Below are 57,162 nucleotides of genomic sequence, written 5' to 3' on the forward strand. Positions count from 1 at the left end.
GCTGCAACCTTCGCCAGCGAGCCGCCGAATTTGCCGACCGCGGTCCGCGCGGCCGATACGATCACTACGTCCGTCATTTCCCTTTCCTCCAGGCCCGCACGACACGGCGCATCGTTACCGGCCCTGTTAAAAAAACTGCGGTGCATCGGACAGCGTGCGCCGCTGTCCGGTTTTCGTCAATCGCGCTGCAACACGTAACGGCCCGGCGCCGGCTCGATCACCGGGAACTGCGCGGAACCGGGCTTCGCGGGCGGCGCCACCTTGCGGCCGCCGTACTGCTCGAGCCATTCGGCCCAGGTCGTCCACCAGCTGCCCGGCTGCTCGGTCGCGCCGGCAAACCAGTCGTCCGCGGATTCGGGCAGTTCGCCGTCGTTGATCCAGTAGCTGCGCTTTTTCTTCGCCGGCGGATTGATCACGCCTGCAATGTGACCCGATGCGCCGAGCACGAACTTCAGCGGGCCCGTCAGGATCGACGTCGATTCATAGGCGGTCTGCCACGGCACGATGTGATCCTCGCGCGACCCGTAGATGAAGGTCGGCACGTCGATGCGCGACAGGTCGACGGATTCGCCACACACCGTCAGCGCGCCAGGCACGCGCAGCTTGTTTTCGAGATACGTATTGCGCAGGTACCACGCGTACATCGGGCCGGGCAGGCTCGTCGAATCGCTGTTCCAGTAAAGCAGGTCGAACGGCGCGGGCGTGCGGCCCTTCAGGTAGTTGTCGACCACGTAGTTCCACACGAGGTCGTTCGGTCGCAGGAACGAGAACGTATTCGCGAATTCGACGCCGCGCATCAGCCCCGGCGGCGTGCCGTTCTTGCCGCCGATGGTCTGCTCGCGCATCTGCACGTGCGCCTCGTCGACGAACACGTCGAGGATGCCGGTATCGGTGAAGTCCAGCATCGCGGTCAGCAGCGTCATCGACGCGGCCGGATGTTCGCCGCGCGCGGCGAGCACCGACAGCGCCGTCGCGAGCATCGTGCCGCCGACGCAGAAGCCGAGCGTGTTGATCTGCTCGCGGCCGCTGACCTGCTGCACGGCATCGATCGCCGCGAGCAGCCCTTCGTTCATGTAGTCGTCCCACGTCTTGTGCGCGACCGACGCGTCGGCATTGCGCCACGACACGAGGAACACCTGATGGCCGCTCGACAGCGCGTGCGCGACGAGCGAATTCTCGGGCTGCAGGTCGAGGATGTAGAACTTGTTGATGCACGGCGGCACGATCAGCAGCGGCCGCTCGAACACCTTGTCCGTCTTCGGCGTGTACTGGATCAGCTGGATCAGGTCGTTCTCGTAGACGACCGCGCCTTCGGTACACCCGAGGTTCTTGCCGACCACGAATTGCGATTCGTCGGTCTGCGAAATCTTGCCGCGCTGCATGTCGCCGAGCAGGTTCATCATCCCCTGCCGCAGGCTTTCGCCCTGCGTCTCGAGAATCGATTTCTGCGCATCGGGATTGAGCGCGAGGAAATTGCTCGGCGCGGCGGCAGCCGTCCATTGCTGGACCGAGAAACGGATGCGCTCGCGCGTCTTCGGATCGGTCTCGAGCGCGTCGGCCAGTTCCTGCAGATAACGCGCGTTGAGCAGATACCACGCCGCGGCGAACGCATGCGCGGGCGAAGCCTTCCATGCGTCCGCGCTGAAGCGGCGGTCCTTCAGCTCAGGCGATTCGAGCTTCGCGGCGACGCTCTGCTGCATCAGCGTCATGCAGTCGCGCGCATAGTCGGCCTGCAGTTTCCGGAGCCGTTCGGGCGGAATCGCTGCGACCGGCAGCTTCAGCCCGGCGAACGGCGACGCCATGCCGCCGAGGCTGCCCAGGTCGGGCATCGACGGCATCTGGAACGGAAGCGATGTCGGGAACTGGAATGCGGCGAACGGGTTCGCCGTGCTCGCCGCCGTGGCGGCACGCGCCGGATCGGCGAAACCGCGCCATGCGTTCAGCCATGCCTCGAACATCTGCTGCATCGGCTGGGTGGCCTGGTCGAATCCGGTGCTGCTCGCGGAAGTGCCCGCCTGAGCGGACGTCGACGAATTTTTCGATGCTGTCATTACCTGCCTTACCGGTGATTCGTGAGCGTCAATCGTGAAATCCTGCTCGCGCGCGGCGTGCCGGCTGCGAGCCGGGCCGTCATGCTCTGGAGAGGCGTCTCCAGATTCTGCCGCAGTGCGGTATTTTTATCATTATCGTTTTCCCCATGTGAAGCACGGCGTCAAACCACTGAACATTTCCGCACGGAGATAATCGGTGCGCAACAAGCGGGACAAGGCTTCCGGCAAAACATAAAACATATTGACCGACTTGACTTCGCGATTATTCATTCGATTGCCCATACCACGCCGCATTGCCGCGCCAATATCGAGATAAAGCGATTGCGCGGCGCAATAAAGCGCGCGCAATCAGTCGATCAGTCGGCCAGCCAGATCGCCGCGGCCATGCGGCCGGTCACACGGTCGCGCCGGTACGAATAGAAACGCGCGTGTTCGGCGACCGTGCAGGCGGCCCCGCCGCTCATGTGCGCGACGCCCGCGCGAACGAGGCGCAGGCGTGCAAGCGCATAGAGATCGGCGAGAAACTTGCCGGGTGCGCCGTCGATCGCGGCGAACGCTTGCCGTGTGTCATCATGCTCCGACAGCGGAGCCGTGTCGAGAAACGCATCGCGTACGTCCGCGCCGACTTCGAACGCCTGCGGGCCGATCGCCGGCCCGAGGTATGCATGGAGTTCATTCGTCGCGCCGCCGGCGAGCGCCGCGACGCGTGCCGCGGTCTGCTCGACGATACCGGCCGCGAGCCCGCGCCAGCCCGCATGCGCGGCGCCGACCGCGCGCCCCTGCGCATCGCACAGCAGCACCGGCAGGCAATCCGCGACCATCACGACGCACACGGCATTCGCACGCGCCGTGACGCTCGCGTCGGCCTGCATGGGCGCAGCAGCACCGGGCGCGGCATCGATCACCTCGTCCGCGCGCACGATCTGCGCGCCATGAACCTGCTCGAGCCATGCCGCGCTCGACTGCCCTGCCAGCGCAAGCAGGCGTGCGCGGTTCGCGGCGACATGCGCCGGATCGTCACCGGTATGCAGGCCGAGATTCATGCCGCCCGGCCGTTCGGCGCCGTCCTGCCAGCGGCCGTACGGGCCTTCGCTGACCCCGCCGTCGCGCGTCGTGATCAGCGCGCGCACGCGCGGCGACACCTGCCAGTCGGGCCGTACGCAGTCCTGCCATGTCAACGGCGCAAGGTTCGTCATCGGCACTCACTCCTCATCATCGTCATCCGGATACGACGCGTCGTCGTGGTCCTCGTAGTCGCCGCCGAAATCGCCATCGTCGTAGGCGCCTTCATCGTCGAAATCCTCGTCGCCCTGTCCGAATCCGAGCGCGGCGACGAGCGCGTTCATGTCGTCCGGCAACGGGCAGCGCCACTGCATCGTCCTGCCCGTGACCGGATGCACGAGGCCGAGCCGCCATGCATGCAGCGCCTGCCGCGCGAATCCGTCCGGCAGCGGCGCGACCGAGCGCTTGCCGCGCGCGCGTCCGTACACCGGATCGCCGAGCAGCGGGTGCCCGACGTGCGAGCAGTGCACACGGATCTGATGCGTGCGGCCGGTTTCGAGATCGCACTGGATCGCGGACACCGGCTGACGTTGCCACATGCATGTGTCAACCGTACGGAAATGCGTGCGCGCCGGCTTGCCCGACGCGCCCGTGACGACGGCCATGCGCGTGCGCTCGCGCGGATCGCGGCCGATCGGTGCGTCGATCGTGCCGTCTTCGGGCATCGCCCCCCAGACGAGCGCGAAATAGCGGCGCTTCACCGTGCGCGCCTGCAGCTGGCGCACGAGGTCGGTCTGCGCGGCGAGCGTGCGTGCGACCACCATCAGGCCCGACGTCTCCTTGTCGAGCCGGTGGACGATCCCCGCGCGCGGCAGGCCGGCCGCGGCGTCGCCGTAGCGATGCAGCAGGCCGTTGAGGATCGTGCCGCTCCAGTTGCCGGCGGCCGGATGGACGACGAGCCCGGCCGGCTTGTTGATGACGACGAGCGCGTCGTCCTCATAGATCACGTCGAGCGGCACGGGCTCCGGCGTAAACGCCAGCTGCTCCGGCAGCAGGTCGGGCACGAGCTCGATCTTCGCGCCGAGCGGCACCGGCTGGCGGATCTTCGCGGGCGCGCCGTCGACCAGCACGCGCTGCGCCTCGATCCAGCTCTGCAGGCGGCTGCGGGAGAATTCGGGGAACAGCTGGGCGAGCGCCTTGTCGAGCCGTTCGCCCGCGAGCGACAGCGGCACTTCGACGATGCGCGGCGCCTCATCGGCCGCCGCGGAAGGCACGACAGGCGGCTGCATCGCGCCTGCAGCCAGATCGTCATCGGGGGAATCCCCCGACGCAGCGTCGGCGGGCCGATCGCTTGGGCTATAATCTTCGCGATTTGGCTTGCCCCGCGGGGCATTCTGCGAACTTGAACGGGTCATTTAGACTGGGTCACCGAGACTTGAAGCTAGGACATGCGAGCATGATGAATTCGACCAAACGTACGGCCAAGACCGTCGCCGCCCGAGCTGCGGCGGTAGCGGCCGCGGCCCTCATCGCCGGCTGCCACGGCTTGCCGCAGAAGCAGGACGAGACGGCTACCTGGTCGAACAACAAATTATACTCAGAGGCCCAGGACGCACTGTCCGGCGGCGACTGGGGCAAGTGCGCGAAATACTTCGAATCGCTGCAAGGTCGCGATCCGTTCGGCCATTTCGCGCAACAGGCGCAGATCAACGTCGCGTACTGCAACTGGAAGGACAACGAAGCGGCAGCCGCCGACCAGGCCGTCGACCGCTTCATCCAGCTCCACCCGGATCATCCGGACATCCCGTATGCGTACTACCTGAAGGGGATGATCCACTTCAACGACGATCTGGGCCTGTTCGGCCGCTTCTCCGGCCAGGACATGAGCGAGCGCGATCCGCAGGCACTGCGCGAATCGTACGATGCGTTCAAGGTCGTCGTCGACCGCTACCCGAAGAGCAAGTACGCACCCGACGCCGCGGCCCGGATGCGCTACATCGTCAACGCGCTCGCATCGCACGAAGTGCACGCGGCCGACTACTACTATCGGCGCGGCGCCTACGTGGCGGCGATCAACCGCGCGCAGCTCGCGATCAAGGACTACAAGGGCGCGCCGGCCATCGAGGACGCGCTGCACATCATGATCCTGTCGTACGGCAAGCTGAACCAGCCGCAACTCGCCGATGACACGAAGCGCGTGCTCGCCGGTACGTTCCCGGACAGCCCGTACATCACCGGCCATTCGCGCCCCGGCGCGAAGAAGTCGTGGTGGCAGTTCTGAGCCCCATCCGCGGCAGATAAAAAAACCCGGCCATCCAGCCGGGTTTTTTATTGGCGCCGCGCGCCGGACAAGCACACGCGGCATGCGCTCACGCGCGCTCTTGCGCGCGATGCTCGTCGAAGAAGTCCTGCACGACCGCGATCTCGCGAGTGCGCTTGAACGGCGGCAGGCTCTGCCAGATCCGCCTGCCGTACGGCTTGTCGACGAGCCGCGTGTCGCAGATCATCAGCACGCCACGATCTGTCTCCGCACGAATCAGGCGCCCCGCGCCCTGCTTCAGCGTGATCACGGCCTGCGGCAACTGGTGAACCGCGAACGGGCTCAGGCCCTTCTTGGTGAGCGCATCGAGCCGCGCCGCCAGCACCGGATCGTCGGGCGGCGCGAACGGCAGCTTGTCGATCACGACGAGCGACAGCGCGTCGCCGCGCACGTCGACGCCTTCCCAGAAGCTCTGGCTGCCGACGAGGATCGCATTGCCGTACGAACGGAAGCGATCGAGCAGCTCGGTACGGCTCGCATCGCCCTGCACGAGAAGCGGCGTATTCCAGCCGCGCGATTCGATCACGTCGCGCAGCTTCGACGCGATCCGGTCGACCGCGCGCAGCGTCGTGCACAGCATGAACACGCCGCCGCCCGACGCCTCGATCGCCGGCAGCGCGGCGTCGAACACCGCATCGGTAAATGCCGGCGACGACGGCTGCGGCAGGTTGCGCGGCACGTACAACAGGCCCTGCGTCTGATAGTCGAACGGGCTCGCGAGCGTCATCGAGCGCCGCGAACTGAGGCCCATCTGCGCCGCGTAGTGCGTGAAGTCACCGCGCACCGACAGCGTCGCCGACGTGAAGACCCATGCACGCGGCACGCCGGCGCGCTGCTTCGCGAAAATCGGCGCGACCGACAGCGGCGTTTCGTGCAGTTGCACGGTATGCGCGAACACTTCGACCCAGCGCACCTTCTCGTTCGGGTCGCCATCAGGGGGGGTCTTGTCGCCGGCTGCCGCAGCGTCGGCCTTCGCCGCCGCTTCCGCCGCGCCAGGCGTCACCCAGCCGGCCAGCAGATCCTGCAGCTCGCGGGCGCGCCGCAGGCACGCACCGAGCGATTCCGCCCGCTCCGCCTGGCTCGCAAGCGCCGATGCGAGCGCATCGAGCGCCGTCTCGAGCGCGTCCAGCGCGCCGAACATCGGATGATCGTCGCCGAGCTGCGCGAGCGACATGCGCACGATCTGGTCGTTCGCGAATGCGAGGCGCAGGTCGCGCGCCGCACGCTCGAGATCGCCGCCGAGCTTCACCCACTCGACCGCATCGCGCGCATGACCGAGGCCTTCGGCCACCGTGTCGCGCGCGAGTTCGAGGATCTGCGTGGTCGACAGCGTCTCGCCGAAGAACAGCGTCGCGGTCTCCGGCAACTGATGCGCTTCGTCGAAGATCACCGTGTTCGCGTTCGGCAGCAGTTCGGCCATCCCCGTGTCGCGCAGCATGATGTCCGCGAAAAACAGGTGATGGTTGACGACGACGATGTCGGCCTGCTGCGCCTCGCGTCGCGCCTGCATCACGAAGCATTCCTTGTAGTGCGGGCACTCCTGGCCGAGGCAGTTGTCGCGCGTCGACGTGACCATCGCCCACACGGGCGCCGTCTCCGGCACGCTCGCGAGTTCGGCCTTGTCGCCGCTCTTGGTGACTTTCGCGAAACGGACGATTTCCTGCAGATACGCGGTGTCCTGTCGCGACGGCAGGCGACCGTTGTCGGCCGTGCGCTGCAGGTAGTAATGGCACAGGTAGTTCGAGCGGCCCTTGAGCATCGCGACCGTCACCGGCACCGCGAGCGCGTTGCGCACCGTCGGGATGTCGCGCTGAAAGAGCTGATCCTGCAGGTGCTTCGTGCCGGTCGACACGATCACCTTGCCGCCCCACAGCATCGCGGGCACCAGATACGCGTAGGTCTTGCCCGTACCGGTGCCGGCTTCGACGATCAGCGTGTTGTCGCCGCTGTCGCTGTCGGACTCGGCCGCGACCACACCGTCCGCGGCCGCTTCGGCCGCCTTGTCGCCGTCGCCGAGCCGGCGTGCCGGCCGCTTGCGGGTCTCGAAAATCTCCGGCTCGGGCATCCGGCGCGCGGAGGCCTCCATCGCGGACGCGACGGCGCGCGCCATTTCGATCTGCGACAGGCGCGGGTGATATCCGTCGAGCGCACGCGCAAGCAACCCGCCTTCGCCGAAGATCGTGTCGAGCTCGTCGACACGCTTGCGGCTCAGCTCAAAGGTGCCTTCGGTCGCACGAACGCGCCCGGCGGACGACGCGTCACGCCGGGCATCGGGGGTGGCTTCAAGCGGTGAATTCAAGGCAAGCGTTCCTGTGTCCAGCGCCCGGGCGGCGCCGGCGCTCGCCAGGCCGCGCTCAAGCGCGCTTATCCGGTTCCAGCTGCGATTGCAGCAAAATGATTTTGTCCTTGGCAGCCAGCTTTTCCTTCTTCAGCCGGTGCAGCGTGACGTCGTCGATGTCGGAGTGCCCTTCTTTCAGCTCGATCTCCCGAGCGAGCTGCTGGTGCTGCTCCTGCAATGCAGCCAAACGGTTATGCAATTCCTGCTGCTGTTCCGTGTGACGGTTTTGCATACTTGCCTCCTCATCGAAGCAGCGCGCCGACTGGCGTGCCGACACGCTCGAGACTGATTCCGGTTCAATCCAACACGTTACTGCCCCTGCTGTTGCTGCTGCTTGGCCTTTTCGGCCGCTTCCTGCTGACGCCGTTCGATATCGGCCTTGTGCTGTGCGGCTTCCTGCTGCTTCTGCTGGTAGCGCGCGGCGTTGTCCGCCCGCTCCTGCGCCTTCTGCGCGGCCTGCTGGTGCGCCTGGTCGAGCTTGCGCTGGAAATCCGCCTGCTTCTGGTCGTATGCCTGCTTGTTCGCGGCATGCTGCGGCCCTTCCGCGCCGCGTTGCGCCTGCTTCAGTGCATTCTGCTCCTGCTTGTCGCGGAACGCAGCCGCGTTCGCCGCGTCGGTCGCCGCCCGCTGCGGCGCTTCCGCCGCATTCTGCGCCTGCTTCAGCGCCTGCTGCTGGTCACGCTGCTGCGCACGGACCGCGCGCTGCTCGTCGTCGAGCGCGAGTTGCTCCTGGCGAATGCTCGCCCGCTCCTCGCGCATCTGGTCGCGCGCATTGCCGAGACAGTGATTGACGAAGAACTTGCTGTAGCAATCGTGCTCCGCCACCGCATAACGATAATCGTTTTCCGCGGAACGTTGATTGAGCACTTTTTGACGGGAGTCAAAATCCTGCGTGGCGGAAGCCGCTACGGGCGCGGCTGTGGCGGCATCCGGCGCGACTGCGCCCGATGCCTGCGCGTACGCGGCGCAAGGCCCTGCGGACAAAGCCGCGACGAGCGCTGCGCCGAGCGCGACGAGAGAAATGCGGGAAGTTGGCAACGTCGTAGGAAAGCTGCGGGACATGTGTCAAATTCTATCACCCCCGGCTGGACGCTCCGCCATTTATGGCAAAATGCCCCGCTTCACTCACCCGCGGCATCTGGTCCGGCGGGCCCGTCACGCAGCCCGCCGTGCGGTCTGCCGGCCCGCGCCGCGATTTCAGCAGGCAGATCATCCACGACATGACGGAAACCGTAGCACTCAAGATCGTACAGCGCATCGCCACCGAACTGTCCGTCCAGCCGCGCCAGGTCGCGGCGGCCGTGCAACTCCTCGACGAAGGCTCGACCGTTCCGTTCATTGCCCGGTACCGCAAGGAAGTGACCGGCAACCTGGACGACACGCAGCTGCGCCAGCTCGAGGAACGCCTCCTGTATCTGCGCGAGCTCGAGGATCGCCGCGCGACGATCCTGTCGAGCATCGACGAGCAAGGCAAGCTGACCGACGAGCTGCGCGCCGCGATCGGCGCGGCCGACAGCAAGCAGGTGCTCGAAGACCTTTATCTGCCGTACAAGCCGAAGCGCCGCACGCGCGCGCAGATCGCCCGCGAAGCCGGCCTGGAGCCGCTCGCGCAGGCGCTGCTCGCGAACCCGCTGCTCGACCCGCAGACGGAGGCCGCCGCCTACGTCGACGCCGACAAGGGCGTCGCCGACGTGAAGGCCGCGCTCGACGGCGCGCGCGACATCCTGTCCGAGCAATTCGGCGAAACCGCCGAGCTGCTCGGCAAGCTGCGCGACTACCTGCACAGCCAGGGCGTTGTGTCGTCGGCCGTCGTCGAAGGCAAGGAAAACGAGGAAGGCGAGAAGTTCCGCGACTACTACGATTACGCGGAAACGATCCGGACCGTGCCGTCGCACCGCGCGCTCGCGCTGTTCCGCGGCCGCAACGCCGGCGTGCTGACCGTCAAGCTCGGCCTCGGCGAAGAGCTCGACGCGCAGGTGCCGCACCCCGGCGAAGCGATGATCGCGCGCCATGTCGGGATCGCGAACCAGGGCCGCCCGGCCGACAAGTGGCTGTCCGACGTGTGCCGCTGGTGCTGGCGCGTGAAGGTGCAGCCGCACATCGAGAACGAACTGCTCACGCAACTGCGTGAAACGGCCGAAGCCGAAGCGATCCGCGTGTTCGCACGCAACCTGAAGGATCTGCTGCTGGCCGCGCCGGCCGGCCCGAAGGCCGTGATCGGTCTCGACCCCGGCCTGCGCACCGGCGTGAAGGTCGCCGTCGTCGACCGCACCGGCAAAGTGCTCGCCACCGACACGATCTACCCGCACGAACCGCGCCGCGACTGGGACGGCTCGCTCGCGAAGCTCGCGCGCATCGCCGCGCAGACGCAGGCCGAGCTGATCAGCATCGGCAACGGCACCGCGTCGCGCGAAACCGACAAGCTCGCGAGCGAACTGATCGCGAAGCACCCTGAACTGCGACTGCAGAAGATTGTCGTGTCGGAAGCCGGCGCATCGGTCTACTCGGCGTCCGAACTCGCTGCGAAGGAATTCCCGGAAATGGACGTGTCGCTGCGTGGCGCCGTGTCGATTGCCCGCCGCCTGCAGGATCCGCTCGCCGAACTCGTGAAGATCGAGCCGAAAGCGATCGGCGTCGGCCAGTACCAGCACGATGTGAACCAGCGTGAACTCGCCCGCTCGCTCGACGCGGTGGTCGAGGATTGCGTGAACGCGGTCGGCGTCGACGCGAACACCGCGTCGGTCGCGCTGCTCGCCCGCGTATCGGGCCTGAACGCGACGCTCGCGCGCAACATCGTCGACTACCGCGACGCGAACGGGCCATTCCCGTCGCGCGAACACCTGCGCAAGGTGCCGCGCCTCGGCGACAAGACCTTCGAACAGGCGGCCGGCTTCCTGCGCATCAACGGCGGCGAGAACCCGCTCGATCGCTCGTCGGTGCACCCGGAAGCCTATCCGGTCGTCCAGCGGATCCTCGCGAAGATCAGCAAGCGGATCGACGACGTGCTCGGCAGCCGCGACTCGCTGTCCGGCCTGTCGCCGGCAGAATTCGTTGACGAACGTTTCGGCCTGCCGACCGTGCGCGACATTCTGTCCGAACTGGAGAAGCCGGGCCGCGACCCGCGTCCGGAATTCAAGACCGCGACGTTCCGCGACGGCGTCGAGAAGGTCTCCGACCTGATGCCCGGCATGCTGCTCGAAGGGGTCGTGACGAACGTCGCCGCATTCGGCGCGTTCGTGGACATCGGCGTGCACCAGGACGGCCTCGTCCACGTGTCCGCGATGTCGACGAAGTTCATCAAGGATCCGCACGAAGTCGTGAAGGCAGGCCAGGTCGTCAAGGTCAAGGTGATCGACGTCGACGTGAAGCGCCAGCGCATTGCGCTGACGATGCGCCTCGACGACGAAGCGGCCGCACCCGGCATGGCGCCGCGCGGCGGCCAGGATCGCGGCAACGCCGGCCGCGGCGCGGCACGCCCGCAGCGCTCGCGCGAGCCGGAACCGGCCGGCGCCATGGCCGCGGCATTCGCGAAGCTCAAGCGCTGAGCCCGCGAACGCTGTCGACCGACGACAAAAAGCCCGCCGAATGGCGGGCTTTTTCATGGTTCGAACGGTAAGCACACGACCGGATCGGCATGGGCCGCATGCGGGGCCCGCACGCGGTGTTCAGATCTCGATCTTGGTACCGAGCTCGACGACGCGGTTCGCCGGAATCGAGAAGAAGTCGGTCGGCTTCGCCGCGTTCTGGTGCATCCACGCGAACACGCGCTCGCGCCAGATCGACATGCCCGGCAGATGCGTCGGCACGACCGTCTCGCGCGCGAGGAAGAACGACGTGTCCATCAACTCGAACGTCATGTCGTGCGTGCGGCCGAACTCCTCGAGCACCGCCTTCACGTCCGGTGTCTCGTTGAAGCCGTACTGCGCCTTGACGATGTAGAGGCCGCCGCTCGCATCGCGCGAACTCAGGCGCTTGTCGTCGCGCACGTAAGGAATGTCGCGCGTGACGAACGTCAGGAAAATGGTCCGCTCGTGCAGCACCTTGTTGTGCTTCAGGTTGTGCAGCAGGCTCACGGGCACGAGCGTGTCGTTGCCGGTCAGGTAGATCGCGGTGCCCGACACGCGGTGCGGCGGATGCGCGAGCAGCCCTTGCAGGAACGGCTCGAGCGGAATACCGTCGGCCGCCGTGCGTTCCTTGACGATGTGCCGCCCCTTGTACCAGGTCATCAGCAGGAAGAACAGCAGCGCGCCGATGCCGAGCGGCAGCCAGCCGCCCTGCGCAACCTTCAGCAGGTTCGCGCCGAAGAAGCCGAGGTCGATCGCGAGAAACACCGCGATGATCGCGCCGACCAGCAGCCGGTTCCAGTTCCACACCTTCACCATCACGACGCACGCCAGCACGGTCGTGATCACCATCGTCGCGGTCACCGCGATACCGTACGCGGCCGCGAGGTTGTCGGAGCTCTTGAAGCCGACCACGATGCAGAGGATCACGAACAGCAGCAGCCAGTTCACGACCGGCACGTAGATCTGGCCGATCGCCAGTTCGGACGTGTGCAGCACCTTCATGCGCGGCACGTAGCCGAGCTGGATCGCCTGCGACGTCAGCGAATACGCGCCCGAGATCACCGCCTGCGACGCGATCACGGTCGCCACCGTCGACAGCACGACGAGCGGCAGCAGCGCCCAGTCCGGCGCGAGCAGGAAGAACGGGTTTTCGATCGCCTTCGGATTCTGGATCAGCAGCGCGCCCTGGCCGAAGTAGTTCAGCACGAGCGACGGCATCACGAGCCCGTACGCGGCCAGGCGGATCGGCTTCGCGCCGAAGTGGCCCATGTCCGCGTAGAGCGCTTCCGCACCGGTCAGCACCAGCACCACGGAGCCCAGCACGACGTACGCCTGCAGCAGGTGCTCCGACATGAACGACGCAGCGTAATACGGGTTGATTGCCGCGATGATGCCCGGCACGCGCAGGATGTGATACACGCCGAGTGCCGCGATCGCGATGAACCACAGCACCATGATCGGGCCGAACAGCTTGCCGACCATCGCGGTGCCGTGACGCTGGATCCAGAACAGCGCGATCAGGATCACGATCGTGATCGGCAGCACGAGATGGGACAGGTGCGGTGTCGCGATCTCGAGACCTTCGACCGCCGACATCACGGAGATCGCCGGCGTGATCACCGCGTCGCCGTAGAACATGCACGCGCCGAATATCCCGAGCGCCATCAGCGCGCCCGCGACGCGGGTTTTCGAATCGAGCGGCCGCAGCGACAGCGCCATCAGCGCGAGCACGCCGCCCTCGCCGTTGTTGTCGGCCCGCATCACGAACAGCAGGTACTTGACGCCGACCACGAGGATGATCGCCCAGAACAGCAGCGAGATCACGCCGAGGATCGAGCTCTCGGTGAGCGGAATGCCGTGTGCGGGGCTGAACGCCTCCTTCAGCGAATACAGCGGGCTCGTGCCGATATCGCCGAACACGACGCCGATGGCTGCTATCGCAAGCGCCCGCATCGAATGTTGGTGTGTCGAATTCGCGTGGGCCGCGTCGGTCGCCTGGATCGTGTCGTTCATATGAAGCGTAATAATCGGGTCCGATTCGGACAAAACGAGCGCTATTCTACTCGCGCCCCCGTGAAACGCCGCCCTGCGCTGTTGCCCTGAAACCACGTGACCTTACGCTGCGCATGCAATACGGCACGAGCTGTGGCAGGGCTGCCATCATAGCCGGGGCCGCGCCGTCTGCCTACCGCGCATGCCGATTGTCGCGCGGACACATCCGGTCCGCCAATGAAAAACGGCGCCGCAAGCGGCGCCGTACAAGGCTTTCCTTCGATCGGCCGGCCGCTTACGCGCCCGAACCGTCGCGCTGCGCGCGACCGCGCTTGATCCACGCCTCGAGGTTGTGCGGACGAACCGTGTCCCACTCCTCGAACGGCTGATGAATCCACGGATTCGTCGGCAGATACTGCGTGTGATAGTCGGGCTTGACCTTCGAGCAACCCTTGTACCAGAGCACGGCCGAACGCACGGCCGTGACGGACGGATAACGCTCCTTCAGGTGCTCCTGCACCCGCGCGAGCGTGACGCCCGAATCGACCAGATCGTCGACCAGCAGCACGTTGCCCGCGAGGTTGCCGCGCGTCATCGTGATGTACTGCGCGATGTCCAGCTCGCCCTGCTCGGTACCGGCCGCTTCGCGGTACGAACTCGTCGCGAGGATCGCCAGCGGAACGTCATAGATCCGCGACAGCTGGTCGCCGACGCGCAGACCGCCGCGCGCGAGGCACAGGATCTGGTCGAACTTCCAGCCCGAAGCATGCACCTGGAGCGCGAGCAGTTCGATCAGACGATGGTATTCGTCCCAGCCCACCCACAGGTTCTTGTCGTCGTTGCGCGGATCAGTCATCAAGTCTGCCGCTGTCATCGTGATTTGCTGCGTCATGCTGAAAATTAAACCTTGAACGGATGGCGAAGCAGGATCGTTTCGTCGCGGTCCGGGCCGGTCGACACCATGTCCACCGGCACGCCAGCCACTTCCTGGACACGGGCCAGGTATGCCTGCGCATTCGCCGGCAGCGCGTCCCACGTCTTGATGCCGACGGTGCTTTCCTTCCAGCCGGCGAACGTTTCGTACACCGGCTCGCAACGCGCCACGTCGGCTGCGCCGCGCGGCAGGATGTCGGCGTCCTTGCCGTCGATCTTGTAGCCGACGCACAGCTTCACTTCATCGAGACCGTCGAGCACGTCGAGCTTCGTCATGCACAGGCCCGACACGCCGTTGATCTGGATCGAGCGGCGCAGCGCGGCTGCGTCGAGCCAGCCCGTACGGCGCGGACGGCCGGTCACCGAGCCGAATTCCTTGCCGACGTTCGCCAGCGTGACACCGACCTGGTCCTGACGCTGCGGATTGTCCGCATCGTACAGTTCGCTCGGGAACGGGCCCGAGCCGACGCGCGTGCAGTACGCCTTCGTGATGCCGAGGATGTAATTCAGCTTTTGCGGACCGACGCCGGCGCCGGCCGAGGCCGCACCCGCGACGCAGTTGCTCGACGTGACGAACGGATAGGTGCCGTGATCGATGTCGAGCAGCGTGCCTTGCGCGCCTTCGAACAGCAGGTTCTGACCGGCGTTGTTCGCGTCATACAGACGGCGCGACACGTCGGCCACCATCGGCTTCAGGCGGTCGGCATAGCCGAGCATCGTGTCGAGCGTGGCCTGGAAATCGACGGCCGCGGCGCCCAGGTACTGGGTCAGCACGAAGTTGTGGAAATCGAGGTTTTCGCGCAGGCGATCGGCGAAGGTCTTCGCGTCGAACAGATCCTGCACGCGCAGCGCGCGGCGGCCGACCTTGTCTTCGTACGCGGGGCCGATGCCGCGGCCGGTCGTACCGATCTTGCCCGCGCCCTTGCGCGCTTCGCGCGCCTGGTCGATCGCGATGTGGTACGGCAGGATCAGCGTCGTTGCTTCGGAAATGAACAGGCGGTCGCGCACGTTCACGCCGGCCTCTTCCAGCTCGCCGATTTCCTTGAACAGTGCCTCGGGGGACAGGACGACGCCGTTGCCGATGTAGCAGGCGACGCCTTCACGCATGATGCCCGACGGAATGAGGCGCAAGATGGTTTTCTTGCCACCGATGATGAGGGTGTGGCCGGCGTTGTGACCGCCCTGGAAACGCACGACGCCCTGAGCGTGGTCCGTCAGCCAGTCGACGATCTTGCCCTTGCCTTCATCACCCCATTGCGTTCCCACGACGACGACATTGCGCCCGGGAGTCACGTTCACTGCGCTGGCAGACATGTTGATTCGTTAGCTGGTTAAAAACGTATTCTACCTATGTTCGCGGGCGATTCCGAATTTTTCCGTTTCGCTTCAACGATATGCACGCCGAACGACAGCCCGCGAACGCCTGTTTAACGGGGCTCGACCACCCACGCGCCGTTGCGTTCGACGAGCGAACGGTCGCACGCGAATTCGTCGAGCACATGATCGTGCCCCGGCAATGCCTGGATCACGACCTCGCCCGCATCGCGCAGCGCCGCGACGGCCGCGCGCAGCGCGTCGTCGTGCACCCAGGGCGCGAGGATCGCGGCGCCGCGCGCCTCGACCGGCGAGATCCGCGCGAGCTCGCGCAGGTCGAGCGACAGGCCCGTCGCGGGACGGGCCCGGCCGTATGCCTGGCCGACGTTGTCGTAGCGGCCGCCACGCGCGATCGCGTTCGGCACGCCGTCGACGTAGGCCGTAAACATCGCGCCGCTGTAGTACGCGTAGCCGCGCAGGTCGGCAAGATCGATCGCCACTTCGACGCCCTTGGCCTGCGCCGCGAGCTGTGCGAGATCGTCGAGCGCGCGCGTGATTTCGGGCAGCACCGGCAGGCGCGAGCGCGCCTCGTCGAGCACGCTCGCGTCGCCGTACAGATCCGGCAGTGCGCGCAGTGCCGCGCGTGTGTCGGCGCCCAGATCGTCCGTCAATTCGTTCAGCAGCGGCACGTCCTTGCCCGACAGCGCGTCGTGCAGTTCCTCGCCGCGCGCGGCCGCCTGTGCGTCACGCGCGAGCAGTGCCGCGAGCACGCCGGCGTGGCACAGATCCAGGCGGATCCGCGACAGACCCGCGAGATGCAACGCCTCGAGCATCAGTTGCTGGATCTCGAGATCGGCCTCCAGCCCCGCATGGCCGTAGATTTCGGCGCCGATCTGGATCTGTTCGCGCGTCGCGTGCAGGCCGCGCGGACGCGTATGCATCACGTGGCCCGCATAGCAGAGGCGCGTCACGCCCTGGCGATTCAGCAGGTGCGCGTCGATGCGCGCGACCTGCGGCGTGATGTCCGCGCGCAGGCCGAGCGTGCGGCCCGACAGCTGGTCGACCAGCTTGAAGGTGCGCAGGCGCAGGTCGGCGCCGCCGCTCGTCAGCAGCGACTCGAGATATTCGAGCAGCGGCGGCATCACCATTTCGTAGCCGTACGAACGGAAGCGGTCGAGCAGCCTGCGACGCAGCTCCTCGATCTTGCGCGCTTCCGACGGCAGCACGTCGGCGATATTCTCGGGAAGTAACCAGGTCGACATCGGTACGGTCCTACGACGGGAAACAGGGCGCGACACGCGCGCCGCGAAATGAATCGGAAATCGGAATCGGGCGGAACGAACGGCGGATGCGCCGTCCGGGTCAGGTGGCGAGCAGCAGCAGGACGAGCCCGAGCGCCATCACGATGAGCCCGCCGATCCGGATATGATGCGGCGGCCGCTCCGCTATTCTACGAAACGTGTCGCGCCAGGCGACGGGAAATACGAAGGGGAACGCCCCCTCGATGATCAGCATCAGTGCTACCGCGAGCAACAACGAGCCAGCCAGATCCATGCGAGCGACGGCGCCGCTCGTCGCGGCGCCCCAAGTCAGTGTTTGCGGGGAGCGGGTGCCGCCGGTGCGGCACCGCCCGTCGGGCTGCGCATGAAACGGAAGAACTCGCTGTCGGGATCGACGACGATGATGTCGTTGCGCTTGAAGGTATTCCGGTAAGCCTGCAGGCTCGCGTAGAACTGGTAGAACTGCGGGTCGCGGCCGAACGCATCGGCGGCGATCGTCGCGGCCTTCGCGTCGCCCTCGCCCTTGATCGTCTGCGCGGACTTGTACGCATTCGCGAGCACGGCCTGCTGTTCGCGTTCCGCATCGGCCTTGATCTGTTCGACGTCGGCAGCGCCCTCGGCACGCACCTGGGCGGCCTGGTCGCGCAGCGCGGCAATCATCCGCTGATAGACGGCGTCCGTTTGCGCGGCCGGCAGATCGACACGCGTGAGCTGGACGTCGACCACGTCGATGCCGAAGCCGGACGCCTTCTCCCGCACCGCATCGCGCGCCGCATCGGCGATCTCGCGCTGGCCGCCGAGCGCGTCGTCGAGCGCGCGCTTGCCGAATGCGTCGCCCAGCGCACTCTTCAGCGCACCGGCCAGACGTTCGTTGGCGGCCGCCGGATCGCCGCTCGTTGCCGTGAAATACTTCATCGGATCGCTGATCCGGTATTTGACCGCGTACGCGACGAGCAGGTCGTGCTTGTCCTGCGTCGCGAGCTGCAGCGGGTCCGACGACTCGAGCGACTGCAGGCGCGTATCGATCAGCGTCGCCGTCTGCAGCGGCGGCGGCAGCTTGAAGTGAATGCCGGGGCCCGCGAGTTCGGGCTGCGCGCCGTCACGGCCCGCCAGCACGGCCGTATGGCGCGGATCGACGGTCAGGACCGTCGACGATGCCGCGAAGGCAACGATCACGATTGCGACGACGAGCGCAATGATTCGGTTCATGTTCTGCGCTCTCCGTTACTTCAGATCGTCTTCGCGCGAGCGGCTGCGGAACGCTTCGCGCGACCGCAGCACGTCGCTGCCCGCTGCCGGCGCGGCGGCGGCCGAAGCCGCGCTGGCCGGCGCACTCGCCGTGCCGTCGGCCGGTGCCGACGCCGAGGCCGAGGCCGCGTCGGGCGCGGATGCGCCTGCGGACGCCGCGGCGTTTTGTCGCCCCTGCTCGACGATCTTGTCGAGCGGCAGATACACGACGCTGTTGCCGCCCTTGTTGCCGACGAACACCTTCGTCGTGTTCGAATAGATTTCCTGCATCGTCTCGAGGTACATCCGCTCGCGAATCACCGCGGGCGCCTTCGAATACTGCGCATAGACCTGCTTGAACCGGTCGGCGTCGCCTTCGGCCTCCGTCACCACGCGATCGGCATATGTCTTCGCTTCGTCGACGAGCTTCGCGGCATCGCCCTGCGCCTTCGGCAGCAGGTCGCTCGCGTAAGCCTGTGCGGCACGCTTCGCGGCTTCGCGCTCGTCGCGCGCCTTCGCCACTTCCGCATACGCGGCCTGCGTCTGCTCCGGCGCCGCGACGCTTTGCATCGTGACGGCCGTGACTTCAAGCCCGGTCTGGTAGCGGTCGAGATCGCGCTGGATCGCGGTCGAAAGCTGCTCGCGCAGCGCGTCGCGATCCTGGTTCAGCATGTCGGCGGCACTACGCGTGCCGACGATCGCGCGCACCGCGGCCTGCGCGGCCTGCGACACGCTGCGCTCGGGATCGACGCTGCGGAACAGGTAATCGGTTGCGGAACGAATCCGGTACTGGACGACGAAGCGCACGTCGACGATGTCGGCATCGCGCGTGAGCACTGCCGCTTCCTTGACGTTCGCGAGGCGCACGACGTTGTTGCGGCCGATCTCGATCGAACGGACCTGCGACGTATCGACGATCTCGTGCGACGCGAACGGATACGGCGCGCGCCAGTGCACGCCCTGGCCGACGGTGCCCGACAGCTTGCCGAGTTGCAGCACCACACCCGTCTGGCCGTCCTGCACGACGAACAGCCCGCTGCCCGCATAGACCGCGACCAGCACGCCGATCACGATGCCGACGCCGACACGCGCGGCCCGGCCGTTGTCGGGCCGGAAGCCGTTGCCGCCCTTGCCGCCGAACAGGCCGCTCAGACGCCGGTTGAAGTTGCGCCACATCTCGTCGAGATCGGGCGGGCCGTCACCGTCGCCGCCGGGCGGACGCTTCGATTCGTTCGTACGCGGACGGGATCCGTCGTTGCCCTTGCCTTCGCTACGTCCCCAGCGGGGATCGTTGATCGACAGCAAGGCGCACATCCGCCGCAAGGTACTCCGCTCGTTGTATTCGTTCACCAGAGTTTGTTCACCAGATTGGACGCCGGCGAACCGGCCGGGACCGGTTAGCGCCCGTGTTCGGAAATCGTGCGGTCTTCGTGTGGTTCAGCGGGTACGCCGTCGAGCGCGTCGTCGGATAACGTCGCGCCGGAAAGGTGTTCCGCGGAGGCGATCTCGGCGATGGCGGCACGCAACGCATCAAGACCCTGACCGGTGCGCGCGCTCAAAAAGACGCGCGAAATATTACCATATTCGTCCCGCTCGACCGCGTCGCCGCGGGCCGCCAGCTCGGGCACGGCGTCGATCTTGTTGAACACCAGCACCTGTCGGATCGTGTCCGCGCCGATCTCGTGCAGCACGCCGTTGACCTGCTCGATCTGTTCGAGCCGCACCGCGCTCGATGCATCGACCACGTGCAGCAGCAGATCCGCATGGATCGTTTCCTCGAGGGTCGCGCGAAACGCGGCAACCAGCTGGTGAGGCAACTCGCGGATGAATCCGACCGTATCGGACACGACGATCTGGCCGACTTCGTCGCCCAGGTACACGCGCCGCGACGTCGTATCGAGCGTCGCGAACAGCTGGTCGGCCGCATAGGCCTGCGCTTTCGTCAGCGTATTGAACAGCGTCGACTTGCCCGCGTTGGTATAGCCGACGAGCGACACCGACATCGTGCCACTGCGTGCGCGCTGGCGCCGCTGCGTGCTGTGCTGCCGGCGCAGCCGGTCGAGTCGCGATTTCAGCATCTTGATGCGCTCGCCGATCAGCCGGCGGTCGGTTTCGAGCTGCGTTTCACCCGGGCCGCGCAAGCCGATACCACCCTTTTGCCGTTCCAGGTGGGTCCACGCGCGAATCAGGCGCGTCGACAGGTATTGCAACTGCGCGAGCTCGACCTGCAGCTTGCCTTCGTGGCTGCGGGCGCGCTGGGCAAAGATATCGAGGATGAGGCTCGTGCGATCGACCACGCGCCTGTTAAGCGCCTGCTCCAGATTACGCTGCTGGGCCGGTGCAAGTGCGTGGTTGAAGATGACGATTTCGACGTTGTGCGCGTCGCAGGCAAGCCGCAGTTCTTCGGCTTTGCCGCTGCCGATGAACATCTTGGCATCGGGACTGGAGCGACGACCCGTGAGGGTGACGGCGGGACGGGCCCCTGCACTGGAGGCGAGAAGACTGAGTTCTTCGAGACTGGCTTCGAAATCGGTCTTGCCGAAATCGATGCCGACGAGCGCTGCGTTGATCAAATTATCGGGTGTCAAGATAAGGCGGCTGGCATCGGTCGCTCGCGGCGACCGGGTGCCGGCCGCTGCGATAGGTTAGGACGAGGCTTCCGCGTCCGGGTGGAAATTCACCGGGCGCGCCGGCACGACCGTCGAGATGGCGTGCTTGTAGACCATCTGGGTCACCGTATTACGGAGCAACACGACGTACTGGTCGAACGATTCGATGTTCCCTTGGAGCTTGATGCCGTTGACGAGATAGATCGAAACGGGAACGTGCTCTTTGCGCAGTGCGTTCAAAAACGGGTCTTGTAACAATTGCCCTTTGTTGCTCATGGCGTACTCCATCTTTTTTTGCAGGTTGATCTGGATTGGCGACGAAGAAAAAGAGATCCGGCGCCAATCGCTACACTATAGCCGATTTTGCCTGCCCCGCCCGGGGCCGGGCCATCCGGCCCAGGCCTTGCGGGGCGTGCTTCAGCCCTTGTCCGCGTACGGGTTGTTCGACGAACGGAACTCTATGCGCAATGGAGTCCCGGTCAGTGAGAAAGTTTCGCGGAATCGGTTTTCCAGGTAACGCTTGTACGTTTCCGTCACGGCATCGAGTGCGTTACCGTGGATGACGATCAGCGGCGGATTCTGGCCGCCCTGGTGCGCGTAGCGCAGCTTCGGACGCACCGGGCCGCGACGGCGCGGCTGCTGGAATTCGACGGCCTCGATCAGCGCGCGCGTGAGCTTCGGCGTCGGCAGCTTCGCCATGGCCGCCGCGTATGCGTCGTCGACCGAGCGCATCAGCGCGCCGATGCCCGTCTTCTTCGCGGCCGAAATATAGTGCGACTTCGCGAAGTCGAGGAATTTCAGCTTGCGGGTCAAATCCGCTTTCGCGCGATCGCGTGCGTGATCGTCGAGACCGTCCCACTTGTTGACGCCGATCACGAGCGCACGACCCTGCTCGACGACGAAGCCGGCAATGTGCGCGTCCTGGTCGGAAATGTCCTGCTGCGCATCCAGCAGAAGAATGACGACGTTCGCATCCGAGATGGACTGCAGCGTCTTCACGACCGAGAACTTCTCGATCGCCTCGAACACCTTGCCGCGACGCCGCAGGCCCGCGGTGTCGATCAGCGTATATTTCTTGCCGTTACGTTCGAAGTCGACGTAGATCGAGTCGCGCGTCGTGCCCGGCATGTCGAACGCGATCACGCGGTCCTCGCCGATCAGCGCGTTCACGAGCGTCGACTTGCCGACGTTCGGGCGGCCGACGATCGCGATCTTGATCCCGCGCGACGGATCGTCCTCGTCCGTTTCCTCCGGCTGGCCCGCGTACGCGACTTCCAGCGCCTCGTTGATCATGTCGGTCACGCCGTCGCCATGCGCAGCCGAAATCGCGCGCGGATCGCCGAGCCCGAGCTCGTAGAAGTCCGTCGCGACCGCCGTGTACTTCATCCCCTCGGCCTTGTTGACGACCAGGAAGATCGGCCGGCCGGTCTTGCGCAGGTAATCGGCGATCGACTTGTCCTGCGGCGCGAGGCCGTTGCGGCCGTCGACGATGAACACGACGACGTCGGCTTCCTCGACGGCCTGGCGCGTCTGGCGCGCCATCTCGTGCAGGATGCCGTCCTTCGCGACGGGCTCGAAGCCGCCTGTGTCGACGACCAGGTACGGCCGTGCGCCGACCCGCCCTTCGCCGTAATGGCGATCGCGCGTCAGGCCCGGCAAGTCGGCGACCAGCGCATCGCGCGAGCGCGTGAGCCGGTTGAACAGCGTGGATTTCCCCACATTGGGGCGCCCAACGAGGGCAATGACCGGTTTCATCTGTGTTTTCTACGGTGATGCGCAGCAGCGGGAGGCCCGCTGCTGCGGGCGGCTGCGCTGAATGAAAATATCACGAATTCGCGCCGCGCCGGATGCGCGCGCCGGGCGCGCGTTGCACGCCGTCGTCTTTCGTTTCGAACTACCCTTCAAATACCGAGCGGCCGGGGACACCGGCCGCCTTCATGTCGCACGACCCGCGGCGCGCGGGACAAGCCCGCCGCGCCGCGGCCGCGCATGTTTCGCGCGCGTCAGCGCGGACGGAACCCGTACAGGCCGCCGTCCTTCGTCTGCACGACGAGCGTGCTGCCCGCAAGGACCGGCGCCGCCGTAATCGCGCTGCCGTCGGTCTTCATCCGTGCGATGAAGCTGCCGTCCTCGCGCGACAGGAAGTGCACGAAGCCCTTGTAGTCGCCCATCACGACGGCATGACCGAGCAGATACGGCACGCCGACGTCGCGGCTCTTCAGCTGGTCGTTGCGCCAGAGCTGATTACCGGTCGTTGCATCGTACGCCGTCACGACCGACCAGTCGTCGCCGCCGGCGACCACCGAATCGTCCTGCGCCAGGCCGCTGCGGCTCGAGAACGCCTTTTCCCACAGCGGGCGGCCCGAGTTCGCATCGAAGCAGCCGAGTTGCCCCTGGAACGTGACCGCGCAGGCTTCGGCGCCCACGAGCGTCGGCGGACCGCTGACGTCGTTGATGCGCTCGACTTCGGTCACGCCCTTCGGGAACGACACCGGCGTCTGCCAGAACGGCTCGCCCGTCTGCAGGTTGATCGCGACGAGACCGCCGCCGGGGAAGCCCGCCAGCACGGCCGCGTCGCCCGCGAACGTCATGCCGGCCGATACGCGCAGGTTCAGCGGCACCGCGCGGTTGCGGTAGTTCCACTTCTGCTCGCCCGTCTGCGCATCGAACGCGATCACCTGGCCGTCGATCGTGCGAACGATCACAAGGCCGTTGCCCACGAGCGGCGGCGAGAAGATCTCGCCCTGCACGGAGGTCTTCCACAGCTGTTTGCCGTCGGGGCCGAGCACGAACACGCCGCCCTTCAGCGCGCCGACCGCAGTCAGGTTGCCGTCGCTGCCGACGCCGGCGGACAGGTCGGAACCGACCTTCGTGCGCCACAGCGTCTGGCCCGTCTTCGCGTCGATCTTCTCGACCGAACCGTTTTCGCCGGCCGCGTAGACGGCGTCGCCCACGGCTACCGGCGAGAACAGGTAGCGGCCGCCCTTGCCGACGCTTGCCTTCCAGACCTGTTGCACGTCCATGACGGACTTGAACTCGGTGAGCGGCGTCGGCACGCGGCGCGCGTCCTTCGACGACGAGCAGGCCGCCAATGCCAGGACAGCCGCCGCGCAGGCGACGGGCACAGCGTAACGTTTCAGCAAATTCATCGGTTAGCGAAGCAGAGTTAAGAGGTTGAGGGGACCGTGATCAGCCGCCGAGCGCGTCGAGCTTGAACTGCACGAGCTGGCGCGCGGACTGGTCGTCCTTCGACAGGCCGTCGAGCGCGAGCTTGTAAGCGGCGCGCGCATCGTCGGTCTTGCCTTGCGCGGCAAGCAGGTCGCCGCGGCGATCCGCCACGAGGCCCTTGAATGCATCGACCGGCGTGCCGGACAGCAGCGCGAGGCCTGCGTCGTACGCCTTCTCGTCGAGCAGCAGCGACGCAAGACGCAGCTTCGCGATCTGCTTGTACTCGTCGTCCTTGGCGTGATCGGCGGCCCATTGCAGCTGCGCCTTCGCACCTGCCGCGTCGCCGGCCGCATACAGCGTCTTCGCGGCAGCGAGCGCCGCCATCTGCGCATACGGCGTGCTGCCGTACTTGTCTTCCATGTCGGCAGCCGCGCGGGCCATCGTCGCCTTGTCGTTCGCGGCGGCGGCCTTCTGGACCTGCTCGTACAACCCGGAAGCCTCGGCGGCCTGACGGCGCTGCCAGTAGTTCCAGCCGTTGAAACCGGCCGCGACGACCAGCGCCGCGAGCACGATCCACGTGGTGAGGTTGCCCCAGCGGGCCCACCACGCTTTCAGACTTTCAATCGATTCTTGTTCGTCGTGATAACTCATCGGCGAGCGATTCCTTCCTGTTCAAGCCTTTCTTGTCGAGCGAATGCCGGCGCGATCAGTCGTCGCCGTCTTCGGCGGATGCAACCATCGCATTGATTAGGAATTCGGTCAAGCTTTCGACCGGTACGGTCTGCTGAGCGTTCTTTTCCCCTTCCTGGCCCGCACCGCGCAGCGCTTTCACGCCCACCGTGCCGTTCGCCACCTCTTCTTCGCCGAAGATCACCGCGAATGCGGCGCCGCTCGCGTCGGCCCGCTTCATCTGCGACTTGAAGCTTGCCGGCGCGCCGTCGGCGCTGCAGTGGAAAATCACGTCGAGGCCCGTGTCGCGCAGACGCTCGGCCGCAATGAACGCCTGTTCGCGCGCAGTCTCGCCCTGGTGCACGACGTATACGTCGACGCCTTCCTGCTCGGGCGCGAGATCCTCCTCCTTCAGCAGCTCGAGAATGCGCTCGATGCCCATCGCCCAGCCGCATGCGGCGGTCGGCTTGCCGCCGAGCTGCTCGATCAGCGGATCGTAGCGGCCGCCGGCCGCGACCGTACCCTGCGCGCCGAGCTTGTCGGTCACCCACTCGAACACGGTCAGATTGTAGTAATCGAGACCGCGCACGAGACGCGGGTTGATCTTGAACGGGATGTTGTTCGCGAGCAGCAGGCGCTGCAGCCCTTCGAAGTGCGCGCGCGACTCGTCGCCGAGGAAGTCGATCAGCTTCGGTGCGTTCTGCGCGATCTCCTGCAGCGCGGGGTTCTTCGTGTCGAGCACGCGCAGCGGGTTCGTATACAGACGGCGCTTCGCGTCCTCGTCGAGCACGTCCGCGAACTGCTCGAGGTACTTGATCAGCTCGACGCGGTGCGCGGCGCGCTCTTCGGCGAGGCCGAGCGAGTTGATCTCGAGCTTGATGCCGGTCAGCCCGAGGTCGTCCCACAGGCGCTGACACATCATGATGATTTCCGCATCCGCATCCGGGCCCGCGAAGCCGAGCGCCTCGACGCCGACCTGATGGAACTGACGGTAGCGGCCGCGCTGCGGACGCTCGTGGCGGAACATCGGGCCGATGTACCACAGGCGCTTCGGGCCGTCGTACAGCATGTTGTGCTCGATCGACGCACGCACGACCGCCGCGGTGTTCTCCGGACGCATCGTCAGGTTCTCGCCGTTCAGCGCGTCGGTGAAGCTGTACATCTCCTTCTCGACGATGTCCGTGACTTCGCCGATGCCGCGCGTGAAGAGCTGCGTATGCTCGACGATCGGCGTGCGGATGTTCTGGTAGCCGTATGCGCGCAGCAGCGATTTCACCGTAGCTTCGAAGAACTCCCACAGGCCGGCATCCTGCGGGAGGATGTCGTTCATGCCTTTGACGCCGGTGAGCTTCTCGATCTTGCGTTTCTGTTCAGTCATCGTGTGTGTGGACGAATTAGTTCAGGGCCGCGGCGCGGCCGTAATTGCGTGCGACGTAGTCGCTGACGATCTGCTGGAATTCCTCGGCGATCCGCTCGCCGCGCAGCGTCTTGACCTTCTCGCCGTCGATGAAGACGGGCGCGGCCGGATTCTCGCCCGAACCCGGCAGGCTGATGCCGATGTTCGCGTGCTTCGACTCGCCCGGGCCGTTGACGATACAGCCCATCACGGCGACGTTCATCTTCTCGACGCCCGGATATTCCTTGCGCCAGGCCGGCATCTGCTCGCGCAGGTAGGTCTGGATCTGCATCGCGAGTTCCTGGAACAGCGTGCTCGTCGTGCGGCCGCAGCCCGGGCATGCGATCACCATCGGCGCGAACGAGCGCAGGCCCATCGTCTGCAGGATTTCCTGGCCGACGATCACCTCACCGGTGCGCGACGCACCCGGTTCCGGCGTCAGCGAGATGCGGATCGTGTCGCCGATCCCTTCCTGCAGCAGCACGCCGAGCGCGGCCGTCGAGGCGACGATACCCTTCGAGCCCATGCCGGCTTCGGTCAGGCCGAGGTGCAGCGCGAAGCCGCAGCGGCGGCCGAGTTCGCGGTACACGGCGATCAGATCCTGCACGCCGCTGACCTTGCACGACAGCACGATGCGATCGCGGCCCAGGCCGAGTTCGACCGCGCGCTCGGCCGAGCCGATCGCCGACTGGATCAGCGCCTCGTACATCACGCTCTGCGCATCCCACGGCTGCGAACGCGCGCCGTTCTCGTCCATCATGCGCGCGAGCAGGTCCTGGTCGAGACTGCCCCAGTTCACGCCGATCCGCACCGGCTTGTCATACTTGGCCGCCGCTTCGATCATCTGCGCGAACTGCGTGTCACGCTTCGCGCCCTGGCCGACGTTACCCGGGTTGATCCGGTACTTCGACAGCGACTCCGCGCAGCCCGGATAGTCGCGCAGCAGCAGGTGGCCGTTGTAGTGGAAATCGCCGACGAGCGGGACGGTCACGCCCATCCGGTCGAGCTGCTCACGGATCGCCGGCACGGCGGCCGCGGCCTCGGGCGTGTTGACGGTGATACGCACCAGTTCGGAGCCTGCGTTCGCGAGATCCTTGATCTGGATCGCCGTGCCGATCGCATCGGCCGTGTCGGTGTTCGTCATCGACTGCACGCGCACCGGCGCATCGCCGCCGATCGTCACGAGCTGCCCGCCCCAACGGACATCCACCGCATGCGACACGCGACGCGGCTGATGCCCGCCGAACACCGGCTCGGTTGAACAAATCTGACTGCTGCGTGGGGATTGAGCTTCGGATTGCATCGATAGATCCATTTACGCGGAATGCGCCGCGATGCGGCGCATGAATTGAAAAAGCGCCGTGCCCTCGCGGCCTGTCGGCGACAGGCCTTCGTCACGGCGCTTGACGTCAGGGCAACGTGAACCGCGCCACGTTACCCCGCGCTGCCGAATATTTTGCCGGATCGACGGGCTTTCCGTCGAACGCGACCGAGTCGAGGCCGGCCTTGTTGCCGATCGTGACCTTGAACGGCCCGTCGCCTGCGACCTGCTTCGCTTCGCCGGCCCGCACCAGCCCCGAGAACAGCTCCTTGCCGCTCTTGTCGCGCACGCTGAACCAGCTATCCTGCTTCACCTTCAGTTCGATCATCGACTGACCTGCCGCCACCACGACGCTCGCGGGCTGAGCCGGTGCGGCGGCACTTGCCGCGACGACAGGTTGCGACGCAACTGCAGCCGCCGGCGCAGCCGACGCCACCGCTTGCGGCACTACACCGGACGCGACAGCCGCGGCCGGAGCCTCATTGGCGGCCGCCGCCGACGCACCGCTCGCGGCCGCCTCGTCGGCAGACGAGCCCGCAGCGACGCTGGCAGCCGACGCATGCTCGGTATCGCCGCCCTTGAAGCGCGCGAGCCAGCTCGACGAGTCGCCGCCAGTGTGCCACATCAGTACCGCGACCACCGCGACGACGACGATCGCCGTGCCCCACAACCACGGGTGGTGGCGCGACGAGCCGCCAAGCGGAATCGACACGCGGCCGCGCGGCAGATCCGTCCCCGACGACGCGGGCATCGACAGATCGACTTCCGGCGCGCCGCGCTCGCGACGCAGTGCCTGCGCGAACGGCTCCGGATCGACGCCGAGCATCTTCGCGTAGCTGCGCACGACGCCGATCGCGAACGTCACGCCGGGCAAATGACTGATGTCACCGGCCTCGAGCGCACGCAGCTTCTGCGGGGCGACCTTGAGCCGCGCCGACACGTCGTCGACCGTCCAGCCCTTCGCTTCCCGGAGCTGCGCCAGCCGGCCGCCGACTGCCGCCAGCGTTTCCAGTCCCGCCGGCGCCGGCTGCGCGGTATTCGTCTCTGCGCCGTTTGACGGCTGCGGCTCACTCATCCTTGTCCTCGCGTCGATTCTTCTTCACTGGCGGACGCCGCCGGCTCTTGCCGGCCGGCACCCGCAACCTGTCACACCATGCGCGGCGCCGAGGCGCCGCGACCGATCGCTATTCGCGTGTTGTACCGCCAAAAGATTCGGGCATCCCCGGTCAGGCGCGCCAGCGAGGCGCTCCGTCAAACCGCCCGAACTTCGATGATTTTTGCTGCCGCGCCCGTTCGCTCCGCCAGGCGCGTGCGGTCCTTCACGGCGCCGGCCAGCTGGCCGCACGCGGCGTCGATGTCGTCGCCGCGCGTCTTGCGCACGGTCGTGACGACACCCGCGTCGATGAGGACCTGTGCAAAGCGCTTGATCTGCTCCGGCTTCGAGCGGATGAGGCCCGATTCCGGAAACGGGTTGAACGGGATCAGATTGAACTTGCAGGGCACGTCGCGCGTGACGGCCAGCAGTTCGCGCGCATGCGCTTCGGTGTCGTTGACGCCGTCGAGCATGCAGTATTCGAAAGTAATGAAGTCGCGCGGCGCGACTTTCAGATAGCGCTGGCACGCGGCCATCAGCTCGCGCAGCGGATGCTTCTTGTTGAGCGGCACCAGCTCGTCGCGCAGCGCGTCGTTCGGCGCGTGCAGCGATACGGCGAGCGCGACCGGCAATTCGGCGCCGAGGCGGTCCATCATCGGCACCACGCCGGACGTCGACAGCGTGACGCGACGGCGCGACAGGCCGTATGCGTTGTCGTCGAGCATCAGCCGCATCGCGGGCACGACCGCGTTGTAATTCAGCAGCGGCTCGCCCATGCCCATCATCACCACGTTGGTGACGACCCGTTCGGCCTTGCCGTTCGGACCGGGCGCGCGACCGAGCGATGCGCGCAGCGCAAATTCGGCCATGCGGAGCTGGCCGATGATTTCAGCTGTCGACAGGTTGCGGGAGAAGCCCTGCTTGCCCGTCGAGCAGAAGCGGCAGTTGACCGCACACCCGGCCTGCGACGACACGCACAGCGTGCCGCGCGTCTCTTCCGGGATGAACACGGTTTCGACCGCATTGCCGTTTCCGACGTCGATCAGCCACTTGCGCGTGCCGTCGGTGGAAACGTGATCGCTGACGATATCCGGCATCACGATCGACGCGCGGCCCTTGAGCTTTTCTCTCAGGGACTTCGCGAGATCGGTCATGCCGTCGAAATCGCCGGCGTTGTACTGGTGGATCCAGCGCTGCAACTGCTTGGCGCGGAACGGCTTCTCGCCGAGACTGCCGCAGTACGCGACAAGACCCTCGGCATCGAAGTCGAGAAGATTGACGGAAGTTTCGCTCGTCATGATGTGCTGCCTTGCCGCGTGCGCTGAATCCAGCCTACTTGTTGCCAGCCGGAGCTTAGCGCGAGTAGACGTTCATTTCCGGGAAGAAGAACGCAACTTCGACCGCTGCCGTTTCCGCAGCGTCCGAGCCGTGCACGGCGTTCGCGTCGATGCTGTCGGCGAAGTCGGCGCGGATCGTGCCCTTTTCCGCCTTCTTCGGATCCGTCGCGCCCATCAGGTCGCGGTTCTTCAGGATCGCGCCTTCGCCTTCCAGAACCTGGATCATCACCGGGCCCGAGATCATGAAATCGACGAGGTCCTTGAAGAACGGACGTGCTGCGTGCACTGCGTAGAACTTCTCGGCGTCTGCACGCGACAGGTGCGCCATGCGCGATGCGACGATCTTCAGGCCGGCGCCTTCGAAACGACTGTAGATCTGGCCGATCACGTTCTTTGCCACCGCATCCGGCTTGATGATCGACAGGGTGCGCTCGATTGCCATAAAAACTCCAAGAAATTAAGAAGTTACAGGTTCAAATGAATCCGCTATTGTAGCACGATCCCGTGTATCATTGCGATTGAACCCTTACACGAGTGAAAGGTTCCGAATCCATATGTTTTTGCGCTGCCCGGCCATTGAAACCAAGCGGCGCGGAACGTATCTTAGCCATAGCTGCTCCGGTTTGCTGCGCCGCACACCGCGTGCGCCGAACCGGCCCCGGACGCCCATGCGTTCAATGTTAGGAGAAACCATGAACGACTATCCGTACAATTTCGGCCGCGGCGGCTCCGTCAGCACCGCGGAGGTTCGCAACCGCGTGCTGCGGAACACGTACTGGCTGCTCGCGCTGTCGATGATTCCGACGGTGCTGGGGGCATGGGTGGGCGTCGCGACGGGCTTCTCGCTGTTCGCGGCCACGAGCCCGATGATGAGCCTGCTCGCGTTCTTCGCGATCGCGTTCGGCTTCATGTTCGCGATCGAGCGGACGAAAAACAGCGCGGCCGGCGTGTTCGTGCTGCTCGGCTTCACGTTCTTCATGGGCCTGATGCTGTCGCGCCTGCTGAGCTTCATCCTCGGCTTCTCGAACGGCCCGTCGCTGATCATGCTCGCGTTCGGCGGCACCGGCATCATCTTCGCCGCGATGGCCACGATCGCCACGGTCAGCAAGCGCGATTTCTCGGGCCTCGGCAAGTGGCTGTTCATGGGCGTGATCGTGATCCTGCTCGCGTCGGTCGCGAACATGTTCCTGCACCTGCCGGCACTGATGCTCACCGTGTCGGTGCTCGCGATCGCGATCTTCTCGGCCTACATGCTGTTCGACGTCCAGCGCGTCGTGAACGGCGGCGAGACGAACTACATCTCGGCCACGCTCGCGATCTACCTCGACCTGTACAACGTGTTCACGAACCTGCTCGCGCTGCTCGGCATCTTCGGCGGCAACCGCAACTGACGCTCGCTGCGCACCAAGAAAAAACCGGCCCGAGGGCCGGTTTTTTTACGTCCACCGCCGGGCTTCAGTCGCGCTCGAACAGCGCGATCGATTCGACGTGCGACGTATTCGGGAACATGTTCACGACCCCCGCGCCCTTCAGCCGGTAGCCCGCCTCGTGCACGAGCAAACCGGCGTCGCGCGCCAGCGTCGACGGATTGCACGATACGTAGACGATGCGCTTCGGCAGCGGGCCTTCGCCGCTCTGTGCGATTTCGGCCAGCGCCTTCGACACCGCCAGCGCACCTTCGCGCGGCGGATCGATCAGGAACTTGTCGAATGCGCCGAGCGCGCGGATGTCGTCGCCCGTCACTTCGAACAGGTTCCGGCATGCGAACGTCGTATGCCCGTCCACGCCGTTCTCGCGCGCATTCGCGAGCGCGCGCGTCGTCAGCGTTTCGCTGCCTTCGATGCCCATCACCTCGCGCGACAGGCGCGCGAGCGGCAGCGTGAAGTTGCCGATCCCGCAGAACAGGTCGAGCACGCGATCGTCCCGCGACGGCGCGAGCAGGCGCAGCGCGCGGCCCACCAGCACGCGGTTGATCTGATGATTGACCTGCGTGAAGTCGGTCGGCTTGAACGGCATGCGGATGCCGAACTCCGGCAGCGTGTAGTCGAGCGGCACGTCGAGCGGATAGAACGGCGTCACCGTGTCCGGGCCCTTCGGCTGCAGCCAGAACTGCACCTTGTGCTCGTCCGCGAACGCACGCAGCAGCGCTTCGTCGTCCGCATTGATCGGCTCCAGCACGCGCAGCACGAGCGCCGTGACCTCCGAACCCACCGCGAGCTCGATCTGCGGCATCCGGTCGCGGATCGACAGCCCCTCGACGAGCCGGCGCAGCGGCACGAGCATCGCCGACACATGCGGCGGCAGCACCTCGCAGCTCGTCATGTCGGCGACGTAGCTGCTCTTCTTCTCATGGAAGCCGACCAGCACGCCGCCCTTCTTCGCGACGTTGCGCACGGTCAGGCGCGCACGGTAGCGGTAGCCCCACGACGGGCCGTGGATCGGCGCGAACATCGTCTCGGCGCGCAGCTTCGACAGGTGCCACAGGTTGTCCTCGAGCACACGCTGCTTGATCGCGACCTGCGCGCGCATGTCGAGATGCTGCATCGAGCAGCCGCCGCAGGTGCCGAAGAACGTGCATTTCGGCTGCGTACGCATCACGCTCGGGCGCAGAATGTCGACAACGGTCGCCTGCTCGTAGCTCGGCTTGCGGCGATAGCTCGAATAGGTCACGCGCTCGCCGGGCAGCGCGCCTTCGACGAAGATGACCTTGCCCGGCGTGCCGTCCTCGGTCGCCGTGCGGCCGACACCGCGCGCGTCCATGTCGAGCGATTCGATCTCGAGAACCGGGGCGGGCCCGGGCGCGACGGGCGCATTTTTCGATTTGCGCGCAGAAGTGGGGACGGCTTCGGACACCAGCTTTTCCTGACAAAACGTTGAAGAAGGCGAGATTGTAGACGACGCAGGCCCGCATCGCCTGCTTTCGTGGCGCAAGCGTCGATACTGACGCGCCTACCGGCCGGCCGGTGCTCGGCCGGGCATGCCGGCAGCACCCGTACCCCGCACGCGGGCGCGCCGTCCAACGCCCTATCTTGCAAACCGAAGGTACGCATTCTGCCCGCAGGAGGCTCGACCATGCGACTGATCGACTGGAACATTCAATGGGGTCGGGACGCGGACGGCGTCGTCGACCTCCCGCGCACCATCGCCGCCGCCCGCCGGCTCGGCGATTTCGACGTGCTGTGTCTGCAGGAGGTCACGCGCGGTTTCGGCACCCTGCCCGGCCAGCCCGGCCCCGACCAGTTCGCTGAGCTGGCGGCGTTGCTGCCCGGCCATACGATCGTCGAGGCGATCGGTGCCGACCTGCCGGCGCTCGAACCCGGCGCACCGCGCCGTCAGTTCGGCAATGCAATCGCGACCCGTCTGCCGGTCGGGCGCGTGCTGCGTCAATGGCTGCCGTGGCCGGCCGACGCCGGCGCACCGTCGATGCCGCGCGTCGCGCTCGACGTCGAAATCGAAACGCGGTCGGGGCCGCTGCGGGTCGTCACGACACACCTGGAATACTATTCGGCGCGGCAGCGGCTTGCGCAGGTCGACGCATTGCGCGCGCGGCACCGCGAAGCATGCGCCCACGCCGATCGGCCCGCGCCGGCGGAAAACGCGGCGGGACCGTTCACGTCGACACGCCAGCCGCGCGATGCGATCGTCTGCGGCGATTTCAACAGTGCATTCGACAGCGACGCATACAGGCGCTTTCTCGAGCCGATCACCGACGCGCCGGCGTTCGTCGACGCATGGGTTGCACGCCATCCCGACTGCACGCCGCCGCCGACGGCCGGCGTCTACGACACGGTGCAATGGTCGGACGGCCCGCTCGCGTGCGACTTCGTGTTCGTCACCGAGACACTGCTGCCGCGCGTCACGCGCTGCGAGATCGACGGCGACACGCGCGCGTCGGATCACCAGCCGGTCGTGCTCGAACTCGATTGATCGCGGGGGCGATGGCGCGGCCCGCTCGCGTCATGCGTCGAACGCGCTCAGGTATTCGGCCCAGTGTGCCGCCGGCTCCTGCGCGAGCGAATTCTTCACGAGCAGGATTTCGTCCGCGTACTCGCTCGGGGTCAGGCCGCCGCGCATCAGCTGGAAGCGGCAATACAGCAGATACGTATTGACGACGTCGGTTTCGCAGTAGTTGCGGATCTCCTCGATCCGTCCTTCCTGGAACGCCGTCCACACCTGGCTGCCGTCCATTCCGAGCTTGCCCGGGAAGCCGCACAGTTTCGCGAGCGCGTCGAGCGGCGCATTGGCGCGCGCCTGATACATCGCGAGCACGTCCATCAGATCGGTATGACGCGAGTGATAGCGCGAGATGTAGTTGTTCCACTTGAATTCGCGGTCGTCCTCGCCGAGATCCCAGTAGCGGGTCGCGGGGATCCCGTGCACGAGCGCACGGTAATGGAGCACCGGCAGATCGAAGCCACCGCCGTTCCACGACACGAGTTGCGGCGTGTATTTCTCGATCACGCGGTAGAACGACTGGACCAGCGCCGCCTCGTTGTCCTGAGGCGTACCGAGCGAGCGCACGCGAAAGCCGTTGTTGTCGCGGAACACGCAGGAGATCGCCGCGATGCGCTGCAGGTAGTGCGGCAGGAAATCGCCGCCGGTCTTCTCGCGGCGCGCGGCGAATGCATGTTCGGCCACCGCGGCATCGTCGAGCGTCGCGGGCAGGTTTTCAAGACGGCGAATGCCGTCGACATCGGGAATGGTCTCGATGTCAAAAACGAGAATCGGAGTCATCAGTTACAGAACGGCATCCTTGCGCACGCCATTGGAGGCAAAGAACCGCTTGAGGCGCACCAGCGCTTCCTGCTGGATCTGCCGCACGCGCTCGCGCGTGAGCCCCATCTCGTCGGCCAGCTCCTCGAGCGTGGCCGGCTCGATGTGATTCAGGCCGAAGCGGCGCTCGATCACGTGCCGGTGCTTGTCGGACAGCCGCGACAGCCACGCGCGCGTGAGCGTCTCGAGCTCGCGGTGCTGCACTTCGGCGTCGGGCGACTGGCTCTGGTCGTCGGGCAGCAGGTCGAGCAGGCTGCTCGCGGGATCGAGATCGAGCGGCGCGTCGAGCGATGCGGTGTGCTCGTTGAGCGCGAGGATGTCGGTGACTTCCTCGGCGGTCTTGCCGGTGAGGTAGGCGATGTCGTCGATGCTGGCTTCGCGGCGCTCGGCCGCCTCGCCCGTCGACATCGAATTCTTTTCGAGGTGGCGCTTCGCGCGCAGCACCTGGTTCAGTTCGCGGATCACGTGCACGGGCAGCCGCACGGTCCGGGCCTGGTTCATGATCGCCCGTTCGATGCTCTGCCGGATCCACCACGTCGCATAGGTGGAGAAGCGAAAGCCGCGTGTCGGGTCGAATTTCTCGATCGCATGCATCAGGCCGAGGTTGCCTTCCTCGATCAGGTCGAGCAGCGGCACGCCACGGTTCAGGTAGCCCTTCGCGATGCTGACGACCAGCCGCAGGTTGCGCTCGATCATCACCTGCCGTGCCTCGAATTCGCCGGCCTTCGCGAGACGGGAATAGCGCTGCTCCTCCTCGACGGTCAGGAGCGGCTTCACGCTGATGCGGTTCAGGTAATGCTGGATCGTATCGGCCGTGAGCTCGGCCTGCAGCAATGCGCGGAAATCGTCGACGTCGGGTGCCGGCTCCGCGCGCTCCTCGCGATCGTCGCCACCGTCCGCATCGGCGTCGCGTGCCTCGACATCACGTTCGTTTTCCGCGACGTCGTCTTCGTCGTCCGTCGAAGCGCCACTTCGCTCCACCGATGCTTGCGTGGCACGACTGATCTTCTCAGACTCGGCTTGCGGCTCGTGGCGCTTCGATTTCGGCATGGTCGTCTCGGTTATTGAGGCGGCAAATACTTCAGCGGATCGACAGGCTTACCCTGCCGGCGAACCTCGAAATGCAGCATCACGCGGTCGGAATCGCTGTTACCCATCTCGGCGATCTTCTGCCCCTTCGTTACCGCGTCCCCCTCTTTTACCATCAAAGCGCGATTGTGTGCATACGCCGTGAGGTAAGTTGCATCGTGTTTGATGATAATGAGGTTGCCGTAGCCACGCAGGCCGTTGCCCGAGTAGACAACGCGGCCGTCGGCCGCCGCCTTCACGGCCTCGCCGGCCGTGCCGCCGATATTGATGCCCTTGTTCTTCGCGTCGTCGAAACTGTTCAGCACCGGGCCGCGCGCCGGCCACGAGAACGTGACGGGGCCGCTCGGCGCGGCTGCCGTATCGCTCGATGCGGCGGCAGGCGGCGGCGTGATCGCGGACGACGTGCCGGCAGCCGGCGTCGCAGGGCCGCTGCTCAGCGGCGCGGTTGCCACGGCTGCGCCGCCGATCGGCGCGGCAACCGGCGCACCGGCGGTCGCGGTGCCGCCCGGCGGCGCGACGCGCAGCAGCTGGTCGACTTCGATCTGGTTCGGGTTCGCCAGGTTGTTCCACGTGGCGATGTCGCGATAGTTCTGCCCGTTCTCGAGCGCGATCCGGTACAGCGTGTCGCCCGGCTTCACACGGTAGAAGCCAGGCGGCGGCGGGCCGAGCGGCACCGCCGGCTGCGCGGCAGCGGTCGTGCCGAGCGTACCGGAGCGGTCGACGACAGGCGCGTTGTCGAGCCGCGTCGCACAGGCGGCCAGAAGCGTGGAGAACGCAGCAACACAGATCGCGCGCTGCGCGAACGTGAGCGGTTCCCTGGATCGGTTGTTTTGCATCGCGCGCAACATACTCATCGGTTTCAAATCACTCCGGATTTTAAAGGGACAAAGAAAACGCGATCAAGCCGTGACTCCCGCCATTGCGCGTGCGCGACGCGCTCGACGAGCGTGAGCACCTGGGACTGCCCGCTTTGCGCGCCCACCGGCGCGACGAGCCGCCCGCCGATCGCGAGCTGCTCGAGCAGCGCCTGCGGCACGTCGAGCCCCGCCGCCGCGATCACGATCGCGTCGAACGGGGCCGCGGACGGCAGGCCGACACGCCCGTCGCCGTAATGCAGACGGATGTTCGGCACGCGCAGCGGCCGCAGGTTCAGCTTCGCGCGCTCATAGAGCGGCTTGATGCGTTCAATCGAATACACGTCGCGTGCCACATGGCTCAGCACGGCGGCCTGGTAGCCGCAACCCGTGCCGATCTCGAGGACGCGCTCGAGCGTGCGGCCGGCCATTGCGAGCTCGATCATGCGTGCAACGACCGACGGCTTTGAAATCGTCTGCTGGTGGCCGATCGGCAACGCGGAATCCTCGTAGGCCTGCGTCGCGAGCCCCGGATCCACGAACATGTGACGCGGCACCGCGGCCATCGCATCCAGCACGCGCGCGTCGGTCACGCCGTTCGCGCGCAGGCGTTCGACCATGCGCTCGCGAACACGTTCCGACGTCAATGCAAACGCACCGGCCGGCGCGACGCTCGGCGCGGCCGGCTTCGGCATCGCGGGCTTCAGCACGGTCGGTTTCGGTGCGCTCGCCGGCTTCGCCGACGTCGCGCGGGCCACGCTCGTATTCACCACAACCGGCTTCGGCACGGCCGCGGGCTTGTCGGCGGCCTTCGGCATCGCGATCGCGGCATGGCGTTCGCCGGCCCGGCCGTCCGATTTGCGTGGCGCTCGCTTGAGATCTTCGAGCGCGAGCGGGAACCGCTTCGCGCGCTCGCCGCTCATGAAGCCCGCCCGCCTGCGCGCGCCCATTCGCGCGTTGCAGGCAGCATTTGCGTATGCGTGAGATCGAGCTGCAGTGGCGTGATCGACACGAAACCGTTGGCTACGGCGTGAAAATCGGTGCCCTCGCTCGCGTCCAGCGCCGCGCCCGCGGCACCGATCCAGTAGATCGGCTCGCCACGCGGGTCGGTCTGGCGAATCACCGGCTGCGACGGATGACGCTTGCCGAGGCGCGTGACCTTCCAGCCTTTCAGTGCGTCGTACGGCAGATTCGGGATGTTGACGTTCAGCAGCGGCTGGCCCGGCAGCGGATGCGCGAGATAGTGCCCGGCGATTTCCGCGGCGACGCGCGCGGCGTCCGCCAGATGGGCCCAGCCCTTGTCGACCAGCGAGAACGCGATGGCCGGCACGCCGAACATGATGCCTTCGGTGGCGGCTGCAACTGTCCCTGAATAGAGCGTGTCTTCGCCCATGTTCTGGCCGTTGTTGATGCCCGAAACGACGAGGTCCGGCCTCGCGTCGGCCATGCCCGTCAACGCGACGTGCACCGAATCGGTCGGCGTGCCGTTCACGTAGAAGAAACCCGTATTGGCCGCGCGCTGCACCGACAGCGGGCGCGACAGCGTGAGGGAATTCGATGCGCCGCTGCAGTTCTGCTCGGGCGCGATCACCGTGAGGTCGGCCAGCGGCTGCAGCGCTTCGCTGAGCGCGGCGAGACCGGGGGCGAGATAGCCGTCGTCGTTGCTGAGTAGGATTCGCATCCGGCGATTGTAACCGAGGAAAGATGGCGCGAGAGCGACAGTCCGACGGCTGCGGACGAGCCGGCATGCACGGTCGGGCACGGCGCGCCGCCGCACTGCGCGGCCGCGTTCCGCGCGCTCAGGGAAACGCCGCGCCGCCCCGGGTTTGCCACCGCGAGGGACGCCCCGGCGAGGGGGCGCTCCGGCGACAGGCCCGGCGCCAACCGCCGAGGCGCGCGGCGCTCAAATCGCGCCGGCGTCGCGCAGCGCGGCAATCGCCTGCGCGTCGTAGCCGAGGCCGCGCAGCACCTCGTCCGTATGCTCGCCGAGCTCGGGCCCGAGCCAGCGCGTTTCGCCCGGCGTGTCGGACAGTTTCGGCGTGATGTTCGGCAGCGGAATGTCGGTGCCGTCAGCCAGTTTGAAACGCTGGATCATCTGCCGCGCGACGAACTGCGGATCGGTGAACATGTCGGCGGCGCTATAGATGCGCCCGGCCGGCACGTCGGCCGCATTGAGCACGACGAGCGCTTCGTCGATCGTGCGCGGTGCGAGCCATGCGGCGATCGCTCCGTCGATTTCCTGTGTGCGCGGCACGCGCCCGTCGTTCCGCGCGAGTGCAGGATCGTCGGCGAGATCGTCGCGCTCGATCGCCTTCATCAACCGCTTGAAGATCGGGTCGCTGTTGCCGCCGATCACGATGCTGCCGTCGCGGCACGCATAGGTGTTCGATGGCACGATGCCCGGCAGCGACGCACCGGTACGCTCGCGCACCATCCCGTACACGCCGTACTCGGGCACGACGCTTTCCATCATGTTGAATACGGCTTCATACAGCGCAACGTCGACCACCTGCCCCGCGCCGCCGTTGACCTTGCGATGGTGAAGCGCCATCAGCGCGCCGATCACGCCATGCAGCGCGGCGATCGAATCGCCGATCGAAATGCCGATGCGCGGCGGCGGCAGATCCGGATAGCCGGTGATGTGGCGCAATCCGCCCATCGATTCGGCAATCGCGCCGAAGCCCGGCCGGTCGCGGTACGGGCCCGTCTGCCCGTAACCGGACAGGCGCACCATCACGAGGCCGGGGTTGTCGGCCGACAGCACGTCGTAGCCGAGGCCGAGCTTCTCGAGCAGGCCCGGGCGGAAGTTCTCGATCACGATGTCGGCCTCGCTCGCAAGTTGCCGCGCGATCGCCTTGCCGGCATCGGATTTCAGGTTGAGCGTGACGGACTTCTTGTTGCGCGCCTGGACCGACCACCACAGCGACGTGCCACCCTGCTCCGGATGCAGCTTACGCCATTTGCGCAGCGGGTCGCCGCCGTTCGGATCCTCGATCTTGATCACTTCCGCGCCGAATTCGGCAAAGAGGCGCGACGCGAACGGCCCCGCGATCAGCGTCCCGAATTCGAGCACTTTGACGCCCGCGAGCGGGCCCTGGCTGGTGCTCATGTGTCTCCCTGACATGAGGAACGGCGCCGCCGGCCAGCGGCGCCAGACTTACATCGTGCGGCGGTCGAGCATCGCGCGGGCGATCGTGCCCGCGTCGACGTATTCGAGCTCGCCGCCCACCGGCACGCCGCGCGCGAGGCGCGTGACCGCGAGTCCGCGCGCCTTCAGCGTCTGGCCGAGGTAGTGCGCGGTGGCTTCGCCCTCGTTCGTGAAGTTGGTCGCAAGCACGACCTCCTTGACGATCCCGTCGGACGCGCGCCGCACGAGGCGGTCGAAATGGATTTCCTTCGGGCCGATGCCGTCGAGCGGGCTCAGGCGGCCCATCAGCACGAAGTAGAGCCCGCGGTACGTCATCGTCTGCTCGAGCATGATCTGGTCGGCAGGCGTCTCGACGACGCACAGCAGCGTCGGATCACGCTCCTCGTCGCTGCAGACCTCGCAGATCTGCGCTTCCGTGAACGTGTTGCACTTCTCGCAGTGCTGCAGGTGCTCGGTGGCGAACAGCAGCGACCGGCCGAGCCGCTCCGCGCCCTCCCGATCGTGCTGCATCAGGTGGTACGCCATGCGCTGCGCGGATTTCGGCCCGACACCGGGCAAGATGCGCAGCGCTTCGACGAGCGCGGACAGGGCGGACGGCTGTTTCATACGGCGGCTGAAAGCTGAACGAGCGGAACGGACGCTACGCTCAGAACGGCAGCTTGAAGCCCGGGGGCAGCGGCAGGCCCGACGTCATGCCGCTCATCTTTTCCTGCGACGTGGCTTCTGCCTTGCGCACGGCATCGTTGAACGCAGCGGCGACGAGATCCTCGAGCATGTCCTTGTCGTCCGCGAGCAGGCTCGGGTCGATCGCCACGCGACGCACTTCGTTGCGGCAGGTCATCGTCACCTTGACGAGGCCGGCACCCGACTGCCCTTCGACTTCGATCTGCGCAAGCTGCTCCTGCATCTTCTTCATGTTTTCCTGCATTTGCTGCGCTTGCTTCATCAGTCCGGCGAGGTTGCCTTTCAACATGGGAATACTCCTTCTTGATCGTGTGAAAACCGGCACGCGGTGCGTGCCGGTCAATGTGTGCGGGCGTGATTGTGCCTGTTGCGGTGCGAATCGTTCAATGCAGCGTCGGCGGCGTCGCGTCCGGCGCCGAATCGGCGAGCGGCCGCACCGAGCCTTCGACGATGCGCGCGCCGAAGTCGCGCACCAGCTGCTGGACGAACGGATCGCCGTGGATGTCCTGCTCGGCCTCGCGCTGGCGCGCCGCGCGTGCGGCCGCGTCGAGCGCCGCTGCGGTGCGTCGCGCGGGCCCGACCTCGACCGCGACCTCGACCGGCTTGCCGAGCGCATCGGCCAGCGCAGCCTTCAGTTTGGCGACCTGCGCGGCATCCGCGTACTGCGGCACCGGCACGGAAAGTTTCAGCGTCGTCGCGTCGACGGCCGTCAGCTCGCTGTTGAACGCCAGCTGATACGCGACGCCCTTGAGCGACAGCCGTGCGGCCAGCGCCGGCCATTCGCCGTCGAAACCGACCGGATCGAGCGCGATCGCGGGCGGCAGCGGGCGCGTGTCGACCGGTGCGGACGGACGGGCTTCGGCCGGCTTCGGCGCAATGCGCACGTCGTCGGGACCGCTGTCGAACACGGGCACGAAGCCGTCGTCGGCCGCGCCGCCGAACATCTCGTCCGCACTGAGCGGCACGTATTCGTCCGGCGGGATGTCTTCCCACGGCGGCGGAGCCTGACGCGTGTCGGCAGCCTGCGGCACGCGAGCCGTCGCGCGCGGCGTCGGCACCTGCACGGCGGGACGCGACGCAGCCGGTTTCTCGGCGGCCGGCTGAGCGGCTGCCGGCTTCGGCGCAGCGCCGGCCCGCGAGCGGTCGGACGACACGCGCATGCCGGCATTGCGCAGCACGTCGAGTGCGGCCGCCGCGCCACCGCGCGCCGCGGAACGCGCAGCCGGCTCGGCCGGCACAGCACGCGGCGCCGGTTCAGCCAGCGGCGCGGGTTCGTCATTGCCCTCGATCGCAATCGCAACGGGCGGCTCCAGTTCCTTGCGGACAGCCGGCGGCGCATCGTTCGTCACGGCCGCTTGCGGTGCCGCATCGGCTTCCGGCTGCGGCTCCGGCACAACCGGCACAACCGGCACAACAGGTACATCGGCTGCAGCCGGTGCGGCCGCAGGTTTCACGGCAGCGGGACTTGCCGTATCGGCGGATGGTGCAGGCGACGGACGCACCGCTGGCGCAGCCGGAGCGGCAGCGGCTTGCGGGCGTGCCGCCGGCGCGGGCGCTGCCGGCTTCCTGGCCAACGCCGCCGGCGCAGCAGCCGCTTCCGCGCGCGGCGCGGGCACGGCGCGCGGCACGGCCGGCTGGCCGCCAGGCGCACTGCCGGCACCGGCAGCCGGCTCGAACGCGAGCATCCGCAGCAGCGTCATCGTGAAGCCCGCATACTCGTCCGGCGCAAGGCCGAGCTCCGCGCGTCCGACCGTCGAGATCTGGTAGAACAGCTGAACCTGCTCGGGGCTCAGCGTTTCCGCGAAGCGCCGCAGATCGGCCGCTTCCGGCCATTCGTCCAGCACCGAACCCGGCGCGAACTGCGCCCATGCGATCCGGTGCAGCAGGCTCGCGAGATCCTGCAGCGCGGTGGAAAAAGACAGGCTGCGCAGCGACATCTCGTCGGCGATCGCGAGAATCTCCGGGCCGTTGCCGGCCGCGAGCGCATCGAGCAGGCGCACCATGTAGGTCTGATCGAGCGCGCCGAGCATGCCCGACACGGCCGCTTCGGTCACTTCGTTCGCCGAATAGGCGATCGCCTGGTCGGTCAGCGACAGCGCATCGCGCATGCTGCCCTGCGCGGCACGCGCGAGCAGACGCAGCGCCTGCTGCTCGAACGAGATCCGCTCTTCGCCGAGAATGCGCTCGAGGTGCGACACGATATGCCCGGCCGGCATCTGCTTCAGGTTGAACTGCAGGCAGCGCGACAGCACGGTCACGGGAATCTTCTGCGGATCGGTCGTCGCGAGGATGAACTTGACGTGCGGCGGCGGCTCCTCGAGCGTCTTCAGCATCGCGTTGAACGCGTGGTTCGTCAGCATGTGCACTTCGTCGATCATGTAGACCTTGAAGCGCGCATCGACGGGCGCGTACACGGCACGCTCGAGCAGCGCGGCCATCTCGTCGACGCCGCGGTTGCTCGCCGCGTCCATCTCGACGTAGTCGACGAAACGGCCTTCGTCGATTTCGCGGCACGCGCGGCACACACCGCACGGCTGCGACGTGACGCCGGTTTCACAGTTGAGCGCTTTGGCGAAGATCCGCGACAGCGTCGTCTTGCCGACGCCGCGGGTGCCGGTAAACAGATAGGCGTGATGGAGACGCCCGCCGTCGAGCGCGTGCGTGAGCGCCCTGACGACGTGCTCCTGGCCGACGAGCGAAGCGAAATCCTTCGGACGCCACTTGCGTGCGAGAACTTGATAGGTCATCGGGAAATTGTATCAGTAACGCCGCGTCGCGCCGACACGCGAAACGGTGCGGAAGACGGGCAAAGCGCGGGTAGAACGGAGAATGACGCAGAAATAAAAATCGCCCGGCGAACGGGGCGAAAGGAAAGGTGACGAGCCCAACCCTCGGCACTGGCAGAAAACGATTGTGGCTGCTTCGTTCCCGACCTGACCAGGTTCACCGCCCCACCATGCGAGGAGGCCCGTCACGGCATATTCTATCACCGCTTCCCGCCGAATGCGACCGTTTGTTCGCAACAATGCCAAGGATTGCGCAGACCGGCGCGCGCGACGCGATCGCAAAGCCCGCGCGAACACGCATCTGGACGGTGGTTATATGCAGCGGCTCTTGTATTTCACACGCAGGCCTCCACCTTCGAAGCACAACGGTCGAACGGCGCGTCGTACCCCTACTCGCGAAGCGGCTACTATCGCCGCCCGCAGCAGATAGCAATTTAGGCTAATATGACGCCCGAACGACCCGCGAGCCGCGCCACGCAGCGCTTACGCCCTTCCTTCCGGAGAGCGGAGCTACCTGCCGCAGCGGCCGGCAGCCGACAGGCGGCCGGAGCGCCGCAACGCGCCAAGCAGGCAGTCCCCGAACCGTAAGAGGTATTGACCCAATGAGCGAACAGATCAAACACATCAGCGACGCATCGTTCGAACAGGACGTCGTCAAATCCGACAAGCCCGTGCTCGTCGACTTCTGGGCCGAATGGTGCGGCCCGTGCAAGATGATCGCCCCGATCCTCGACGAAGTCGCGAAGGATTACGGCGACAAGCTGCAGATCGCGAAGATCAACGTCGACGACAACCAGGCAACGCCGGCGAAGTTCGGCGTGCGCGGCATCCCGACGCTGATTCTGTTCAAGAACGGCGCGGCCGCCGCACAGAAGGTCGGCGCGCTGTCGAAGTCGCAGCTCACCGCATTCCTGGACAGCCACCTGTAATACCGGCCGTTCCGCAGACGTGTTGTCAACCGACAACACGTCTGCCGTCAAGCCGCCGATCGGCCGCTCAGGCGTGAATCGGCGTATGCTAGAATCAAAAAACGTCTACAAGACGCATTAAGTCTCAGAGCGCCTCCGCTCGCCCTCCTCCCTTTATTTCTTTTCGTCGCTTCTCCTCCCTGGCGGGTTCTCCGTATGCATTTATCCGAGCTCAAGTCTCTGCACGTGTCCGAACTGATCGAAATGGCCAATGGCCTGGAGATCGAAAACGCGAACCGCCTGCGCAAGCAGGAGCTGATGTTCGCCATTCTCAAAAAGCGCGCCAAGACGGGAGAGACGATCTTCGGCGACGGCACGCTCGAAGTGCTGCCGGACGGTTTCGGCTTCCTGCGCTCGCCGGAAATGTCGTACCTCGCGAGCACCGACGACATCTATATCAGCCCGTCGCAAATCCGCCGCTTCAACCTGCACACCGGCGACACGATCGAAGGTGAAGTCCGCACGCCGAAGGACGGCGAGCGCTACTTCGCGCTGGTGAAGGTCGACAAAGTCAACGGGCAGCCGCCCGAGGCCTCGAAACACAAGATCATGTTCGAGAACCTCACGCCGCTGCACCCGAACAAGCCGCTGTCGCTCGAGCGAGAAATGCGCGGCGAAGAGAACGTCACGGGCCGCATCATCGACATGATCGCGCCGATCGGCAAAGGCCAGCGCGGCCTGCTCGTCGCGTCGCCGAAGTCCGGCAAGACCGTGATGCTCCAGCACATCGCGCACGCGATCAAACAGAACCACCCGGACGTGATCCTGTTCGTGCTGCTGATCGACGAACGCCCCGAAGAAGTGACCGAAATGCAGCGTTCGGTCGCCGGCGAAGTGATCGCCTCGACGTTCGACGAACCGGCCACGCGCCACGTTCAGGTCGCCGAAATGGTGATCGAGAAGGCCAAGCGCCTCGTCGAAATGAAGCACGACGTCGTGATTCTGCTCGACTCGATCACGCGCCTCGCACGTGCGTACAACACCGTGATCCCGGCGTCGGGCAAGGTGCTGACGGGCGGTGTCGACGCGAACGCACTGCAGCGTCCGAAGCGCTTCTTCGGCGCGGCGCGCAACATCGAGGAAGGCGGCTCGCTGACGATCATCGGCACCGCGCTGATCGAAACCGGCAGCCGCATGGACGACGTGATCTACGAAGAGTTCAAGGGCACCGGCAACATGGAAGTGCACCTCGAGCGCCGTCTCGCGGAAAAGCGCGTGTATCCGTCGATCAACCTGAACAAGTCGGGCACGCGTCGCGAAGAAATGCTGATCAAGCCCGAGATCCTTCAGAAGATCTGGGTGCTGCGCAAGTTCATCCACGACATGGACGAAGTCGAGGCAATGGAATTCCTGCTCGACAAGATCCGCCAGACGAAGAGCAATTCCGAGTTCTTCGACCTGATGCGCCGCGGCGGCTGATCGCCCTCGCCCGCAAGAACGGCCGCCCGCGTTTCGCCCGGCGGCCGTTTTTCGGCCCCAACCTGAACGTGAACGTACAGGTTGATCTATAATCGCGTCACCCTGCCGACCGAATTCCCGCCCCGATGCCGAACGACGCCTCCCCCTCGCTGCTGACCGTGAGCGACGCCGCGTCGCGGCTCGGCGTCACGCCCCGCACGCTGAAGTACTACGAAGAGCGCGGGCTCGTCACCCCGTCGCGCAGCGGGGGCCGCTACCGGCTGTACGACGAGGCCGATCTCGAACGCTTCGCCCGCATCCTGCGGCTGCGCTCGCTCGGCTTCTCGCTGCACGGCATCACCGAGATGCTCAAGCGCCCGCTCGAGGAAACGGGCGACGGGCGACGCCGTTACTCCGACACGTCGCTGCGCGAAATCCGCACCGGCCTCGCCGCGCAGATCGACACGCTCGACGAGCGGATCGCGGCCGTCCAGCGTGAACTGAAGGAAGCCGTCGCGCTGCGCAAGGAACTGCAGCACGACATCGACTACATCGAACGGCGTCTCGCCGGCGAAAACCCCGATGCGCTGATCGCGCAGCGGCAGGCCGAAGCCGGCACACGCCGCTCGCGCAAGGACCGGGCATGAACCTCGCGCCCGACCGCTCGCCGCTGTGGAGCCGCGCGAACCTGCGCGCGGACCTGTTCCCGTGGGCGCTCGCGCTCGTCACCGGCATCGACTATTTCGACAACGCGGCCTTCTCGTTCTTCGCGAGCTACATTGCCGGAGGCATCAACGCGTCGCCCGACGAGCTCGTGTGGTCGTCGAGCGCGTATGCGGTCATGGCCGTGCTCGGCATCCTGCAGCAGCAATGGTGGGTCGACCGGCTCGGGCATCGCCGCTACGTCGCCGGCTGCATGCTGATGTTCTCGCTGGGCGCGATCGCGGCCGCGCTCGCCGACACGTCGCTCGAGCTCGCCTTCGCGCGCGGCTTTCAGGGCTATTTCATCGGACCGATGATGGGCGCCTGCCGGATCCTGATCCAGATCAGCTTCAAGCCGCAGGAACGGCCGCCCGCCACGCGCGCGTTCCTGATCATGATCCTGCTCGGCAGCGCGCTTGCGCCGATCGTCGGCGGGCTGCTCGTCGCACATTCGACGTGGCGCGCGCTGTTCGCATGGACGGCGCCTGCCGGCATCGCGTTCGCGATCCTCGCCCTGCTCACGCTGCCCGATTCGGGCAGGACGCCCGACGACGAACGCGGCTCCGGGCACTTCTGGCCGTATGTCGTGTTCGCGCTCGCGCAAGGCGCGCTGCAGATCGTGCTGCAGCAAGTGCACTATCAGCTCTACAGCGGCTCGCCGATGCTGATCCTGCTGACGATCGCAGGCCTCGGTGCGCTCGCGTGGTTCGCGTATCACCAGTGGAACCATCCGACGCCGCTCGTGCGGCTGCATGCATTGCGCGAGCGCACGTTCCAGGTCGGGCTGCTGCTGTACATGTTCTATTACTACGAGTCGACGGCTTTCAGTTACCTGACCTCCCGGATGCTCGAAGGCGGCCTCGGCTATCCGGTCGAGAACGCCGGGCGCCTGGTCGGCTCGATGTCGCTGATCTCGGCCACCGCGCTGTTCGCCTACCTGCGCTACGCGAAGCTCGTCACGCACAAGAAATGGTTCGTCGTGCCGGGGTTCGCGATCGCGATCATCGCCGCGCTGTGGATGACGCGGATGACGCCGCAGGTCGGCGAGGCCGCGCTGATCGGCCCGCTGCTGCTGCGCGGGCTGCTGCTGCTGTTCATCGTGCTGCCCGTCGCGAACCTGACGTTCCGCATCTTCGCGATCGACGAATACACGCACGGCTACCGGCTGAAGAACATCGTGCGGCAACTGACGATCTCGTTCGCGACGTCGTCGGTGATCATCGTCGAACAGCACCGCCTGGCCGTGCACCAGACGCGGCTCGTCGAGCGTGCGAACGCGTTCGATCCGGTGTTCCAGCAAACCGTCGACGCCCTCACGCACAGCTACGCGGCGGCCGGCCACGCGCTGAACGAAGCGCACAGCCTCGCGATCGCATCGATCGCGCGGATGGTCGCACAGCAGGCGTCGTTCCTCGCATCGCTCGACGGCTTCTATTTCCTCGCGGGCGTCGCGCTCATCGGCGGCCTCTTTGCGGCATGGCAAAAAGAGATCGATTGAGTTAAAAGACAGGCTTTGGATTTCCGTATGCCGTCTCCATGCTTTCGAAACTGACCCGCTGGTTCGATGAGCGCCGCCGCGACCGCGCGCTGCGCAGCCATCCGATTCCCGACGCGCTGTGGCAGCAGACCGTCGAGCGGCTGCCGTTCCTCGCCGCGCTGCCGCCGGGCGACGTCGGCCGGCTGCGCGAGCTGACGAGCCTGTTCATCGCAAAGAAATCGTTTTCGACCGCGCACGGGCTCGAGCTGACCGACGCGATGGTCGTCGCGATCGCCGCGCAAGCGTGCCTGCCCGTGTTGAATCTCGACCTGTCGCTGTACGACGGCTGGGTCGGCGTCGTCGTGTACCCAGGCGAATTCGTGATCCGCAAGACCGTGCAGGACGAGGACGGCGTCGTGCACGAAGTCGAGCAGGACGCGAGCGGCGAAGCATGGGAAGGCGGCCCGGTGATCCTGTCGTGGGAAGACGCGCAGATGACCGACGGCCGCGACGCGTACAACGTCGTGATCCACGAGTTCGCGCACAAGATCGACATGGTGAACGGCGCGGCCGACGGCTATCCGCCCCTATTTCGCCGCTGGCATGCGCCGCACCTCGATGCGCAGGCATGGGCCGACGTGTTCGAACACGCGTACGATCAGTTCTGCGCGCGGGTCGATGCGGTGCCGGACCGTGCGTGGGCACGCTTCGAGCGCGACTCGCTGATCGATCCGTATGCGGCCGATCACCCGTCGGAATTCTTCGCGGTGTGCAGCGAAGCGCTGTTCGTGCGACCGCGCGCGTTCGAGTCCGAATTTCCGGAGCTCTACCGGCTGCTCGCCCGCTATTACCGGCAGGATCCGGCCGGCACCGGCGCGCTCGACGCACGTTGAAAAATATTCGTCAACCATCTGATTTTCTGGCATAATCGCCGTTTTTCGACCTTAGGCAAGTGGCTCGCGCCGGGCTTGACGTCGGCTGATCCGCGCACATTGCGCGATCCGGCACGGCAAGCGGCGGGTTGGCTACCGCTCTCACCAAGGAAAGACCATGAAAGAAGGCATCCACCCGAACTACCGCGAAGTCGTCTTCCAAGACATGTCGAACGGCTTCAAGTTCATCACGCGCTCGACGATCCAGACGCGTGAAAACATCGAACTCGACGGCAAAACCTACCCGCTCGCCAAGATCGAAGTGTCGTCGGAATCGCACTCGTTCTACACGGGTCAGCAAAAGATCATGGACACGGCAGGCCGTGTCGAGAAGTTCAAGAACAAGTTCGGCGCACGCGCCAACGGCAAGGCTGCTGCAAAGTAAGCCTTGCACCGATCCGGTGGTTGCAATGCACCGGTACCGCACGAAAGGGCAGCCCAGGCTGCCCTTTTTTGTCTCCGCTCGCCGGCAAACCGGCGGCCGGCACCGGGCAATCGTCTGACGCGCATCGTCCGGCGCGTCTACAATGCCGGATGCTCGAAATCGGCGCGAGCGCGCACGATTGCGCCGGCCGCCCGCTCATAACAAATCGCTCATCTGCATGAAGCCTGTCGTTCGTCTGACCGCCTCCGCCACGCGCGCGCTGCCGCGCTGGCTGCTGCTCACGCTGTGCCTCGTCTATGCGGCGTTCGGCCTGTTCGGCCGCGACCCGTGGAAGAACGAGGACGCGGCGGGCTTCGGCGTCATGTGGACGATGGCCACCGGCCAGTGGCACGACTGGCTGCTGCCGAACCTCGTCGGCAAGTTCATTACGACGGACGGCCCGCTCGGCTACTGGCTCGGCGCGCTGTCGATCCGCGCGCTGGCGCCGTGGGTCGACGCGAGCAACGCATCGCGGGTCGACACGGGCGTGCTGTTCTGCATCGCGTGCGCGTTCGTCTGGTACGCCGCCTACCTGCTCGGCCGGCGCGCCGAAGTCCAGCCGTTCAAGTACGCATTCGGCGGCGAGCCCGAGCCGCGCGACTACGGCCGCACGCTCGCCGACGGCGCGCTGCTGATCCTCGTCGCCTGCTTCGGACTCGCGGAACGCGGCCACGAAACGACGCCGCAGCTCGCCCAGTTCGCATGGATCGCGATGCTCGTGTACGGCATCGTGCGCGGCATCGACAAGCCGATGCAGGGCGCGCTGTGGTGGGGCGTCGCGATCGGCCTCGTCGCGCTGTCCGGCAACCCCGTGCTCGTCGTCGCACTGCTCGCCGGCACGGCCGCGCTGTGGCTCGTCACGCCGGAGATGCGCAACCTGCGCCTGCCGATGATCGGCGTGCCGCTCGCGGCCGCCATCTTCGCGCTGTGGCCGCTCGCCGCGCTCCACGCGGCGCCCGACGACGCCGCATGGTTCTTCAACCAGTGGATCCACGGCAGCCTGATGCGCTTCTCGGGCCCGCCGACCGAAGTGCTCGGTTATGCGGCGAAAAACCTGCCGCTCTTCACGTGGCCCGCGTGGCCGCTCGCGATCTGGGCGTGGTGGAGCTGGACCGGCATGCGCCGCCGCGCGCACATCGCGATTCCGCTGTCGGTCGTGGTGCCGCTCATCGCACTCGTGATCCTGCAGAGCCAGCAGTCGAACCGCATGTACATGCTGCTGCTGCCGCCGCTCGCGGTGCTCGCGACCTTCGCGCTGCCGACCCTCAAGCGCGGCGCGATCAATGCGATCGACTGGTTCGCAGTGCTCAGCTTCACGATTCTCGGCTCCTTCGTCTGGCTCGTGTGGCTCGCGTCGCTCACCGGCTTCCCGCATCCGCTCGCGCGTAACCTCGCGCGTCTCGTGCCCGGCTACGAGCCGCATTTCAAGATCCTGTCGTTCGTCTGCGCGGTGATCGTCACCGTCTGCTGGTTCATGCTCGCGCGCTGGCGCATCTCGCGCCAGCCGAAGGTGCTGTGGCGCAGCGTCGTGCTGTCGGGCGCCGGCACCACGCTGATGTGGGTGCTGCTGATGACGCTGTGGCTGCCGATCGTCAATTACGGCCGGACCTACAGCGACGTCGCGCAACAGATCGCGTCCCACTTGCCGAAAGACTATGAGTGCATCTCGCCTGTCCGGCTCGGCGATGCGCAGATCGCGACCTTCGCGTACTTCGGCGACATGCACTTCGAATTCTCGGGCGACTGCGACGTGATCCTGCGCCAGGACCGCTCCGACTTCGGCGAGCCGAGCGCGATGTCGCAATACGTGTGGCGTCTCGTGTGGGAAGGCCGCCGCGTCGCCGACCGCGACGAGCGCTTCCGCCTGTACGAGCGGATCGAACGGCCGAAGACGCCGGTCAAGCGGCGCGGCCCGCGCCACCGGGTGGTCGATTGACGATGTTCGCCGACATCCGCCGGATCGTCGGCCTCGCATGGCCGGTGCTCGTCGGCCAGCTCGCGATCATCGCGTTCGGCGTGATCGACACGGCCATGGTCGGCCGCTACTCGGCCATCGACCTGGCCGCGCTCGGGCTCGGTTCGTCGATCTACGTGTCCGTCTACATCGGCCTGACGGGCATCCTGTCCGCGCTGCAACCGATCACCGGGCAACTGTACGGCGCGCGGCGCCATGCGGAGATCGGCGAGGAAGTCCGCCAGGCGCTGTGGCTCGCGCTGATGCTCGCGGCACCCGGCTTCCTGCTGCTGCATTTTCCCGAACCGCTGCTGCATATCGCACACGCGCCGCCCGCGCTGCACGACCGCACCGTCGATTACCTGCGCATCCTGTCGTACGGCCTGCCGGCCAGCCTCGTATTCCGGATCTACAACGCGCTGACCAATGCGGCCGGCAAGCCGCGGCTCGCGATGATCCTGCAGATCGGCGCGCTGCTGCTCAAGTTTCCGCTCAACGTGTGGTTCATCTTCGGCGGCTACGGCGTGCCGGCGCTCGGCGGCCCCGGCTGCGGGCTCGCGAGCACGCTGATCAACTGGGCGCTCGCGCTGATCGGCTTCACGCTGCTCGCGAAGCTCGACGTGTTCGCGCCGCTGTCGATCTTCTCGCGCTTTTGCTGGCCCGTATGGGCGCGCCAGAAGGCGATCCTGAAGCTCGGCGTGCCGATGGGCCTGTCGTACCTGATCGAAGTCACGTCGTACACGTGCATGGCGCTCTTCATCGCGCAGTTCGGCACGACGACGCTCGCCGGCCACCAGATCGCCGGCAACATCGGCGCGGTACTGTACATGACGCCGCTGTCGATCGGCGTGGCGGCGTCGACGCTCGTCGCGCGCGCGCTCGGCGCCGGCCGCCCGGACGAGGCACGGCTGCTCGGACGCCACAGCGTGATGCTCGCGTGCGGGATCGCCGCAGCGTACGGCGTGCTCGTGTTCACGCTGCGTCCGCTGATCGTCAGCGGCTACACGCCGAATCCGGCCGTCGCAGCCGCCGCGCTGCCGCTCGTCGCGATCGTCACCTGCTATCACTTCTTCGACGCGCTGCAGATCACGTCCGCCTTCGTGCTGCGCGCGTACAAGGTCGCGGTCGTGCCGACCGTGATCTACGCGGTCGCGCTGTGGGGCGTGGGGCTCGGCGGCGGCTACGTGATCGGCTTCGACGTCGGCGGCATCGCACCCGCGTGGCTGACGGGCGCGCGCGGCTTCTGGTTCGCCAACACGATCAGCCTGATGCTGGCGGGCGCGGGGCTCGCGCTGTATCTGCGGCGCGTGAGCCGCGCCCACCTGCCCGTGCGCGCCTGACGCGCCGCCGGCTGCCTACGCGTGCGCCAGCACGTCGGCCGCGTGATACGACGAGCGCACGAGCGGACCGGCGACCACCTCTCTGAAACCGAGCGCAAGCCCCTCGTCGCGCCAAGCGGCGAACGCGTCCGGGCTCACGTAGCGCCGCACCGGCAGGTGGTGCGCGGACGGGGCGAGATACTGGCCGAGCGTCAGCACGTCGACCTCCTGCGCGCGCAGTTCGCGCAGCGTGCGCCTCACCTCGTCGTCCCGCTCGCCGAGCCCGAGCATCAATCCCGATTTCGTCACGAGCGTCGGCCGCGCGGCCTTCGCCTGCGCAAGCAGTTCGAGCGAGCCGCGATAGTCGGCGCCCGGTCGCGCCGCGCGATACAACGACGGCACCGTCTCGATGTTGTGATTGAGCACGTCAGGCCACGCCACCGACAGCGCGTCGAGCGCACGGGCGACGCGGCCGCGAAAATCGGGCGTCAGCACCTCGACGCCGATACCCGGCACGCTCGCGCGCACCGCTGCGATACAGGCGGCGAAATGCGCGGCACCGCCGTCGCGCAGATCGTCGCGGTCGACCGACGTGATCACGACATAACGCAGCCCGAGCGCCGCGACCGCATCGGCAAGCCGCGCGGGCTCGTCCGGGTCGAGCGGCTCGGGACGGCCATGCGCGACGTCGCAGAACGGGCAGCGCCGCGTACACAGGCCGCCCATGATCATGAAGGTCGCCGTGCGCTGCGCGAAGCATTCGCCGATGTTCGGACACATCGCCTCCTCGCAGACGGAATGCAGCCGGTGATCGCGCAGCACGGCCGCCATGTCGGCGACCGCCCCGCTCATCATCGGCCGCGCCCGCAGCCACGGCGGCTTCGGCAGCGCCGCGCCGGCCGCGGGCTCGATGCGCACCGGAATGCGCGCGAGCTTGTCGCGGCTCCTCGCGCCCGGCTGGCCAAGCGCGGTGAAGCTGGGTCGTTCAAGCGCGGCGGCCATCGTCAGTCTCCGAGGAATGCGACGATCAGGCGGTTCACGTCGGCGGCCGCCTCCATCTGCACCATGTGACCGCTGCCGGCGATCACCTCGGCACGCACGCCATCCGGCAAGCCGTGCGCATGTTGCGCGGGAATCACCTGGTCGCGCTCGCCCCAGATCACGAGCGTGCGCGGTGCGAGCGCCGCGACGCGGTCGCGGAACACGCGACGCTGTGCGGCGCCGTCGAACGCGGCGTTCGCGATCTTCTCGAGTGCGGCCTGCACGCCTTCGAGCCGCTTGTACTTGACGAGATCCTCGACCAGTTGCCGCGTGACGAGTGCGTTGTCCGCGAACAGTGCGCCGAGATGCGGCTTCAGCGTGTTGCGGCTGTTGCCGGCGACGAAACCGTCGATGTAGCCGCGGTTGATCTCGGCACCGAGTCCGGCGCTCGCGATCAGCGTCAGCGACGCCACGCGCTGCGGCGCACGCTCGGCCGCCGCCATCGCGATCGCGCCGCCCATCGAGTGGCCGATCAGGTGCGCGCGCTCGATGTGCTGCGCGTCGAGCAGCGCGAGCACCGCGTCGGCCAGCTCGTCGAGGCTGCCCGTGTCGACGGCCTTGCCCGATTCGCCGTGGCCGGGCAAATCGAGCGCCCATACGGGCCGGTGCGCGGCGAGCTCCGCATGGTTGAACAGCCAGTTGTTCAGGTCGCCGCCGAAGCCGTGGATCAGCACGGCGGGCGTGCCCGTGCCGTCGCCCAGCTTCAGGAAACGCACCGTGCGGCCGCCGATCTGCGCCTTCTCGGGCTGCGGTCCGGCCGCTTCGTCGGACGCCGCGCTCGGCACGAAGTCGCGCTGGAATTCGGCGATCGCCGCATCGATGTCCGCATCGCTCGCCTCGGCGGCGGCGACCACGCCGAGCAGCGCACCGACCGGCAGCGTCTCGCCTTCCTGCGCGACCTGCCGGCGCAGCGTGCCGTCGAACGCGCACTCGACGCCCGACGAGATCTTGTCGGTCTCGACGTCGAGCACTTCGTCGCCCTTCGTCACGCGCTCGCCGAGCGCCTTCAGCCAGCCGTTGACCTGCCCCTGCTCCATCGACAGCCCCCACTTGGGCATCGTGATCATGTGAATCGACATCGTGTCAGCTCCTCGTCTTCAGTACCGCCTGCGCGATCGCATCGGCGGACGGGATGTACAGGTCTTCCAGCACGCCGGCGAACGGCGCGGGCGTATGCGGCGCGGTCACGAGTTCGACCGGCGCCTTCAGCGAATGGAATGCGCGCCGTGCGACGAGCGCCGCGATGTCGGTCGCGATCGAGCAGCGCGGATTCGCTTCGTCGACGACCACCACGCGTCCGGTGCGCTCCGCGCTTTCGAGGATGGTTTCCTCGTCGAGCGGCGACGTCGTGCGCAAATCGATCACGTCGACCTGGATGCCGTCCTTCGCGAGCTTCGCGGCCGCGTCGGTCGCGAGATGCACCATCCGGCCGTAGGTGACGATGGTCGCGTCGTCGCCGTCGCGCATGATGTTCGCCTCGCCGAACGGAATCGCATAGGATTCCTCAGGCACGTCGCCTTCGCGCGTATAGAGCAGCTTGTGTTCGAGGAAGATCACGGGATCGTTGTCGCGGATCGCCTGGATCAACAGCCCCTTCGCGTCGTACGGCGTCGCCGGGCACACGACCTTCAGCCCCGGGATGTGCGTAAACAGCGACGTGAGCATCTGCGAGTGCTGCGCGGCCGCGCGCAGGCCGGCCCCGTACATCGCGCGGATCACGACCGGCGTCACCGCCTTGCCGCCGAACATGTAGCGGAATTTCGCGGCCTGGTTGAAGATCTGGTCGAAGCACACGCCCATGAAATCGATGAACATCAGTTCCGCGACGGGCCGCATCCCGCACGCGGCCGCGCCGACCGCCGCGCCGATGTAGCCGCCTTCGGACAGCGGCGTATCGAGCACGCGGCCCGGAAACTTGTGGAACAGCCCCTTCGTCACGCCGAGCACGCCGCCCCACGCGTCGTCCTCGCCCGGCGCGCCCGCGCCGCCCGCATTGTCCTCGCCCATCACGATCACGCTGTCGTCGCGCGCCATTTCCTGCGCGAGCGCCTCGTTGATCGCCTGCGAATAAGTGATCTTCCTTGCCATGTCTGTCTCCTGGAATGTTCGGTTCGCCGTACCGGCTGCTGGGTCAGATCGCGCTCACGGGTACGACACGTACACGTCGGTCAGCAGGTCGGCGGCATCGGGCAGCGGCGCGGCCTTCGCCTGCGCGACCGCGTCGTCGATCAGCGCCTTCACCTGCGCGTCGACCGCGCGCAGCTCGTCGGTCGTCAGCGCTTCGGCGCGCACGACGCGCGTCTCGAAATGCTTCAGGCAGTCCTTCTCGTCGCGCAGCTTCTGCACTTCACCCGGCGCGCGGTAGGTCTGCGCATCGCCTTCGAAGTGGCCGAAATAGCGCGTGAACTTCACCTCGACGAGCGTCGGGCCGCCGCCGTTGCGCGCACGCGCGACCGCTTCGCCGAGCGCTTCGTGCACCGCGAAGAAGTCGAAGCCGTCGACGATCACGCCGGGCATCCCGAAGCCGTTCGCGCGATCGGCGATGTTGTCGGTCGCGACCGACCAGCTCGACGACGTCGCTTCCGCATAGCCGTTGTTTTCGGCCACGAAGATCGCCGGCAGCCGCCATACCGACGCGAGGTTCATCGATTCGAAGATCACGCCCTGGTTCGACGCGCCGTCGCCGAAGAAGCACACGCCGACGCCGCCCGTCTTCTTGTGCTTGGCCGCGAGCGCCGCGCCGCACACGAGCGGGCCGCCCGCGCCGACGATCCCGTTCGCGCCGAGCATCCCCATCGCCAGGTCGGCGATGTGCATCGAGCCGCCCTTGCCGTGGCAAACGCCCGTCTTCTTGCCGTAGATCTCGGCCATCATCCCGTGCACGTCGACGCCTTTCGCGATGCAATGGCCGTGGCCGCGGTGCGTGGTGGCGACGTAATCGTCGAGGCCGAGGTGCAGCATCGTGCCGACCGCGGATGCCTCCTCGCCCGCGTACAGGTGCACGAAGCCGGGAATTTCGCCGGTTGCGAACTCGACGTGCAGGCGCTCCTCGAATTCGCGGATCGTGCGCATCAGCCGGTAGGCGTCCAGCAGCTTGTCCCTGCTGAGCTGTGTCGAAACGGTCATGTGTGTCTCCTGGGTAGGTCTGACTGCGAATGCCGCCGCGGCAACGCCCCGGCGACGGATTGCACGGCCTGCGGCCGTCAGTGGAACGTGAAGCCGCCGTCGACATTCACGGCCTGGCCGGTCACGTTGTCCATCGTCGCGAAGAACAGCGCGAGCCGGCCCATGTCCTCCGGCGTCTGCGCGCGGCCCTGCGGAATCAGCGTGAGCTGGTGCCGCTGCCACGACGCCTCGACCGACTCGCCGTCGTTCTTCCATTCGTCGGACAGCCGGTCCCACATGTAGGTGCGCACGATGCCCGGACAGATCGCGTTGACGGTCACGCCGTCGCGCGCGAGTTCCTTCGCCAGCGCGTTCGTGAAGCCGACCACCGCGAATTTCGACGCGCTGTAGTGCGCGAGATTCGGAAACCCTTCCTTGCCGGCGATCGACGCGACGTTGATGATCCGGCCGCTGCGCTGCGCCTTCAGATGCGGGAGCGCCGCGCGGCAACCGAGAAACGTGCCCTTCGCATTCACGTCCATCACGAAATCCCAGTCGCGCTCGGTCAACGCCTCGACCGGATGAATGCTGATCACGCCCGCGCAATTCACGAGGATGTCGAGCCGGCCCAGTTCGGCGAGCGCCTGCGCGACCATCGCGTCGACCTGCGCGGCCTGCGTGACGTCGACCTTCGCGACCGCCGCGCGCCGGCCGAGCGCACGCACCTCGCGCGCGGTTGCGTCGAGTGCGTCGTCGAGCAGATCCGCGAGCAGGATGTCGGCACCCGCGCCTGCCAGCGTCAGCGCAATGCCGCGGCCGATGCCGCGCGCGGCGCCGGTGACGATGGCGACCTGTCCTTCGAGAACGGCTGTCATGGCGATGTCTCCTTGTC

At 66.7% G+C, this 57,162-nt stretch carries 52 protein-coding genes and 1 other RNA gene; 13 read left to right on the top strand and 40 right to left on the bottom strand.

All coding sequences use genetic code 11. The features are described from left to right. Positions 1-198 (top strand): hypothetical protein (locus BME24068_RS29370; RefSeq protein ID WP_217462577.1); only part of this gene is annotated, 198 nt, incomplete at its 5' end. On the opposite strand, the gene phaC is transcribed toward BME24068_RS29370, so the two are convergent. The 4 genes from phaC to BME24068_RS29390 all read right to left on the bottom strand — a co-directional run bounded on the left by phaC (position 177) and on the right by BME24068_RS29390 (position 4,468). Next, positions 177-2,051, bottom strand: a complete 1,875-nt coding sequence (phaC, locus tag BME24068_RS29375) for a class I poly(R)-hydroxyalkanoic acid synthase (RefSeq protein ID WP_096508774.1) — start codon at positions 2,049-2,051, stop codon at positions 177-179. The genes BME24068_RS29370 and phaC overlap by 22 nt on opposite strands. 132 nt (positions 2,052-2,183) lie before the next feature. Next, positions 2,184-2,399 carry a hypothetical protein gene (locus BME24068_RS29380; protein WP_143331746.1) on the bottom strand — a complete coding sequence of 72 codons (216 nt, stop codon included), beginning with the start codon at positions 2,397-2,399 and terminating at the stop codon, positions 2,184-2,186. Between the two features lie 8 nt (positions 2,400-2,407). Beyond that, complete coding sequence (gene pgeF, locus BME24068_RS29385) at positions 2,408-3,247, bottom strand: peptidoglycan editing factor PgeF (RefSeq protein ID WP_096508773.1); 840 nt, start codon at positions 3,245-3,247, stop codon at positions 2,408-2,410. A 6-nt stretch (positions 3,248-3,253) separates the two neighbouring features. Then, entirely contained in the window at positions 3,254-4,468 is a 1,215-nt protein-coding gene (locus BME24068_RS29390) for an RluA family pseudouridine synthase (RefSeq protein WP_096508772.1), read from the bottom strand. A 41-nt stretch (positions 4,469-4,509) separates the two neighbouring features. On the opposite strand from BME24068_RS29390, the gene BME24068_RS29395 reads away from it, so the two are divergent. Then, complete coding sequence (locus BME24068_RS29395; protein WP_096508771.1) at positions 4,510-5,334, top strand: outer membrane protein assembly factor BamD; 825 nt, start codon at positions 4,510-4,512, stop codon at positions 5,332-5,334. An 88-nt stretch (positions 5,335-5,422) separates the two neighbouring features. Here the strand turns inward: BME24068_RS29395 and yoaA are convergent, their stop codons facing one another. The 3 genes from yoaA to BME24068_RS29410 all read right to left on the bottom strand — a co-directional run bounded on the left by yoaA (position 5,423) and on the right by BME24068_RS29410 (position 8,773). Next, positions 5,423-7,672 carry a DNA repair helicase YoaA gene (gene yoaA / locus BME24068_RS29400; RefSeq protein ID WP_174928161.1) on the bottom strand — a complete coding sequence of 750 codons (2,250 nt, stop codon included), beginning with the start codon at positions 7,670-7,672 and terminating at the stop codon, positions 5,423-5,425. Positions 7,673-7,727: 55 nt separating this feature from the next. Further along, positions 7,728-7,943, bottom strand: a complete 216-nt coding sequence (locus tag BME24068_RS29405) for a YdcH family protein (protein ID WP_096508769.1) — start codon at positions 7,941-7,943, stop codon at positions 7,728-7,730. Positions 7,944-8,020: 77 nt separating this feature from the next. Further along, the gene (locus BME24068_RS29410; RefSeq protein ID WP_174928162.1) at positions 8,021-8,773 is read right to left on the bottom strand and encodes a hypothetical protein; all 753 of its coding nucleotides are present in this window, start codon (positions 8,771-8,773) and stop codon (positions 8,021-8,023) included. 158 nt (positions 8,774-8,931) lie between these two features. Between BME24068_RS29410 and BME24068_RS29415 the strand changes: the two genes are divergently transcribed. After that, on the top strand, positions 8,932-11,256 hold the full coding sequence (locus tag BME24068_RS29415) for a Tex family protein (RefSeq protein WP_096508776.1): 2,325 nt from the start codon (positions 8,932-8,934) through the stop codon (positions 11,254-11,256). 120 nt (positions 11,257-11,376) lie between these two features. Here BME24068_RS29415 and BME24068_RS29420 read toward each other — a convergent pair whose 3' ends face one another. The 17 genes from BME24068_RS29420 to ndk all read right to left on the bottom strand — a co-directional run bounded on the left by BME24068_RS29420 (position 11,377) and on the right by ndk (position 30,058). Continuing rightward, entirely contained in the window at positions 11,377-13,290 is a 1,914-nt protein-coding gene (locus BME24068_RS29420) for a potassium transporter Kup (RefSeq protein WP_096508767.1), read from the bottom strand. A gap of 274 nt (positions 13,291-13,564) precedes the next feature. Continuing rightward, a complete protein-coding gene (locus BME24068_RS29425; RefSeq protein WP_021163124.1) occupies positions 13,565-14,161 on the bottom strand; it encodes a phosphoribosyltransferase in 597 nt (198 codons plus the stop codon). 8 nt (positions 14,162-14,169) lie between these two features. Further along, positions 14,170-15,516 (bottom strand): adenylosuccinate synthase, encoded by a 1,347-nt coding sequence (locus BME24068_RS29430; RefSeq protein ID WP_096508766.1) that lies wholly within the window; start codon positions 15,514-15,516, stop codon positions 14,170-14,172. 113 nt (positions 15,517-15,629) lie between these two features. Next, positions 15,630-16,778: an ATP phosphoribosyltransferase regulatory subunit gene (locus BME24068_RS29435; RefSeq protein WP_096508765.1), complete on the bottom strand. Its 1,149-nt coding sequence runs from the start codon at positions 16,776-16,778 to the stop codon at positions 15,630-15,632. Positions 16,779-16,878: 100 nt separating this feature from the next. Further along, a complete protein-coding gene (locus tag BME24068_RS29440) occupies positions 16,879-17,070 on the bottom strand; it encodes a DUF2065 domain-containing protein (protein WP_009687995.1) in 192 nt (63 codons plus the stop codon). A gap of 35 nt (positions 17,071-17,105) precedes the next feature. After that, positions 17,106-18,005 (bottom strand): protease modulator HflC, encoded by a 900-nt coding sequence (hflC, locus tag BME24068_RS29445; RefSeq protein WP_174928163.1) that lies wholly within the window; start codon positions 18,003-18,005, stop codon positions 17,106-17,108. Positions 18,006-18,020: 15 nt separating this feature from the next. Next, positions 18,021-19,373 carry an FtsH protease activity modulator HflK gene (hflK, locus tag BME24068_RS29450; RefSeq protein ID WP_174928164.1) on the bottom strand — a complete coding sequence of 451 codons (1,353 nt, stop codon included), beginning with the start codon at positions 19,371-19,373 and terminating at the stop codon, positions 18,021-18,023. A 47-nt stretch (positions 19,374-19,420) separates the two neighbouring features. Continuing rightward, a complete protein-coding gene (gene hflX / locus BME24068_RS29455) occupies positions 19,421-20,596 on the bottom strand; it encodes a GTPase HflX (RefSeq protein ID WP_172441955.1) in 1,176 nt (391 codons plus the stop codon). Positions 20,597-20,668: 72 nt separating this feature from the next. Beyond that, a complete protein-coding gene (gene hfq / locus BME24068_RS29460) occupies positions 20,669-20,908 on the bottom strand; it encodes an RNA chaperone Hfq (RefSeq protein WP_006399927.1) in 240 nt (79 codons plus the stop codon). Between the two features lie 141 nt (positions 20,909-21,049). Next, a complete protein-coding gene (gene der, locus BME24068_RS29465; RefSeq protein ID WP_096508761.1) occupies positions 21,050-22,387 on the bottom strand; it encodes a ribosome biogenesis GTPase Der in 1,338 nt (445 codons plus the stop codon). Between the two features lie 248 nt (positions 22,388-22,635). After that, positions 22,636-23,781 carry an outer membrane protein assembly factor BamB gene (gene bamB, locus BME24068_RS29470; protein WP_174928165.1) on the bottom strand — a complete coding sequence of 382 codons (1,146 nt, stop codon included), beginning with the start codon at positions 23,779-23,781 and terminating at the stop codon, positions 22,636-22,638. 40 nt (positions 23,782-23,821) lie between these two features. Beyond that, positions 23,822-24,451, bottom strand: coding sequence for a tetratricopeptide repeat protein (locus BME24068_RS29475; protein WP_174928166.1), 630 nt, complete (start codon positions 24,449-24,451; stop codon positions 23,822-23,824). Between the two features lie 55 nt (positions 24,452-24,506). Further along, the gene (gene hisS / locus BME24068_RS29480; protein ID WP_096508758.1) at positions 24,507-25,847 is read right to left on the bottom strand and encodes a histidine--tRNA ligase; all 1,341 of its coding nucleotides are present in this window, start codon (positions 25,845-25,847) and stop codon (positions 24,507-24,509) included. A gap of 16 nt (positions 25,848-25,863) precedes the next feature. Beyond that, positions 25,864-27,168, bottom strand: coding sequence for a flavodoxin-dependent (E)-4-hydroxy-3-methylbut-2-enyl-diphosphate synthase (gene ispG, locus BME24068_RS29485; protein ID WP_096508757.1), 1,305 nt, complete (start codon positions 27,166-27,168; stop codon positions 25,864-25,866). Positions 27,169-27,274: 106 nt separating this feature from the next. Then, positions 27,275-28,261 carry a helix-turn-helix domain-containing protein gene (locus BME24068_RS29490; protein WP_174928167.1) on the bottom strand — a complete coding sequence of 329 codons (987 nt, stop codon included), beginning with the start codon at positions 28,259-28,261 and terminating at the stop codon, positions 27,275-27,277. 176 nt (positions 28,262-28,437) lie between these two features. Beyond that, the gene (gene rlmN / locus BME24068_RS29495) at positions 28,438-29,577 is read right to left on the bottom strand and encodes a dual-specificity RNA methyltransferase RlmN (protein ID WP_124828558.1); all 1,140 of its coding nucleotides are present in this window, start codon (positions 29,575-29,577) and stop codon (positions 28,438-28,440) included. 55 nt (positions 29,578-29,632) lie between these two features. After that, positions 29,633-30,058: a nucleoside-diphosphate kinase gene (gene ndk / locus BME24068_RS29500; protein ID WP_011352265.1), complete on the bottom strand. Its 426-nt coding sequence runs from the start codon at positions 30,056-30,058 to the stop codon at positions 29,633-29,635. A gap of 250 nt (positions 30,059-30,308) precedes the next feature. Here ndk and BME24068_RS29505 point away from each other — a divergent pair, with 250 nt between their 5' ends. After that, positions 30,309-31,007 (top strand): Bax inhibitor-1/YccA family protein, encoded by a 699-nt coding sequence (locus tag BME24068_RS29505; RefSeq protein WP_096508754.1) that lies wholly within the window; start codon positions 30,309-30,311, stop codon positions 31,005-31,007. 64 nt (positions 31,008-31,071) lie between these two features. Here the strand turns inward: BME24068_RS29505 and rlmD are convergent, their stop codons facing one another. Continuing rightward, positions 31,072-32,469, bottom strand: coding sequence for a 23S rRNA (uracil(1939)-C(5))-methyltransferase RlmD (gene rlmD, locus BME24068_RS29510; protein WP_096508753.1), 1,398 nt, complete (start codon positions 32,467-32,469; stop codon positions 31,072-31,074). Positions 32,470-32,688: 219 nt separating this feature from the next. On the opposite strand from rlmD, the gene BME24068_RS29515 reads away from it, so the two are divergent. Further along, positions 32,689-33,543: an endonuclease/exonuclease/phosphatase family protein gene (locus tag BME24068_RS29515; RefSeq protein ID WP_174928168.1), complete on the top strand. Its 855-nt coding sequence runs from the start codon at positions 32,689-32,691 to the stop codon at positions 33,541-33,543. A gap of 30 nt (positions 33,544-33,573) precedes the next feature. On the opposite strand, the gene BME24068_RS29520 is transcribed toward BME24068_RS29515, so the two are convergent. The 10 genes from BME24068_RS29520 to ffs all read right to left on the bottom strand — a co-directional run bounded on the left by BME24068_RS29520 (position 33,574) and on the right by ffs (position 43,137). Continuing rightward, positions 33,574-34,350 (bottom strand): 3'-5' exonuclease, encoded by a 777-nt coding sequence (locus BME24068_RS29520; protein ID WP_174928169.1) that lies wholly within the window; start codon positions 34,348-34,350, stop codon positions 33,574-33,576. A 3-nt stretch (positions 34,351-34,353) separates the two neighbouring features. Further along, on the bottom strand, positions 34,354-35,439 hold the full coding sequence (rpoS, locus tag BME24068_RS29525; RefSeq protein ID WP_096508750.1) for an RNA polymerase sigma factor RpoS: 1,086 nt from the start codon (positions 35,437-35,439) through the stop codon (positions 34,354-34,356). Positions 35,440-35,450: 11 nt separating this feature from the next. Then, a complete protein-coding gene (locus BME24068_RS29530; RefSeq protein WP_174928170.1) occupies positions 35,451-36,332 on the bottom strand; it encodes a peptidoglycan DD-metalloendopeptidase family protein in 882 nt (293 codons plus the stop codon). A gap of 5 nt (positions 36,333-36,337) precedes the next feature. Further along, positions 36,338-37,255: a protein-L-isoaspartate(D-aspartate) O-methyltransferase gene (locus BME24068_RS29535; RefSeq protein WP_096508775.1), complete on the bottom strand. Its 918-nt coding sequence runs from the start codon at positions 37,253-37,255 to the stop codon at positions 36,338-36,340. Further along, positions 37,252-38,013 (bottom strand): 5'/3'-nucleotidase SurE, encoded by a 762-nt coding sequence (gene surE, locus BME24068_RS29540; RefSeq protein ID WP_096508748.1) that lies wholly within the window; start codon positions 38,011-38,013, stop codon positions 37,252-37,254. Before surE ends, BME24068_RS29535 begins: the two co-directional genes overlap by 4 nt. A 222-nt stretch (positions 38,014-38,235) precedes the next feature. After that, the gene (locus tag BME24068_RS29545; RefSeq protein WP_096508747.1) at positions 38,236-39,441 is read right to left on the bottom strand and encodes a CaiB/BaiF CoA transferase family protein; all 1,206 of its coding nucleotides are present in this window, start codon (positions 39,439-39,441) and stop codon (positions 38,236-38,238) included. A 48-nt stretch (positions 39,442-39,489) separates the two neighbouring features. Continuing rightward, positions 39,490-40,086, bottom strand: a complete 597-nt coding sequence (gene recR / locus BME24068_RS29550) for a recombination mediator RecR (RefSeq protein ID WP_096508746.1) — start codon at positions 40,084-40,086, stop codon at positions 39,490-39,492. A gap of 40 nt (positions 40,087-40,126) precedes the next feature. Beyond that, complete coding sequence (locus BME24068_RS29555; protein WP_006755698.1) at positions 40,127-40,453, bottom strand: YbaB/EbfC family nucleoid-associated protein; 327 nt, start codon at positions 40,451-40,453, stop codon at positions 40,127-40,129. A gap of 94 nt (positions 40,454-40,547) precedes the next feature. Then, on the bottom strand, positions 40,548-42,911 hold the full coding sequence (locus BME24068_RS29560; protein ID WP_174928171.1) for a DNA polymerase III subunit gamma/tau: 2,364 nt from the start codon (positions 42,909-42,911) through the stop codon (positions 40,548-40,550). A 127-nt stretch (positions 42,912-43,038) separates the two neighbouring features. Beyond that, an RNA gene (ffs, locus tag BME24068_RS29565) (signal recognition particle sRNA small type) lies at positions 43,039-43,137 on the bottom strand. 415 nt (positions 43,138-43,552) lie between these two features. On the opposite strand from ffs, the gene trxA reads away from it, so the two are divergent. The 8 genes from trxA to BME24068_RS29605 all read left to right on the top strand — a co-directional run bounded on the left by trxA (position 43,553) and on the right by BME24068_RS29605 (position 52,145). After that, positions 43,553-43,879: a thioredoxin TrxA gene (gene trxA, locus BME24068_RS29570; protein ID WP_006402348.1), complete on the top strand. Its 327-nt coding sequence runs from the start codon at positions 43,553-43,555 to the stop codon at positions 43,877-43,879. Between the two features lie 195 nt (positions 43,880-44,074). Further along, positions 44,075-45,337 (top strand): transcription termination factor Rho, encoded by a 1,263-nt coding sequence (gene rho, locus BME24068_RS29575; protein WP_006478662.1) that lies wholly within the window; start codon positions 44,075-44,077, stop codon positions 45,335-45,337. Between the two features lie 125 nt (positions 45,338-45,462). Next, the gene (locus BME24068_RS29580) at positions 45,463-45,963 is read left to right on the top strand and encodes a MerR family transcriptional regulator (protein ID WP_174928172.1); all 501 of its coding nucleotides are present in this window, start codon (positions 45,463-45,465) and stop codon (positions 45,961-45,963) included. Beyond that, complete coding sequence (locus tag BME24068_RS29585) at positions 45,960-47,516, top strand: MFS transporter (RefSeq protein WP_174928173.1); 1,557 nt, start codon at positions 45,960-45,962, stop codon at positions 47,514-47,516. Before BME24068_RS29580 ends, BME24068_RS29585 begins: the two co-directional genes overlap by 4 nt. Before the next feature lie 38 nt (positions 47,517-47,554). Beyond that, positions 47,555-48,388, top strand: a complete 834-nt coding sequence (locus BME24068_RS29590; protein ID WP_096502988.1) for a M90 family metallopeptidase — start codon at positions 47,555-47,557, stop codon at positions 48,386-48,388. Between the two features lie 157 nt (positions 48,389-48,545). Next, positions 48,546-48,812 (top strand): type B 50S ribosomal protein L31, encoded by a 267-nt coding sequence (locus tag BME24068_RS29595; protein ID WP_050013208.1) that lies wholly within the window; start codon positions 48,546-48,548, stop codon positions 48,810-48,812. Positions 48,813-48,954: 142 nt separating this feature from the next. Next, entirely contained in the window at positions 48,955-50,787 is a 1,833-nt protein-coding gene (locus BME24068_RS29600; RefSeq protein WP_174928174.1) for an ArnT family glycosyltransferase, read from the top strand. Positions 50,788-50,789: 2 nt separating this feature from the next. Beyond that, complete coding sequence (locus tag BME24068_RS29605; RefSeq protein ID WP_174928175.1) at positions 50,790-52,145, top strand: MATE family efflux transporter; 1,356 nt, start codon at positions 50,790-50,792, stop codon at positions 52,143-52,145. A gap of 15 nt (positions 52,146-52,160) precedes the next feature. On the opposite strand, the gene lipA is transcribed toward BME24068_RS29605, so the two are convergent. The 5 genes from lipA to BME24068_RS29630 form a co-directional block, all read right to left on the bottom strand. Continuing rightward, positions 52,161-53,126, bottom strand: a complete 966-nt coding sequence (gene lipA / locus BME24068_RS29610) for a lipoyl synthase (protein WP_174928176.1) — start codon at positions 53,124-53,126, stop codon at positions 52,161-52,163. Between the two features lie 2 nt (positions 53,127-53,128). Continuing rightward, entirely contained in the window at positions 53,129-54,244 is a 1,116-nt protein-coding gene (locus tag BME24068_RS29615) for an acetoin dehydrogenase dihydrolipoyllysine-residue acetyltransferase subunit (RefSeq protein WP_174928177.1), read from the bottom strand. A gap of 4 nt (positions 54,245-54,248) precedes the next feature. Further along, positions 54,249-55,253 carry an alpha-ketoacid dehydrogenase subunit beta gene (locus tag BME24068_RS29620; RefSeq protein ID WP_174928178.1) on the bottom strand — a complete coding sequence of 335 codons (1,005 nt, stop codon included), beginning with the start codon at positions 55,251-55,253 and terminating at the stop codon, positions 54,249-54,251. 54 nt (positions 55,254-55,307) lie between these two features. Continuing rightward, positions 55,308-56,291, bottom strand: coding sequence for a thiamine pyrophosphate-dependent dehydrogenase E1 component subunit alpha (locus BME24068_RS29625; protein WP_174928179.1), 984 nt, complete (start codon positions 56,289-56,291; stop codon positions 55,308-55,310). Between the two features lie 77 nt (positions 56,292-56,368). Next, positions 56,369-57,145: an SDR family NAD(P)-dependent oxidoreductase gene (locus BME24068_RS29630; RefSeq protein ID WP_174928180.1), complete on the bottom strand. Its 777-nt coding sequence runs from the start codon at positions 57,143-57,145 to the stop codon at positions 56,369-56,371. Positions 57,146-57,162 lie beyond the last annotated feature (17 nt).

It is taken from the genome of Burkholderia anthina (assembly GCF_902498995.1).
In the GTDB taxonomy this organism is placed as follows: domain Bacteria; phylum Pseudomonadota; class Gammaproteobacteria; order Burkholderiales; family Burkholderiaceae; genus Burkholderia; species Burkholderia anthina.

Bases quoted from the DNA above. Each gene is read 5' to 3' on its own strand.
- phaC (WP_096508774.1), bottom strand. From the start codon at position 2,051: ATGACAGCATCGAAAAATTCGTCGACGTCCGCTCAGGCGGGCACTTCC.
- pgeF (WP_096508773.1), bottom strand. From the start codon at position 3,247: ATGACGAACCTTGCGCCGTTGACATGGCAGGACTGCGTACGGCCCGAC.
- BME24068_RS29390 (WP_096508772.1), bottom strand. From the start codon at position 4,468: ATGACCCGTTCAAGTTCGCAGAATGCCCCGCGGGGCAAGCCAAATCGC.
- BME24068_RS29395 (WP_096508771.1), top strand. From the start codon at position 4,510: ATGATGAATTCGACCAAACGTACGGCCAAGACCGTCGCCGCCCGAGCT.
- BME24068_RS29405 (WP_096508769.1), bottom strand. From the start codon at position 7,943: ATGCAAAACCGTCACACGGAACAGCAGCAGGAATTGCATAACCGTTTG.
- BME24068_RS29410 (WP_174928162.1), bottom strand. From the start codon at position 8,773: ATGTCCCGCAGCTTTCCTACGACGTTGCCAACTTCCCGCATTTCTCTC.
- BME24068_RS29415 (WP_096508776.1), top strand. From the start codon at position 8,932: ATGACGGAAACCGTAGCACTCAAGATCGTACAGCGCATCGCCACCGAA.
- BME24068_RS29420 (WP_096508767.1), bottom strand. From the start codon at position 13,290: ATGAACGACACGATCCAGGCGACCGACGCGGCCCACGCGAATTCGACA.
- BME24068_RS29425 (WP_021163124.1), bottom strand. From the start codon at position 14,161: ATGACGCAGCAAATCACGATGACAGCGGCAGACTTGATGACTGATCCG.
- BME24068_RS29430 (WP_096508766.1), bottom strand. From the start codon at position 15,516: ATGTCTGCCAGCGCAGTGAACGTGACTCCCGGGCGCAATGTCGTCGTC.
- BME24068_RS29435 (WP_096508765.1), bottom strand. From the start codon at position 16,778: ATGTCGACCTGGTTACTTCCCGAGAATATCGCCGACGTGCTGCCGTCG.
- BME24068_RS29440 (WP_009687995.1), bottom strand. From the start codon at position 17,070: ATGGATCTGGCTGGCTCGTTGTTGCTCGCGGTAGCACTGATGCTGATC.
- hflC (WP_174928163.1), bottom strand. From the start codon at position 18,005: ATGAACCGAATCATTGCGCTCGTCGTCGCAATCGTGATCGTTGCCTTC.
- hfq (WP_006399927.1), bottom strand. From the start codon at position 20,908: ATGAGCAACAAAGGGCAATTGTTACAAGACCCGTTTTTGAACGCACTG.
- der (WP_096508761.1), bottom strand. From the start codon at position 22,387: ATGAAACCGGTCATTGCCCTCGTTGGGCGCCCCAATGTGGGGAAATCC.
- bamB (WP_174928165.1), bottom strand. From the start codon at position 23,781: ATGAATTTGCTGAAACGTTACGCTGTGCCCGTCGCCTGCGCGGCGGCT.
- BME24068_RS29475 (WP_174928166.1), bottom strand. From the start codon at position 24,451: ATGAGTTATCACGACGAACAAGAATCGATTGAAAGTCTGAAAGCGTGG.
- hisS (WP_096508758.1), bottom strand. From the start codon at position 25,847: ATGACTGAACAGAAACGCAAGATCGAGAAGCTCACCGGCGTCAAAGGC.
- ispG (WP_096508757.1), bottom strand. From the start codon at position 27,168: ATGCAATCCGAAGCTCAATCCCCACGCAGCAGTCAGATTTGTTCAACC.
- BME24068_RS29490 (WP_174928167.1), bottom strand. From the start codon at position 28,261: ATGAGTGAGCCGCAGCCGTCAAACGGCGCAGAGACGAATACCGCGCAG.
- rlmN (WP_124828558.1), bottom strand. From the start codon at position 29,577: ATGACGAGCGAAACTTCCGTCAATCTTCTCGACTTCGATGCCGAGGGT.
- ndk (WP_011352265.1), bottom strand. From the start codon at position 30,058: ATGGCAATCGAGCGCACCCTGTCGATCATCAAGCCGGATGCGGTGGCA.
- BME24068_RS29505 (WP_096508754.1), top strand. From the start codon at position 30,309: ATGAACGACTATCCGTACAATTTCGGCCGCGGCGGCTCCGTCAGCACC.
- BME24068_RS29515 (WP_174928168.1), top strand. From the start codon at position 32,689: ATGCGACTGATCGACTGGAACATTCAATGGGGTCGGGACGCGGACGGC.
- BME24068_RS29520 (WP_174928169.1), bottom strand. From the start codon at position 34,350: ATGACTCCGATTCTCGTTTTTGACATCGAGACCATTCCCGATGTCGAC.
- rpoS (WP_096508750.1), bottom strand. From the start codon at position 35,439: ATGCCGAAATCGAAGCGCCACGAGCCGCAAGCCGAGTCTGAGAAGATC.
- BME24068_RS29530 (WP_174928170.1), bottom strand. From the start codon at position 36,332: ATGAGTATGTTGCGCGCGATGCAAAACAACCGATCCAGGGAACCGCTC.
- BME24068_RS29535 (WP_096508775.1), bottom strand. From the start codon at position 37,255: ATGAGCGGCGAGCGCGCGAAGCGGTTCCCGCTCGCGCTCGAAGATCTC.
- surE (WP_096508748.1), bottom strand. From the start codon at position 38,013: ATGCGAATCCTACTCAGCAACGACGACGGCTATCTCGCCCCCGGTCTC.
- BME24068_RS29545 (WP_096508747.1), bottom strand. From the start codon at position 39,441: ATGAGCACCAGCCAGGGCCCGCTCGCGGGCGTCAAAGTGCTCGAATTC.
- recR (WP_096508746.1), bottom strand. From the start codon at position 40,086: ATGAAACAGCCGTCCGCCCTGTCCGCGCTCGTCGAAGCGCTGCGCATC.
- BME24068_RS29555 (WP_006755698.1), bottom strand. From the start codon at position 40,453: ATGTTGAAAGGCAACCTCGCCGGACTGATGAAGCAAGCGCAGCAAATG.
- BME24068_RS29560 (WP_174928171.1), bottom strand. From the start codon at position 42,911: ATGACCTATCAAGTTCTCGCACGCAAGTGGCGTCCGAAGGATTTCGCT.
- trxA (WP_006402348.1), top strand. From the start codon at position 43,553: ATGAGCGAACAGATCAAACACATCAGCGACGCATCGTTCGAACAGGAC.
- rho (WP_006478662.1), top strand. From the start codon at position 44,075: ATGCATTTATCCGAGCTCAAGTCTCTGCACGTGTCCGAACTGATCGAA.
- BME24068_RS29580 (WP_174928172.1), top strand. From the start codon at position 45,463: ATGCCGAACGACGCCTCCCCCTCGCTGCTGACCGTGAGCGACGCCGCG.
- BME24068_RS29585 (WP_174928173.1), top strand. From the start codon at position 45,960: ATGAACCTCGCGCCCGACCGCTCGCCGCTGTGGAGCCGCGCGAACCTG.
- BME24068_RS29590 (WP_096502988.1), top strand. From the start codon at position 47,555: ATGCTTTCGAAACTGACCCGCTGGTTCGATGAGCGCCGCCGCGACCGC.
- BME24068_RS29595 (WP_050013208.1), top strand. From the start codon at position 48,546: ATGAAAGAAGGCATCCACCCGAACTACCGCGAAGTCGTCTTCCAAGAC.
- BME24068_RS29600 (WP_174928174.1), top strand. From the start codon at position 48,955: ATGCCGGATGCTCGAAATCGGCGCGAGCGCGCACGATTGCGCCGGCCG.
- BME24068_RS29605 (WP_174928175.1), top strand. From the start codon at position 50,790: ATGTTCGCCGACATCCGCCGGATCGTCGGCCTCGCATGGCCGGTGCTC.
- lipA (WP_174928176.1), bottom strand. From the start codon at position 53,126: ATGGCCGCCGCGCTTGAACGACCCAGCTTCACCGCGCTTGGCCAGCCG.
- BME24068_RS29615 (WP_174928177.1), bottom strand. From the start codon at position 54,244: ATGTCGATTCACATGATCACGATGCCCAAGTGGGGGCTGTCGATGGAG.
- BME24068_RS29620 (WP_174928178.1), bottom strand. From the start codon at position 55,253: ATGGCAAGGAAGATCACTTATTCGCAGGCGATCAACGAGGCGCTCGCG.
- BME24068_RS29625 (WP_174928179.1), bottom strand. From the start codon at position 56,291: ATGACCGTTTCGACACAGCTCAGCAGGGACAAGCTGCTGGACGCCTAC.
- BME24068_RS29630 (WP_174928180.1), bottom strand. From the start codon at position 57,145: ATGACAGCCGTTCTCGAAGGACAGGTCGCCATCGTCACCGGCGCCGCG.